This window comes from Pseudomonas sp. UMAB-40, assembly GCF_900095275.1.
GTDB classification, from domain to species: domain Bacteria; phylum Pseudomonadota; class Gammaproteobacteria; order Pseudomonadales; family Pseudomonadaceae; genus Aquipseudomonas; species Aquipseudomonas mandelii_B.
Genome location: NZ_LT607556.1, coordinates 47,058 through 102,471 on the forward strand (window position 1 = coordinate 47,058; position 55,414 = coordinate 102,471).

At 60.5% G+C, this 55,414-nt stretch carries 54 protein-coding genes, 1 other RNA gene and 1 pseudogene (1 of these 56 running past the window's edge); 33 read left to right on the forward strand and 23 right to left on the reverse strand.

The window, feature by feature from the left end; all coding sequences use genetic code 11:
• From K0F88_RS10000 to rsd, 7 genes and pseudogenes are all read left to right on the forward strand, one after another.
• Window positions 1-503: pseudogene (locus K0F88_RS10000) on the forward strand (LytR/AlgR family response regulator transcription factor); the annotation flags it as partial.
• 138 nt (window positions 504-641) lie between these two features.
• Window positions 642-1,583, forward strand: a complete 942-nt coding sequence (hemC, locus tag K0F88_RS10005) for a hydroxymethylbilane synthase (RefSeq protein WP_219094955.1) — start codon at window positions 642-644, stop codon at window positions 1,581-1,583.
• Entirely contained in the window at window positions 1,580-2,347 is a 768-nt protein-coding gene (locus K0F88_RS10010) for a uroporphyrinogen-III synthase (protein ID WP_094470041.1), read from the forward strand. Before hemC ends, K0F88_RS10010 begins: the two co-directional genes overlap by 4 nt.
• A gap of 16 nt (window positions 2,348-2,363) precedes the next feature.
• Window positions 2,364-3,506, forward strand: a complete 1,143-nt coding sequence (locus K0F88_RS10015) for a uroporphyrinogen-III C-methyltransferase (RefSeq protein ID WP_219094956.1) — start codon at window positions 2,364-2,366, stop codon at window positions 3,504-3,506.
• Complete coding sequence (locus tag K0F88_RS10020; protein ID WP_219094957.1) at window positions 3,503-4,741, forward strand: heme biosynthesis protein HemY; 1,239 nt, start codon at window positions 3,503-3,505, stop codon at window positions 4,739-4,741. The genes K0F88_RS10015 and K0F88_RS10020 overlap by 4 nt, the downstream gene beginning before the upstream one ends.
• A gap of 357 nt (window positions 4,742-5,098) precedes the next feature.
• Entirely contained in the window at window positions 5,099-5,650 is a 552-nt protein-coding gene (locus tag K0F88_RS10025; RefSeq protein WP_094470044.1) for a disulfide bond formation protein B, read from the forward strand.
• A gap of 177 nt (window positions 5,651-5,827) precedes the next feature.
• Window positions 5,828-6,286 (forward strand): sigma D regulator, encoded by a 459-nt coding sequence (rsd, locus tag K0F88_RS10030; RefSeq protein WP_094470045.1) that lies wholly within the window; start codon window positions 5,828-5,830, stop codon window positions 6,284-6,286.
• Between the two features lie 59 nt (window positions 6,287-6,345).
• On the opposite strand, the gene K0F88_RS10035 is transcribed toward rsd, so the two are convergent.
• Window positions 6,346-7,011 (reverse strand): FKBP-type peptidyl-prolyl cis-trans isomerase, encoded by a 666-nt coding sequence (locus K0F88_RS10035; protein WP_219094958.1) that lies wholly within the window; start codon window positions 7,009-7,011, stop codon window positions 6,346-6,348.
• 192 nt (window positions 7,012-7,203) lie between these two features.
• Between K0F88_RS10035 and K0F88_RS10040 the strand changes: the two genes are divergently transcribed.
• Window positions 7,204-8,325 (forward strand): AlgP family protein, encoded by a 1,122-nt coding sequence (locus K0F88_RS10040; protein WP_219094959.1) that lies wholly within the window; start codon window positions 7,204-7,206, stop codon window positions 8,323-8,325.
• On the opposite strand, the gene K0F88_RS10045 is transcribed toward K0F88_RS10040, so the two are convergent.
• Window positions 8,322-8,786, reverse strand: a complete 465-nt coding sequence (locus K0F88_RS10045) for a TIGR02444 family protein (RefSeq protein WP_094470048.1) — start codon at window positions 8,784-8,786, stop codon at window positions 8,322-8,324. The two genes, K0F88_RS10040 and K0F88_RS10045, sit on opposite strands and share 4 nt — an antisense overlap.
• A gap of 50 nt (window positions 8,787-8,836) precedes the next feature.
• Here K0F88_RS10045 and K0F88_RS10050 point away from each other — a divergent pair, with 50 nt between their 5' ends.
• From K0F88_RS10050 to rhtB, 3 genes are all read left to right on the forward strand, one after another.
• Complete coding sequence (locus tag K0F88_RS10050; RefSeq protein WP_219094960.1) at window positions 8,837-10,747, forward strand: ATP-binding cassette domain-containing protein; 1,911 nt, start codon at window positions 8,837-8,839, stop codon at window positions 10,745-10,747.
• A complete protein-coding gene (locus tag K0F88_RS10055; protein ID WP_077747155.1) occupies window positions 10,747-11,328 on the forward strand; it encodes a mechanosensitive ion channel family protein in 582 nt (193 codons plus the stop codon). The genes K0F88_RS10050 and K0F88_RS10055 overlap by 1 nt, the downstream gene beginning before the upstream one ends.
• Before the next feature lie 253 nt (window positions 11,329-11,581).
• The gene (gene rhtB, locus K0F88_RS10060) at window positions 11,582-12,214 is read left to right on the forward strand and encodes a homoserine/homoserine lactone efflux protein (protein WP_017341420.1); all 633 of its coding nucleotides are present in this window, start codon (window positions 11,582-11,584) and stop codon (window positions 12,212-12,214) included.
• 150 nt (window positions 12,215-12,364) lie between these two features.
• Here rhtB and K0F88_RS10065 read toward each other — a convergent pair whose 3' ends face one another.
• From K0F88_RS10065 to K0F88_RS10080, 4 genes are read right to left on the reverse strand one after another with little or no spacing between them, the layout of a single operon-like run.
• Window positions 12,365-13,084, reverse strand: coding sequence for a penicillin-binding protein activator LpoB (locus tag K0F88_RS10065; RefSeq protein ID WP_219094961.1), 720 nt, complete (start codon window positions 13,082-13,084; stop codon window positions 12,365-12,367).
• A gap of 3 nt (window positions 13,085-13,087) precedes the next feature.
• Window positions 13,088-13,678, reverse strand: coding sequence for a penicillin-binding protein activator LpoB (lpoB, locus tag K0F88_RS10070; protein WP_219094962.1), 591 nt, complete (start codon window positions 13,676-13,678; stop codon window positions 13,088-13,090).
• Window positions 13,679-13,701: 23 nt separating this feature from the next.
• Window positions 13,702-14,076 (reverse strand): YcfL family protein, encoded by a 375-nt coding sequence (locus K0F88_RS10075; protein WP_219094963.1) that lies wholly within the window; start codon window positions 14,074-14,076, stop codon window positions 13,702-13,704.
• 12 nt (window positions 14,077-14,088) lie between these two features.
• Complete coding sequence (locus K0F88_RS10080; RefSeq protein WP_219094964.1) at window positions 14,089-15,486, reverse strand: COG3014 family protein; 1,398 nt, start codon at window positions 15,484-15,486, stop codon at window positions 14,089-14,091.
• Window positions 15,487-15,652: 166 nt separating this feature from the next.
• On the opposite strand from K0F88_RS10080, the gene K0F88_RS10085 reads away from it, so the two are divergent.
• Both K0F88_RS10085 and K0F88_RS10090 read left to right on the forward strand, forming a co-directional pair.
• Complete coding sequence (locus tag K0F88_RS10085; protein ID WP_219094965.1) at window positions 15,653-17,551, forward strand: FTR1 family protein; 1,899 nt, start codon at window positions 15,653-15,655, stop codon at window positions 17,549-17,551.
• Between the two features lie 106 nt (window positions 17,552-17,657).
• Window positions 17,658-18,113, forward strand: coding sequence for a YaiI/YqxD family protein (locus K0F88_RS10090; RefSeq protein ID WP_219094966.1), 456 nt, complete (start codon window positions 17,658-17,660; stop codon window positions 18,111-18,113).
• A gap of 116 nt (window positions 18,114-18,229) precedes the next feature.
• Here K0F88_RS10090 and elbB read toward each other — a convergent pair whose 3' ends face one another.
• The gene (elbB, locus tag K0F88_RS10095) at window positions 18,230-18,898 is read right to left on the reverse strand and encodes an isoprenoid biosynthesis glyoxalase ElbB (protein WP_219094967.1); all 669 of its coding nucleotides are present in this window, start codon (window positions 18,896-18,898) and stop codon (window positions 18,230-18,232) included.
• A gap of 116 nt (window positions 18,899-19,014) precedes the next feature.
• Here elbB and K0F88_RS10100 point away from each other — a divergent pair, with 116 nt between their 5' ends.
• Window positions 19,015-20,250 carry a sterol desaturase family protein gene (locus K0F88_RS10100; protein WP_219094968.1) on the forward strand — a complete coding sequence of 412 codons (1,236 nt, stop codon included), beginning with the start codon at window positions 19,015-19,017 and terminating at the stop codon, window positions 20,248-20,250.
• Here K0F88_RS10100 and K0F88_RS10105 read toward each other — a convergent pair.
• Entirely contained in the window at window positions 20,231-20,854 is a 624-nt protein-coding gene (locus K0F88_RS10105) for a DedA family protein (RefSeq protein WP_219094969.1), read from the reverse strand. The two genes, K0F88_RS10100 and K0F88_RS10105, sit on opposite strands and share 20 nt — an antisense overlap.
• A gap of 206 nt (window positions 20,855-21,060) precedes the next feature.
• On the opposite strand from K0F88_RS10105, the gene hemB reads away from it, so the two are divergent.
• Entirely contained in the window at window positions 21,061-22,074 is a 1,014-nt protein-coding gene (gene hemB, locus K0F88_RS10110) for a porphobilinogen synthase (RefSeq protein ID WP_219094970.1), read from the forward strand.
• 18 nt (window positions 22,075-22,092) lie between these two features.
• A complete protein-coding gene (gene ppk1 / locus K0F88_RS10115; RefSeq protein ID WP_219094971.1) occupies window positions 22,093-24,315 on the forward strand; it encodes a polyphosphate kinase 1 in 2,223 nt (740 codons plus the stop codon).
• A gap of 89 nt (window positions 24,316-24,404) precedes the next feature.
• On the opposite strand, the gene ppx is transcribed toward ppk1, so the two are convergent.
• The 5 genes from ppx to K0F88_RS10140 all read right to left on the reverse strand — a co-directional run bounded on the left by ppx (window position 24,405) and on the right by K0F88_RS10140 (window position 28,876).
• Complete coding sequence (ppx, locus tag K0F88_RS10120) at window positions 24,405-25,907, reverse strand: exopolyphosphatase (RefSeq protein WP_219095110.1); 1,503 nt, start codon at window positions 25,905-25,907, stop codon at window positions 24,405-24,407.
• A 122-nt stretch (window positions 25,908-26,029) separates the two neighbouring features.
• Window positions 26,030-26,767, reverse strand: coding sequence for an amino acid ABC transporter ATP-binding protein (locus tag K0F88_RS10125; RefSeq protein WP_010465037.1), 738 nt, complete (start codon window positions 26,765-26,767; stop codon window positions 26,030-26,032).
• The gene (locus tag K0F88_RS10130; protein ID WP_010465035.1) at window positions 26,754-27,404 is read right to left on the reverse strand and encodes an amino acid ABC transporter permease; all 651 of its coding nucleotides are present in this window, start codon (window positions 27,402-27,404) and stop codon (window positions 26,754-26,756) included. Before K0F88_RS10130 ends, K0F88_RS10125 begins: the two co-directional genes overlap by 14 nt.
• Window positions 27,401-28,069 (reverse strand): amino acid ABC transporter permease, encoded by a 669-nt coding sequence (locus K0F88_RS10135; protein WP_010465033.1) that lies wholly within the window; start codon window positions 28,067-28,069, stop codon window positions 27,401-27,403. The genes K0F88_RS10130 and K0F88_RS10135 overlap by 4 nt, the downstream gene beginning before the upstream one ends.
• Before the next feature lie 21 nt (window positions 28,070-28,090).
• A complete protein-coding gene (locus K0F88_RS10140; protein ID WP_219094972.1) occupies window positions 28,091-28,876 on the reverse strand; it encodes a transporter substrate-binding domain-containing protein in 786 nt (261 codons plus the stop codon).
• Window positions 28,877-29,133: 257 nt separating this feature from the next.
• On the opposite strand from K0F88_RS10140, the gene K0F88_RS10145 reads away from it, so the two are divergent.
• The 6 genes from K0F88_RS10145 to K0F88_RS10170 all read left to right on the forward strand — a co-directional run bounded on the left by K0F88_RS10145 (window position 29,134) and on the right by K0F88_RS10170 (window position 35,291).
• The gene (locus K0F88_RS10145) at window positions 29,134-29,841 is read left to right on the forward strand and encodes a FadR/GntR family transcriptional regulator (protein ID WP_219094973.1); all 708 of its coding nucleotides are present in this window, start codon (window positions 29,134-29,136) and stop codon (window positions 29,839-29,841) included.
• Between the two features lie 120 nt (window positions 29,842-29,961).
• Window positions 29,962-30,291 carry a thioredoxin TrxA gene (gene trxA / locus K0F88_RS10150; RefSeq protein ID WP_219094974.1) on the forward strand — a complete coding sequence of 110 codons (330 nt, stop codon included), beginning with the start codon at window positions 29,962-29,964 and terminating at the stop codon, window positions 30,289-30,291.
• A 248-nt stretch (window positions 30,292-30,539) separates the two neighbouring features.
• Complete coding sequence (gene rho / locus K0F88_RS10155) at window positions 30,540-31,799, forward strand: transcription termination factor Rho (RefSeq protein WP_007942421.1); 1,260 nt, start codon at window positions 30,540-30,542, stop codon at window positions 31,797-31,799.
• 139 nt (window positions 31,800-31,938) lie between these two features.
• Window positions 31,939-33,405 (forward strand): 4-hydroxy-3-polyprenylbenzoate decarboxylase, encoded by a 1,467-nt coding sequence (gene ubiD, locus K0F88_RS10160; RefSeq protein WP_219094975.1) that lies wholly within the window; start codon window positions 31,939-31,941, stop codon window positions 33,403-33,405.
• Window positions 33,405-34,373: a CDP-6-deoxy-delta-3,4-glucoseen reductase gene (locus tag K0F88_RS10165; RefSeq protein WP_219094976.1), complete on the forward strand. Its 969-nt coding sequence runs from the start codon at window positions 33,405-33,407 to the stop codon at window positions 34,371-34,373. The genes ubiD and K0F88_RS10165 overlap by 1 nt, the downstream gene beginning before the upstream one ends.
• A gap of 246 nt (window positions 34,374-34,619) precedes the next feature.
• Window positions 34,620-35,291, forward strand: coding sequence for a gamma-glutamylcyclotransferase (locus tag K0F88_RS10170; RefSeq protein WP_219094977.1), 672 nt, complete (start codon window positions 34,620-34,622; stop codon window positions 35,289-35,291).
• On the opposite strand, the gene glpT is transcribed toward K0F88_RS10170, so the two are convergent.
• Complete coding sequence (gene glpT, locus K0F88_RS10175) at window positions 35,264-36,616, reverse strand: glycerol-3-phosphate transporter (protein WP_219094978.1); 1,353 nt, start codon at window positions 36,614-36,616, stop codon at window positions 35,264-35,266. The two genes, K0F88_RS10170 and glpT, sit on opposite strands and share 28 nt — an antisense overlap.
• Before the next feature lie 327 nt (window positions 36,617-36,943).
• Here glpT and K0F88_RS10180 point away from each other — a divergent pair, with 327 nt between their 5' ends.
• The gene (locus K0F88_RS10180; RefSeq protein WP_219094979.1) at window positions 36,944-37,558 is read left to right on the forward strand and encodes an energy transducer TonB; all 615 of its coding nucleotides are present in this window, start codon (window positions 36,944-36,946) and stop codon (window positions 37,556-37,558) included.
• Window positions 37,559-37,608: 50 nt separating this feature from the next.
• Here the strand turns inward: K0F88_RS10180 and K0F88_RS10185 are convergent, their stop codons facing one another.
• Window positions 37,609-38,586 (reverse strand): NADPH:quinone oxidoreductase family protein, encoded by a 978-nt coding sequence (locus K0F88_RS10185; protein ID WP_219094980.1) that lies wholly within the window; start codon window positions 38,584-38,586, stop codon window positions 37,609-37,611.
• A 150-nt stretch (window positions 38,587-38,736) separates the two neighbouring features.
• On the opposite strand from K0F88_RS10185, the gene K0F88_RS10190 reads away from it, so the two are divergent.
• Window positions 38,737-39,144 carry a flagellar basal body-associated protein FliL gene (locus tag K0F88_RS10190; RefSeq protein ID WP_094470070.1) on the forward strand — a complete coding sequence of 136 codons (408 nt, stop codon included), beginning with the start codon at window positions 38,737-38,739 and terminating at the stop codon, window positions 39,142-39,144.
• 90 nt (window positions 39,145-39,234) lie between these two features.
• On the opposite strand, the gene K0F88_RS10195 is transcribed toward K0F88_RS10190, so the two are convergent.
• The 4 genes from K0F88_RS10195 to K0F88_RS10210 form a co-directional block, all read right to left on the reverse strand.
• Window positions 39,235-40,353, reverse strand: coding sequence for an ABC transporter permease (locus K0F88_RS10195; protein ID WP_219094981.1), 1,119 nt, complete (start codon window positions 40,351-40,353; stop codon window positions 39,235-39,237).
• Window positions 40,353-43,076 (reverse strand): ribosome-associated ATPase/putative transporter RbbA, encoded by a 2,724-nt coding sequence (gene rbbA, locus K0F88_RS10200; protein ID WP_219094982.1) that lies wholly within the window; start codon window positions 43,074-43,076, stop codon window positions 40,353-40,355. The genes K0F88_RS10195 and rbbA overlap by 1 nt, the downstream gene beginning before the upstream one ends.
• Window positions 43,073-44,038 (reverse strand): HlyD family secretion protein, encoded by a 966-nt coding sequence (locus tag K0F88_RS10205; RefSeq protein WP_219094983.1) that lies wholly within the window; start codon window positions 44,036-44,038, stop codon window positions 43,073-43,075. The genes rbbA and K0F88_RS10205 overlap by 4 nt, the downstream gene beginning before the upstream one ends.
• A 122-nt stretch (window positions 44,039-44,160) precedes the next feature.
• Entirely contained in the window at window positions 44,161-44,610 is a 450-nt protein-coding gene (locus K0F88_RS10210; RefSeq protein ID WP_219094984.1) for an EVE domain-containing protein, read from the reverse strand.
• Between the two features lie 201 nt (window positions 44,611-44,811).
• Here K0F88_RS10210 and K0F88_RS10215 point away from each other — a divergent pair, with 201 nt between their 5' ends.
• Window positions 44,812-44,964, forward strand: a complete 153-nt coding sequence (locus K0F88_RS10215) for a hypothetical protein (protein ID WP_007942433.1) — start codon at window positions 44,812-44,814, stop codon at window positions 44,962-44,964.
• A 35-nt stretch (window positions 44,965-44,999) separates the two neighbouring features.
• On the opposite strand, the gene K0F88_RS10220 is transcribed toward K0F88_RS10215, so the two are convergent.
• From K0F88_RS10220 to K0F88_RS10235, 4 genes are all read right to left on the reverse strand, one after another.
• Window positions 45,000-45,605, reverse strand: a complete 606-nt coding sequence (locus K0F88_RS10220; protein ID WP_219094985.1) for a 5-formyltetrahydrofolate cyclo-ligase — start codon at window positions 45,603-45,605, stop codon at window positions 45,000-45,002.
• A gap of 86 nt (window positions 45,606-45,691) precedes the next feature.
• Window positions 45,692-45,870: non-coding RNA, 6S RNA (ssrS, locus tag K0F88_RS10225), on the reverse strand.
• Between the two features lie 30 nt (window positions 45,871-45,900).
• Window positions 45,901-46,218 carry a cell division protein ZapA gene (locus tag K0F88_RS10230; protein ID WP_007942435.1) on the reverse strand — a complete coding sequence of 106 codons (318 nt, stop codon included), beginning with the start codon at window positions 46,216-46,218 and terminating at the stop codon, window positions 45,901-45,903.
• Window positions 46,215-46,424 carry a TIGR02449 family protein gene (locus K0F88_RS10235; RefSeq protein ID WP_003213954.1) on the reverse strand — a complete coding sequence of 70 codons (210 nt, stop codon included), beginning with the start codon at window positions 46,422-46,424 and terminating at the stop codon, window positions 46,215-46,217. The genes K0F88_RS10230 and K0F88_RS10235 overlap by 4 nt, the downstream gene beginning before the upstream one ends.
• 127 nt (window positions 46,425-46,551) lie before the next feature.
• Between K0F88_RS10235 and K0F88_RS10240 the strand changes: the two genes are divergently transcribed.
• The 8 genes from K0F88_RS10240 to gcvT all read left to right on the forward strand — a co-directional run.
• Window positions 46,552-47,112: a YecA family protein gene (locus K0F88_RS10240; RefSeq protein ID WP_219094986.1), complete on the forward strand. Its 561-nt coding sequence runs from the start codon at window positions 46,552-46,554 to the stop codon at window positions 47,110-47,112.
• Between the two features lie 27 nt (window positions 47,113-47,139).
• Window positions 47,140-48,474 carry a Xaa-Pro aminopeptidase gene (gene pepP, locus K0F88_RS10245; RefSeq protein ID WP_219094987.1) on the forward strand — a complete coding sequence of 445 codons (1,335 nt, stop codon included), beginning with the start codon at window positions 47,140-47,142 and terminating at the stop codon, window positions 48,472-48,474.
• A complete protein-coding gene (gene ubiH / locus K0F88_RS10250; protein WP_219094988.1) occupies window positions 48,471-49,658 on the forward strand; it encodes a 2-octaprenyl-6-methoxyphenyl hydroxylase in 1,188 nt (395 codons plus the stop codon). The genes pepP and ubiH overlap by 4 nt, the downstream gene beginning before the upstream one ends.
• A complete protein-coding gene (locus tag K0F88_RS10255; protein WP_219094989.1) occupies window positions 49,651-50,136 on the forward strand; it encodes a DUF4442 domain-containing protein in 486 nt (161 codons plus the stop codon). The genes ubiH and K0F88_RS10255 overlap by 8 nt, the downstream gene beginning before the upstream one ends.
• Before the next feature lie 9 nt (window positions 50,137-50,145).
• Window positions 50,146-51,363 (forward strand): 2-octaprenyl-3-methyl-6-methoxy-1,4-benzoquinol hydroxylase, encoded by a 1,218-nt coding sequence (locus K0F88_RS10260; RefSeq protein WP_219095111.1) that lies wholly within the window; start codon window positions 50,146-50,148, stop codon window positions 51,361-51,363.
• 249 nt (window positions 51,364-51,612) lie between these two features.
• Window positions 51,613-52,617, forward strand: coding sequence for an extracellular solute-binding protein (locus K0F88_RS10265; RefSeq protein WP_219094990.1), 1,005 nt, complete (start codon window positions 51,613-51,615; stop codon window positions 52,615-52,617).
• A gap of 179 nt (window positions 52,618-52,796) precedes the next feature.
• Window positions 52,797-54,413 (forward strand): iron ABC transporter permease, encoded by a 1,617-nt coding sequence (locus K0F88_RS10270; protein ID WP_219094991.1) that lies wholly within the window; start codon window positions 52,797-52,799, stop codon window positions 54,411-54,413.
• 156 nt (window positions 54,414-54,569) lie between these two features.
• Window positions 54,570-55,414: the 5' portion of a glycine cleavage system aminomethyltransferase GcvT gene (gcvT, locus tag K0F88_RS10275; protein WP_219094992.1), read on the forward strand. 238 nt of this gene lie beyond the right edge of the window; 845 of the gene's 1,083 nt are visible here — the first part of the coding sequence; the start codon lies at window positions 54,570-54,572; its stop codon lies beyond the right edge, outside the window.

Here is a 55,414-nt window from a genome sequence, read left to right on the forward strand (position 1 = left end):
CCGGGCCCGATGAATTTGCCGTGGAAGCCCTGCAGGCCAGCGCCGTGGGCTATCTGGTGAAGCCTGTGCGAACTGAACATTTACATGATGCATTGAAAAAAGCCGAGCGGCCCAATCGCGTCCAGCTCGCCGCCCTGACCCGTCCAGCCGCCGAAAGCGGTAGCGGCCCCCGCAGCCACATCAGTGCCCGAACACGTAAAGGCATTGAGCTGATCCCGTTGGGTCAGGTGGTCTACTTCATTGCTGACCACAAATACGTGACCTTGCGCCATGAAGGCGGCGAAGTGCTGCTGGATGAACCGCTCAAGGCCCTGGAAGATGAATTCGGTGATCGTTTCGTGCGCATCCACCGCAACGCGCTGGTTGCCCGCGAACGTATCGAACGCCTGCAACGCACACCGCTGGGGCATTTTCAGCTGTTCCTCAAAGGGCTCAATGGCGATGCCCTGATCGTCAGCCGTCGCCATGTGGCCGGCGTGCGCAAAATGATGCAACAGCTTTAATTCGCTGATCACAGGCGAACTTCATATCCGTTTGCTGGACGTTTGAGGCCAGGGAGGCCACGCAGTGTCTGATACAAGTCAAAGTGGATTTGGCTGAGCTGTTATTATCCGCCGTATCTATTCAGTACGGATTGATCCATGTCCTCTCGCGAAATCCGCATCGCCACCCGCAAAAGTGCTCTTGCCCTGTGGCAGGCCGAATACGTCAAGACCCGTCTGGAGCAGGCTCATCCTGGTCTGCTTGTGACGCTGGTGCCCATGGTCAGTCGTGGCGACAAGCTGCTCGACTCGCCCCTGTCGAAAATCGGTGGCAAGGGCCTGTTCGTCAAGGAACTCGAAACCGCGCTGCTGGAAAACGAAGCCGACATCGCCGTGCATTCGATGAAAGACGTGCCGATGGATTTCCCCGAAGGCCTCGGTCTGTTCTGCATCTGCGAGCGCGAAGACCCGCGCGATGCGTTCGTTTCCAATACCTACGCCAGCCTGGATGAGTTGCCGCAGGGCAGCATCGTCGGCACCTCCAGCCTGCGCCGTCAGGCTCAGTTGCTGACCCGCCGCCCGGACCTGGAAATCCGCTTCCTGCGCGGCAACGTCAACACGCGCCTGGCCAAGCTTGACGCCAGCGAATACGACGCCATCATCCTCGCGGCTGCCGGCCTGATTCGTCTCGGCTTCGAAGATCGCATCACCTCGGCGATCAGTGTCGACGACAGCTTGCCGGCCGGTGGCCAGGGCGCGGTGGGCATCGAGTGCCGCAGCGCCGACAGTGAAATCCACGCGTTGCTGGCGCCGTTGCATCACCAGGACACCGCCACCCGCGTGACCGCGGAACGTTCCCTCAACAAACATCTGAATGGCGGCTGCCAAGTGCCGATCGCCTGCTACGCCGTGCTTGAAGGCGAGCAGATCTGGTTGCGCGGTCTGGTGGGCGATCCGAGCGGCGGCCTGCTGCTCAGTGCCGAGGCCCGCGCACCGCGTGGCGATGCAGAAGCCTTGGGTGTGCAAGTGGCTGAAGACTTGCTGAGCCAGGGCGCCGGCGACATTCTGAAGGCGGTCTATGGCGAGGCAGGTCACGAGTGACGGGCTGGCGCCTGCTGCTGACGCGCCCTGCGGATGAGTCGGCGGCGCTGAGCGGTGTTTTGTCGCAAGCGGGGATTTTCAGCAGCAGCTTGCCGCTTCTGGAGATCGAGCCGATTGCTGTCTCTGACACAATGCGCGAGGTGATTCAGGGGCTGGATCGTTACTGTGCGGTGATCGTGGTCAGTAAACCGGCCGCCAGAATTGGCGTTGACCTGCTCAATCAGTATTGGCCACAGCCACCGTCCCCACGCTGGTTCAGCGTGGGCGCGGCGACCGCGCAGATCCTGGCGGATAACGGGCTGAACGTGAGTTTCCCCGCCGAGGGCGATGACAGCGAAGCCTTGCTTGAACTTCCCTCGTTGCGCGAGGCGATTGCCCGACCCGATCCGCAGGTGCTGATCCTGCGCGGGGAGGGCGGGCGCGAGTTGCTGGCTGAGCGTTTGCGCGAGCTTGGTGCTAGTGTCGAGTATCTGGAGTTATACCGTCGCGGACTGCCTCACTACCCGTCGACGGTTCTGCCTGACCGTATCGAAGCGGAACGCTTGAACGGGCTGGTGGTCAGCAGTGGACAGGGTTTTGAGCACCTGCGCCAATTGGCGGGCGATGCCTGGCCTGAAATGGCGCGGTTGCCGTTGTTTGTTCCAAGCCCCAGGGTCGCCGAGCTGGCACGTGCCGCCGGGGCCCAAACAGTTGTGGATTGTCGTGGCGCCAGTGCCGCGGCTTTGCTGACGGCGTTACGGGAGCATCCCGAACCCGTTCTCTAATGCAAAGGATGGATACGTGAGCGAAACAGCCTTGCCAAAAGAAGACGTGCTGCCGGTGCTTGAAGCGCCGGTGGAAACTCCACCACCTGCCACAGTGCAGCGCCGGGGCAATGGGCTGGCAATCGTCGCGCTGCTGTTGGGCGCCGCCGGTGTTGCCGTGGGCGGTTGGGGTGTTTGGCAGGTGCGTCACCTGCAAGCCAACAACCAGCAGCAGTTGAGCCAGGTCCAGGCGTTGAACGATCAGGCGCAGAGCCTGAAACTCAACGAACAGCGCCTGAGCGCGCGCCTTGAACAAATGCCTGCGGCCGAAGAACTGGATGCTCGCAGCCGTCTGGTGACGCAGTTGCAAGGCGATCAGCAACGCTTGAATCAGCGTCTGGAGACGGTCCTCGGCGCGAGCCGCAAAGATTGGCGTCTGGCCGAAGCCGAGCACTTGTTGCGTCTGGCCAGCCTGCGTCTTTCTGCGCTGCAGGACATCAGCAGCGCCCAGGCCCTGGTGCAGGGCGCCGATGAAATTTTGCGTGAACAGAACGATCCCGGTGCCTTCGCCGCTCGCGAGCAAGTGGCCAAAACCCTGGTGGCGCTGCGCAGCACAGAGCAGCCGGATCGCACAGGGTTGTTCCTGCGACTGGGCGCATTGCGCGATCAGGTCATCGACCTCACCGAGCTGGCCCCCGAGTACAAGGATCGTGGCGAATCGCTGTTGGGCCTGACGGCCGATGGCGACGGTGCCAGTCGTTGGGCGCAGTGGTGGGATCAGATTTCCCGCTACATCCGCATCGACTTCAATGCTGACAAAAATGTTCGCCCATTGCTGGCAGGGCAGAGCCTGAGTCAGGTGCGTCTGGCGCTGAGCCTGGCGCTGGAGCAGGCGCAATGGGCCGCGCTCAATGGCCAGGCAGCGGTCTACACCCAGGCGCTGGCCGAGGCGCGGGATGTATTGACCGGCAACTTCAACCCGGACAACCCTCAAAGCAAAGTCATGCTTGAGCAGGTGGGCGAGTTGAGCAAGCAGCCGGTCACGGTGGTCACGCCGGACCTGACCGGGACATTGAGTGCGGTCCAGGGGTATCTGGAGCGGCGTAACGTCAACGCCGAAGACTCGATCAAACCGATGGCAAAACCGGCCGCGAACACTGCGCAGGAGGCCACGCCATGAAACGCCTCTATGTGATCGTATTCCTGGTCATCGCCGCAGCCGCCGCACTGGGCCTGGCGATTGCCGAGCATTCCGGTTACGTGTTGATCGCCTACAAGACCTTTCGCTATGAAGCGAGCCTGTGGGCAACCCTGGCGTTGGTCGCCGTGCTCTGGCTGGTGTTCTGGGGCATCAAGGCGTTGGTCGTGCTGGTGATGACGTCCAGCGGCGTGGTCAATCCGTGGTCGCGGCGCAATCGCAGCCGTCGGGTGCAAGTGGCGATCGAACACGGTCAGCTGGACCTGGCAGAAGGTCGATGGGCCAGTGCGCAGCGTCACCTGCATCGCGCTGCCGAAGCCGAGCGCCAGCCGCTGCTCTACTACCTCGGCGCCGCGCGCGCCGCCAATGAACAAGGTCACTACGAGGAATGCGACAACTTGCTGGAACGCGCACTCGAGCGCCAGCCGCAGGCCGAATTGGCGATTGCCTTGAGTCACGCGCAGTTGCAGAACGACCGCGGCGACACTGAAGGCGCCCTGGTGACGCTGCAAGCCATGCACGAGCGTCATCCTCATAACGTCCAGACCTTGCGCCAGTTGCAGCGTCTGCATCAGCAGCGCGGCGACTGGTCGGCGGTGATTCGCCTGCTCCCGGAGCTGCGCAAGGATAAAGTCTTGCCGCCCGCCGAGCTGGCCGATCTGGAACGCCGGGCGTGGGGTGAAAACCTTTCCCTGGCGGCGCATCAGGAAGCGGACGGCACGGTGGGTTTGCAATCGCTCAATCGCGCCTGGCAGCAACTCACCTCGGCTCAGCGCCAGGAGCCTCAGTTGGTGCTGGCCTATGCCGAGCAGCTGCGGCAACTGGGCGCGCAGGTTGAAGCGGAAGAAGTGCTGCGCACGGCGCTCAAGCGCAAGTACGACAGTCATTTGGCGCGTCTCTACGGTCTGGTGCGCGGTAGCGATCCGGCTCGTCAACTGCAAACGGCCGAGGGATGGCTCAAGGATCATCCGGCCGACCCAAGCCTTCTGCTGACACTCGGCCGGCTGTGCCTGCAAAGCAGTCTGTGGGGCAAGGCGCGGGACTATCTGGAAAGTAGTTTGCGGGTACAGCGCAACCCGGAAGCCTGTGCGGAATTGGCGCGGTTGCTCGCTCAGCTTGGCGACACAGAGCGCAGCAACCAGTTGTTCCAGGAAGGCCTGGTCCTGCTGGACGAGCGCCTCTTGGCGGCACCACTCCCAGCGCCCGTTTACGCCTGAAAGGATTCCCTTGTAGCAGCTGGCGCAGCCTGCGTCCGGTTGCGAAGCAGTCGTAAAACGAGCGCACGGTTTCATCAGGCTAATCGCGTTTAATTTATGACGGCTGCTTTGCAACCGGACGCAGGCTGCTACAGGGGCGAAAGCCGTTCTTTGGCGTGATTCGGTCGCGTGAAATCCGTTGAATGTTTGGCGTTGTAGCCCCTGATTAGCTTTGTCCTACAGAGGGCTACATCAAATCCTCTCGACGCTGTCGGGAATTCCCTACACTTCTGGTGAAGTGTCCGTGCCGACCTGCCTTGAAAGGCTGGCGCGCTTTCCTCTACCGTAACCGCCTGTCTCTACTGTTACGGATAAGCCATGTTTTTGGCCTGCTCACGCTCCTTGTTTTTCATGGCTTTTATTGCAGGTGCCCTGGCCTTGGGCGTTTCCTATTACCTGGAATACGCAATCGGCCTCAAGCCTTGCGGGTTATGCCTTTTGCAGCGAGTCTGCCTGGCGTTGTTCACCGGTGTCTGCCTGGCGGCTTCGGTGCATGGCCCTGGCCGCTTCGGGACTTTTCTTTATTGGCTGCTCGGTTTGTCATGCAGTCTCGCCGGTATGGTCGCGGCGTGGCGGCAAGTCTTGTTGCAAAGCGATCCGGCGCATCAGCTATCGACCTGCTCCACCCATCCGCAGGCCCTATACGAGAACCTGCCCTGGCTGTGCAAAGTGACGCTGATGTTCAAAGGGGACGAAGATTGCGCAGAAATTTCCTGGACGCTGTTTGACCTGAGCATCCCGGAATGGAGTCTGTTGCTCTTCATGGCGGTGACAATTCTGAGTGTTTATCAGCTGCTGCGCGTTGTCTGGCTTGCCTGCGAGCGACCGCTCAGCGGCGTGTCGTCGCACCGGGGGCTGGCGGGTGATTAAACACTTGTATGAACTTTATCTCCTGCGTACCTTGAAGCCATTGTCGCGCGGGCATAATCTGGCCCGCACGTGTCATTGGAATTATGTTGCTCGATGACGCTCTGCCTGGTCGATTCTTGATTATCAAGACTGCGACAGGTGTAGGGCAGCATGACCCACAAGGGAAGAGAGATCACCATGCTCGAAAGTTGTCAGAATGCTCAGGAACGTTGGGGTGGAGTGCATCTGCTGATCGATCGCTGGTTGCAGGAGCGTCACGAACTGGTTCGAGCCTACGATGCTCTCGGTGCCGAGCCAGAGGCTTTGGGCGAAAACCGAAAGCCGTTGCAGGAATTCTGCGGCGTGCTGGTCGATTACGTATCTGCCGGGCACTTCGAAATCTACGAACAGCTGACCGGCGAAGCCAAGGCTTTTGGCGATACTCGCGGGCTGGAGCTGGCCGAGACGATTTACCCGCGCATCGACGTCATCACCGAGAAGCTGCTGGCGTTCAATGACCTGTGTGATGCAGGCAAGTGCGTCGCAGAGAAATTCAAGGAGCTGGGCGGGCTGTTGCACGAACGCTTCGAACTGGAAGATTGCCTGATCGAAGTGCTGCACACTGCTCACAAGGAAGAGGACCCGGTTCAGGCCTGAACCTCTCCTGCAAGACTAAAAAACGGTGCGCGATGCGCGCCGTTTTTCGTTTCCGGCTTTCAGCCTGTGACACCGCGCAATTCGACTTCGAACACCAGTGGCGTGAACGGGGCGATCAGGTCGCCGGCACCGTCCGCGCCATAGGCTTGCGACGATGGAATCACCAGGCGCCATTTCGCACCCACCGGCATGTTTTGCAATGCGCTGCGCCAGCCGCTGATCACGCTATCAAGACTGAACCACTGAGGCTTGCTGTTCTGATCGAACACCGTGCCGTCGGGAAGGCGTCCTACATATAGAACTTCGACCTTGCCATTAGGACCCGCCTTGGCCCCGGTGCCCGGTGCCAACTCGGTCAGCAAAATTCCATCTGCCAGCTCACGAACACCCGGTTTGGCTTTTTCCTCGGTGAGGAACCGCTGCTCTTTTTCCAGCGCGACTTCACTTTGCGCTACGGCGGGTTGCTCGGCGACCTGGGCTTCGTGCTCGGCCAGAATCTGTTCGATCTGCTCGTCTTTCAAGGCCAGTGGCTTGCCTTGATAGGCTTGTTGCAAACCGTCGAGCAATGCCTGGAGTTGTAGGTCCGGCACCTCTTGGCGCAAGCGCTCACCCAGGCTAGCACCCAGGCTGTAAGCAAGATCGTGAGCCTCATTTGGGGTGGTTTTTTCGGCGGCCTGGGCCACGGAAAAACACACGCACAACGATAAAAAAAAGTAGCGCGACATGGGCACACTCCGATCTGAGATGCGATGGATTATGCCAGTGTGAGTGCGCTCAAAGGTGAACTGGTTTTGCACCCGCGCAGAAGAATTTCAATCTGTTGCAACGCAGCGCTTTCGATACTGTCAACATGCCCTAGCGGCGGTGTCATCTGAGGTCTAGTATGAGCCGCACCCACGTCAGCCAGGAGGTAAACCATGTCGGCCACCAAGAAGCCTGTAAATACCCCGTTGCACTTACTCCAACAACTCTCGGGCAGCCTGCTCGATCATTTGGAAAACGCTTGTTCCCAAGCCTTGGCTGATGCTGAAAAACTGCTCGCCAAACTGGAAAAGCAGCGCGGAAAAGCGCAGGAGAAATTGCACAAATCCCGTACCAAATTGCAGGACGCCGCAGCTGCCGGTAAAGCCAAGGCACAAACCAAAGCGAAGGGTGCGGTGAAAGAACTTGAGGACTTGCTCGATGCCCTCAAGGATCGTCAATCCGAAACCCGCAGCTACATCCTGCAACTCAAGCGCGATGCTCAAGAAAGCCTGAAACTGGCCCAGGGTATCGGTCGTGTACAAGAGGCTGTCGGCAAGGCGTTGTCCCTGCGTTCGGCCAAGCCTGCTGCGGCACCTGCCAAGAAAGCTGCTGCCAAACCGACGGCTGCAAAAGCACCGGCCAAGCCTGCCGCCAAAGCACCGGTGAAAGCTGCGGCAAAACCTGCGGCAAAAAAACCAGTCGCAGCCAGCGCTGCAAAACCAGCGGCTAAATTGACGACTGCCAAACCTGCCGCCAAGCCAGCCGCTGCCAAAACGGCTGCCGCTAAACCTGCTGCAAAAACCGCGGCTGCGAAACCGGCTGTGGCGAAAACCGCAGCGGCAAAACCTGCTGCAAAATCGGCAGCAAAACCAGCCGCTAAAACGGCTGCTGCCAAACCAGCTACAAAACCTGCCGCTGCAAAAGCTGCTGCCGCCAAGCCAGCCGCAAAACCTGCCGCGGCTAAAACCGCTGCCGCCAAACCAGCCGCCAAACCGGCTGCGAAACCCGCTGCAAAAGTTGCGGCGAAACCCGCTGCTAAACCTGCTGCCGCGAAACCCGCTGCCGCCGCCAAACCTGCTGCAGCGAAACCAGCAGCGAAACCAGCCGCTGCAAAACCTGCTGCCGCGAAGCCAGCCGTGAAAAAACCGGCCGCTGCTGCCAAGCCAGCGACTCCAGCTCCGTCGCCAGCTGCATCGGCTTCGCCTGCTCCAGCAGCCACCACCTCGACCCCATCGTCTGCGCCAACGCCAGCCGCACCGTCGAGCACCAGCACCACCCCAGCCAGCGCTTCCTAAGTGCCGGTTGCCGCGACGCGCAGCTGATGCAGCGCGTCGCGGTCCAGGTGGGCGGCGCCTGCCGCCACACCTTCCAGCCAGGCCGTTGAATCGGTCACCTCATACTGCGGCCAACTCTGCGACAAACGCTCCAGTCGCAACAGCAAATGCCGTTCGGCTTCCATCTCCAGCGTTTTCACTTGTTCGCGCAAATCATCCAGCCCGGCATCCTCGCCAGCGGCGGCTTTCCATTGCATTCGCAAGGCGCGCAACGGTTGCACGACATCGGCGTCCCACGGTCCGGCTACATCGCGAAGCAACTGCAAGCGTTGTTCGTTGCAGGTAACGCCACGTTCTCCCAGCCACAACCCGCATAGCAGCAAGCACACGTTCACACCCGCCGACTGCAACGTCAGGCACGCGGCTTCAACGCCGCGACGGGAGTAAGTGGTAACGGAAAAGCTCCACAGGTCAGAGGACATAGTGCTACTCGCGCCAGTTGCGAGCGAAGCTGGTAGACTCCGCCGCCATTATGATTCGACTTCAGAACCTGACTTTACAGCGTGGCCCTCAACGTCTGCTAGAAGACGCTGAGCTGACCCTGCACGCCGGCCACAAAGCCGGCCTCATCGGTGCCAACGGCGCCGGCAAATCGAGCCTGTTCGCCTTGATTCGGGGCGAACTGCACCCGGACTCGGGTGACTGCTTCCTGCCGGCTGACTGGCGCATCGCCCACATGCGTCAGGAAATCGAGACCCTCGAACGCCTGGCGGTCGACTACGTGCTCGATGGTGACCTGCGCCTGCGTGAGGTGCAACGCGACCTCGCCGCGGCCGAAGCATCGCATGACGGCGCGGCTCAGGCCCGTCTGCACGCGGAACTCGACAGTGCCGACGGTTACACCGCCGACGCTCGGGCCCGCAAGCTGCTGGCTGGCCTTGGGTTCACCAACGAGCAAATGGATCGTCCGGTAGGAGATTTCTCTGGTGGCTGGAGGATGCGTCTGAACCTGGCGCAGGCTTTGATGTGCCCCTCGGACCTGTTGCTGCTCGACGAGCCGACCAACCACTTGGACCTCGACGCCATCATCTGGCTCGAAGAATGGCTGAAAAGCTATCCCGGCACCTTGTTGCTGATTTCCCACGACCGGGATTTCCTCGACGCCGTGGTCGATCACGTGGCCCACGTCGATCAGCGCAAGATCACCCTGTACCGCGGTGGTTACAGCGCCTTCGAACGTGCCCGCGCCGAACGCCTGGCCCAGCAACAGCAGGCCTACGAGAAGCAGCAGGCGCAGCGTGCGCACATGGAAAGCTACATCGCCCGCTTCAAGGCCCAGGCCACCAAGGCCCGTCAGGCCCAGAGCCGGATCAAGGCGCTGGAGCGGATGGAAGAACTGTCCGCCGCCCACGTCGACTCGCCGTTCGACTTCGTCTTTCGCGAATCGCAGAAAATCTCCAGCCCATTGATCGACCTGTCGGACGCTCGCCTGGGCTATGGCGACAAAGCCGTGCTGGAGAAGGTCAAGCTGCAACTGACCCCCGGTGCGCGGATCGGTTTGCTCGGCCCGAACGGCGCCGGTAAGTCGACTTTGATCAAGAACCTCGCCGGGGAACTCTCGCCGTTGGCCGGTCGCCTGACCCGTGGCGAAAACACCGTCGTGGGCTACTTCGCCCAGCATCAGCTGGATTCTCTGGATTCCAAGGCCAGCCCGTTGCTGCACTTGCAGCGTTTGGCACCCACCGAGCGCGAGCAGACACTGCGCGACTTCCTCGGTGGGTTCGACTTCCGTGGCGCGCGTATCGACGAGCCGGTGCTGAATTTCTCCGGTGGCGAAAAGGCCCGTCTGGCCCTGGCATTGATTGCCTGGGATCGGCCGAACCTGTTGCTGCTCGACGAACCGACCAACCACCTCGACCTGGAAATGCGCCTGGCGCTGACCATGGCCCTGCAGGAATTCAGTGGTGCGGTGCTGGTGGTCTCTCACGATCGCCATCTGCTCAAAAGCACCACCGACAATTTCTACCTGGTGGCGGACGGCAAGGTCGAGGAGTTCGACGGCGATCTGGAAGACTACGCCCGTTGGCTGGTCGACTACCGTCAGCGCAATGCCCCGGTCAGCAACACCCCGGTCAACCCGGACAAGACCGACAAGAAGGCCCAGCGCCAGGCTGCTGCTGCGTTGCGTCAGCAACTGGCACCGCACAAGCGTGAGGCTGACAAGCTCGAAGTCGAGTTGGGCAAGCTGCACGAGAAACTGGCGAAGATCGATACCAGCCTCGGCGACAGCGACATTTACGAACCGGCGCGCAAGAACGATTTGCGTGATCTGCTGGCTGAACAGGCCAAGCTGAAGGTGCGTGAAGCCGAACTCGAAGAAGCCTGGATGGAAGCCCTGGAACTGCTCGAAAGCATGCAGGCGGAGCTGGAGGCGCTGTCTTGATGGAAGCTTTCAAGCTGCCGCTGCCGGCGGGGTGGGGCGAGCCGATCTGGTTCGCCGCGCAAATCCTGCTGATTCTGTTGGCGGGTTACTTCGCCCAACGCTTCGTCGCTAAATGCCTGACTCGCCTGGGCGAGCGCTACCCGTTTCCACCGCAGCTGCTGATGCCGCTGCGCGGCGGTTTGCGCTGGCTGATCATGGGCAGTGCGCTGATTTTCGTACTCGAACGCCTCGGAGTCTCGGCCACCGTGCTCTGGACTGCGTTGTCCGGGTTTGTGGCTGTCGCGGCGGTGGCGTTCTTCGCCATGTGGAGCGTGCTCTCCAACCTGCTCTGCGCAATCCTGATCTTCACCGTCGGCCCGTTCCGCATCGGTGACGTCGTCGAGTTGGTGGACACCACCGACAAGCCCGGCGTCAAAGGTCGGGTGGTGGCGATCAATCTGCTGTACACCACGCTGATTGAAGCGGAAGAACTCGGTACCGGCAGCGCCATGGTGCAAGTGCCCAACAGCCTGTTCTTCCAGCGTTCGGTTCGGCGCTGGCGCGGGAGTGATGTGTTTCCGTTGAGCGGGATCGAAAAGTAAACCTTCTTTCGACTGATACACCGCCATCGCGAGCAAGCTCGCTCCCACAGGTTTTTGGGTTGGATCGCAGATTTGTGATCAGCCGGGATCCCTGTGGGAGCGAGCTTGCTCGCGATAGCGGACTATCAGGCGATGAGCCTTTCGAGTCCTGAACGCTGGTCGGCAGCCGCCACATCCCGTAAAAAATCGATGGTCATCAGCCCAAAGCCGCATTAGCTTAGACGTCTGTCACAAGTCTGAGTCGAGGTGTGCAATGGAGCTTCAAACATGGCTGGCGTTTTTTGCCGCCTGCTGGGTGATCAGTCTGTCTCCCGGTGCCGGCGCCATTGCGTCGATGTCCAGCGGTCTGCAATACGGTTTCTGGCGCGGTTACTGGAACGCCTTGGGCCTGCAACTGGGCCTGGCGGTACAGATCGCGATTGTCGGCGCCGGTGTGGGCGCGATTCTCACGGCATCAGCCACCGCGTTCTATGCGATCAAATGGTTCGGTGTGGCGTACCTGGTTTACCTCGCGATCAAGCAATGGCGTGCGCTGCCCAGCGACATGAGTGACGACGCAGCCGTGCGTCAGATCGGCAAGCCGATGGCCCTGGTGTTTCGCGGCTTTCTGGTCAATATCAGCAACCCCAAGGCCCTCGTGTTCATGCTGGCGGTATTGCCGCAGTTCATTGATCCGCACGCGCCGCTGTTGGCTCAGTACCTGATCATCGGCGTGACCATGGTCTGCGTCGACCTGATCGTCATGGCCGGGTACACCGGGTTGGCGTCGAAGGTACTGCGTCTGCTGCGCACGCCAAAACAGCAGAAACGCATGAACCGCACGTTTGCCGGGCTGTTTATTGGTGCGGCGGCGTTTATGGCGACGCTGCGCAAAGCTGCGGTGTAAAACCTCTCAAGGGAAACGCGATCCATTGTGGCGAGGGGGCTTGCTCCGGGCGACGTTCCGACGCTGGGCTGCGAAGCGGCCCCCAATATTGCGAGCGCTACGCACTCAAGCGGGAGCAAGCTCCCTCGCCACAGGTGATCGGCGTCAGGGTCAGCGCAGGATGACCGGCGCGGTATCCGGCGGCAGGTCGTTGCGCGGCTGCGGTTGTCCTGACGGCACATAACTGCCATCCCCGAGCTGTTCGCCCAACGACCTCGACACGTCCCGCACCACCCGGGGCCGGTTCAGCGAAACGTGGATGTCCCGATCATTCACCAATTTGGTGTCCTGAGCTTCGCCCATCGCCGTGAACGCTGAGGTGATTTCATACGTCTGGGTGTTGATCAGGCTGAAGTCCGCCACCAGGGTCAACGCCAGCACTGCCGAATAGCTGTCAGTGTTGGCCAGCTCATTCATGTCCTGGGTGAAGTCGATGTCCGACAGTGTGCCGAACAGCACGTAGTCGGCGCCTTTGAAGTCGCCGGCCTTGATGCGTTTGATCACGTCGTACACATCGCTTTTGGCGCTGGCGGTGTAGGGCGAGCCCTGAATCAGCTGGAACATCCCGGTTTTGAGCATCTGGCCTTTGATGTCGCCACTGAAACGGCGGATTTCGGTCTGTTCCAGGTAGCTGTTCTGCGTCGTGTACTCGTCGTAACTGGACGAGCCACTGGCGCCGTAATAGTCCTGCTGATGATTGTCCCGGGCCGATACCACGTGAACGTATTGATCCACGCTGGCCTCGTAGGCGAGGTCGGTGACAGCGATTTTCGGGGCCGCCTGTACGCCAGCGGCGCAGGCCAGGGCCAGGATGCCAATCCATGCACGCATTGCTTAGCGCTCCGTAGTCTTGCGGATTTCTTTCTCGTCCATCCACTCGGCCAGCCCGCTTTCGACATCGACCAACTGCAGGCTGAATTTGTAGAAGACGTCCTTGTAATCGTTGCTGCGCTTGACGATGGAACTGATCGAGCCTTCCAGGCGATAACGGGCGGCGATCATGTTGCCGGTTTTGGCCACCGTGCTCTTCTTGTACAAACCGCTCTGGTTTTGCAATTTCAGATGGGCGACCTGGCTCTGCATGTCCGTGTTGTCGCTGGCAAAGCGTGCGGTGCCGGAACGCATCAACTGGGTCTTGATCGACGTGGTGATTTCCCGGGTGTCGATGTATTCGCTGGTCTTGTTCATCACGTCGTACACCTGAACCACCGGGCGGCCCTTCAAAACACCGGACTGGGCGAGGGAGCGGGTCATGCTTTCCGCGATCATTTGCAGGTCGGTCGAGCCGAATTCGTTGGTGATCAGTTCCACGGCTTTCGGGTCGCCATAACTGATGTTGCCACTGCCCAGCACTGGTGAGCGATTGTCGGCGCAGCCACCGATCAGCAGCGCGGCCAGGGCAAGGAACGAAACGCGTGCAAACATGGGCAAAGTCTCAAGTGGGCGGATCACGGCGTATTGATCTCCAGGCGGAAATCCACGGCTTGGGGCACGGGGGCGATGGCCGGCAGAAAACTTGTCTGCTCGGCATACAGGGTCAGGCTTTTCCAGGTATCGGCGTCGGCCACCGGGAAGCCTTCCGGCCCCAGCCAAAGATAGCGGTAATAGAGCGTTCGGTTGTGGGAGTCGGTGTTGCTCAGCTGCGTATTAACCGTCAGGAAACCGTTTTCCCTGGCCATGCGCATCGGCCCGATGGCCACGTTCTCGATCGGTCCGGTGGCCATGACTTTGCTGGCGGCACTGCCGGGTTCCGGCGGTGGCGGCGGGGTGACGCAACCCGCCAACAAGGCCAAGGCGACAACGGCGAAGCATTTCAATCCCATGAAAATCTCCGTTCAGGGTTGAGCAGGGCTGATGGCAGCCTGCGGTGCGGGAACAGTGTCGAGTTGCAAGGCGACGTCGGCGGCGAATCGGCGGTTACCCACCGCGCGCAGGCTGAAAGCCTGGTGTGTCTGATCCACCTTGAACCTGACCGGTGTTGCGTCCGGCGCGTTGGGCAACGTCAGTTGGTGCTGGCCTTTCTTGAGTCGCAGGCGGGCAACCAGCGTCTTGTCCGGCAACGTGCGCCAGCCGCGGGTGTCGGCATCCTCGCGTTGAAGCTGCTGCAGGATCGTTTCCTCAAGTTTCTCGGGCCTGTGTTTTTTCAGATAGGCCAGGTACTCGACATTGGACCGGGCGCGATGGAGCGTGCGTTGAATAATGCCCGGCATGTCGTCACGCAAGGTGCGCCGCGACATGTCGCCGAAGCTGTTGAGCAACGTCAGTTTCTGTTTCTTGCCATCCACCGTGACGAAGTCCACAGGCGGAGTGGACGTGTCGGGGATGAGGATCGGGAACGACATGTTGGTGATGTAGGTTTCACCGTCGACATCCACTGAAATCGGCACGCGCACCGAACTGCGCGCCGGCGCCAGACCGGTTTGTACGATCAGCAGAACGTCGACCTCGCCGGCCTTCAGCGGGGACTTGGCCAGGTTGCGCAAGGCGTGTTCGAGCAGCGGCGTATTGGGGCGCAGTTCGATGGCCTGGCGATAACCCGGCGCGGCGAGGTCTTTCTCGTTCAGCGATTCATAAATGAACCCGGCGAGGTAATGGCTGAACGCACTCTGGTAGCTGTTCTTGAGCGCGATCACTTCGGGGGCGTCGAGGGTCGCGACCGGGTAACCCTGAAGGTCCTGGAATTTCAACGCGACCCCTTGTTCCTTCGCCTGGTTTTCCATTTCCAGGTATTGCTTGTCACGCTTGTCGGCAATGGTTGCTTCGCGCTCGTGGGTTTTCTTGATCATGACGCGAGCGCTGTTAACGTCGGCACTGGAGAGGCTCGCCAGGGCCATTTGCGTGGTCAGGGCGACCTTCTCGAAATCGTAGCCATCGTACAGGCGCACTTTGTCATTGGCGCCGTAACTGTTGAATTCGGTGAATGCTTTGAAGGCGTCGAATCTCGGCGAGTTTTCCCAACCCTCGATCAGCTTGTCGGCGTAATCCCAGTTTGCGTGATTACCCGTCACATGGGCGCCGAGTCGCAGTAATTCGCCTTTTTCCAGGTTGTAGAGCAGGTCACCCGGAGCGAAAGGATTATTACGGTCGAGCACGGCAACCGCGCCATCGAGTTGCCCGGCCTTGAAATAATCGAGTGTCTCGTTCAGCTCCGCGTTGTAGTCACGCAGGGTGGGGCAGCCGCTCAGTAGCAAACATGCACCGAGTACAAACAAGAAGCGCAGGCGGGTGGCCATTTACTGTGTGTCTTCCTTGAAGATAAGCCGCCATGAGGCGGCAATTTATAGACTTGGATGATGGCACTTTGTTCCTGCACTCCAGCGGCCGATGCAGACAAAGCTTGAGTGAATGGCACTGGAAGTGAACAATGTGTTACTTCGTATTTCCAATTGAGATTGATTCATGACTGCCCCGTCCCGTTTCCTGGCCTGGCTGGTGTTGCCACTGTTTGCCTTGTGCAGTTTCAATCTGCTGGCGGACACCGTGGATGGCGCGCCGCAAGCCCTGCATTTGCTCGACTACATCGGCGCGGATTACCCGCAGACGGTGCAAGGGGGCAACGTCATCGACGACTCCGAATACCGCGAGCAGCTGGAATTCATCAAGGTCTTGCAAGGCTTGATCGCCGCGATGCCGGCCAAACCGGAGAAACCCGGGCTGGAGCAAGGCGTCAGCACGCTGCGCAACGCCATCGCTGCCCGTCAGGACGGCGCGGACGTGGCCCGTCAGGCTCGACAGCTCGGTGCGAAACTGGCCGTGACCTATGAAGTCAGTCAGGCGCCGATCATTACCCCGGATCCGACCCGTGGCGCACCGCTGTACGCCCAGCATTGCTCGGTCTGCCACGGCGATACGGGGGGCGGTGACGGCCCGGCGGGTGTCGGTCTGACACCGCCGCCGGCCAACCTGCGTGACACGGCGCGCCTGGACCGCCTGAGTCTGTACGCGATCTACAGCACCTTGGGCCTGGGTGTCGAAGGTACGGACATGCCGGCCTTCGCCGATCAGCTGGACGATCGTCAGCGCTGGGACCTGGCGACTTACATCGCCAGTTTCAGCGCCGATCCGGCCGCAGCCAAATCCGAAAAGACCTTCAACATCGCCGACCTCGCTCGTCAGACGCCAGCCGAAGTGCAGGCCGCCGATGGCCCGCAAGCCGCCGCGACGTTCCGTGCGCAGCGGGCACAACCGCCGCAGGTCAAGCGTGGCCCGGCGCAGTTGCTCGACTACACCGCTGCGACCCTGGACAAGAGCCTCTTGGCCTACCGTGCCGGCGATCACGATCAAGCCTATGACTTGTCGGTAGCGGCCTATCTGGAAGGCTTCGAGCTGGTCGAGAGCTCGCTGGACAACGTCGACGCCAACGTGCGTAAGGACACCGAAAAGTCCCTGATGGCTTACCGTCAATCGTTGCAGGACGGTTTGCCGGTGGCCCAGGCCCAGCAGCGTCTGGACGCAGCCAAGGCCAAGCTGAAGGAGTCCGCCGGGTTGCTGGGCAGCGACGGCTTGAGTTGGTCCTTAAGCTACATCTCCGGGTTGCTGATTTTGCTGCGCGAAGGCCTGGAAGCGATTCTGGTGCTGGCGGCGATTCTGGCGTTCCTGCGCAACACCGGCCAGCAGTCGGCGGTGCGTAGCGTCAACGTCGGTTGGGGCCTGGCGTTGTTGGCCGGTCTGGCGACCTGGGCACTGGCGGCCTATGTGATTGATGTCAGCGGTTCGCAGCGTGAATTGCTGGAAGGTGCGACGGCGTTGTTTGCCGCCGTCATGGTGCTCTGGCTCGGCGTGTGGATGCACGACCGTCGCCATGCGGCGGCGTGGCAGGACTACATCAAGAGCAGCCTGGTGGGCGGCGGCGGACGCTTCGGCTTTGCGACGCTGGCGTTTTTTTCGGTGTATCGCGAGCTGTTTGAAGTGATTCTGTTCTACGAAACCCTGTGGTTGCAGGCGGGGCCTGCGGGGCATAACGCGGTGCTGGCCGGCGGTGCAACGGCGCTGGTGTTGCTGGTCGGGCTGGCGTGGGTGATCCTGCGCGGCTCGCAGAAACTGCCGCTGTCGTTGTTCTTCAGCATCAACGCCGGTCTGCTGTGCGCGTTGTCGGTGGTGTTCGCCGGGCATGGCGTGAAGGCGTTGCAGGAAGCCGGGATCTTCGGCACGCGGCCGGTGCCGTTCTTTGACTTCGACTGGTTGGGGATCCACGCGGATGCGTACTCGCTGAGTGCTCAGGCGGTGGCGATCATTGCGATTGTTGTGCTGTATGGCCGTAGCTGGATGGCAGAGAAGCGGCGGGTGCAGGTTTCTTAAGCGGCATTCGCTTCGCTCACAATCGCGAGCAGGCTCGCTCCCACAGGATCGCGTATAACCTGTGGGAGCGAGCCTGCTCGCGATTTTTTTTGGAAGAGGTAAACAAATGCGTGTCTGGATCGATGCTGACGCCTGCCCACGGGCGGCGAAGGATCTGGTGGTGAAGTTCGCCCTCAAGCGCCAGTTCGAAGTGGTGCTGGTGGCGGGGCAGCCGCAGATCAAACCGGGCCTGGCCCTGGTGAAGCTGATCGTGGTGCCCAGCGGTCCGGATGCCGCCGATGACTATCTGGTGGAACATGCGGTGCCGGGTGAACTGGTGATTTGCAGCGATGTGCCGCTGGCCGATCGGCTGGTGAAGAACGGCGTGGCAGTGCTGGACCCGCGGGGCAAGGAATTCGATGCGCAGAACATGGGCGATCGGTTGGCGGTGCGTAACCTGTTCACCGATCTGCGTGAACAGGGCCAGATGAGCGGCGGGCCGGCGCCGTTTGGTGAGCGCGAAAAGCAGGCGTTCGCCAATGCGCTGGATCGGATACTCACGCGGCTGACCCGAAAAACCTGAGCCTTACAAAGAACCCTGTGGGAGCGAGCCTGCTCGCGATGGGTCCCTCATGTTCACCATTGATGTCGCCAGATAGACCGCCATCGCGAGCACGCTCGCTCCCACATTAGTCCGTGTTACACATCATTCTCGTGGGTCAGTTCCAGAACGCGGTCGACTAGTTTATTGATGCCTGACGCTGCCTCGCTGATTGATTGCGCCAGCATGTAAGCCGGGGTGCTGACCAGTTTGCGTGCTTTGTCTTCAACGATGTCTGTTACCGCGCAGTCGGCGTGTGTAGCCCCCATCTTGTTCATGGCGGCGGCGGTATCGGTGTCGTTGCCGATGGTGCAGGTCACGCCCGGGCCATAGATTTTCGCCGCCAGCGCCGGCGAAATGCAGATCAGCCCCACCGGCTTGCCCGCTTCGGCAAACGCTTCGGTCAGCGCCAGGACGTCCGGTTGAACCGTGCAGCCGGCGCCTTCGATGGCGAAGTTAGAGAGATTCTTGGCCGCGCCGAAACCGCCGGGCACGATCAGTGCGTCGAAGTCTTCGACGCTGGCCTCACGAATATCCTTGATGTTGCCCCGGGCAATCCGCGCCGATTCCACAAGCACATTGCGCGACTCGGGCATTTCGTCGCCGGTCAGGTGATTGATCACATGCAATTGCGAGATATTGGGGGCAAAGCATTGCACCTCGGCGCCACGCTGGTCCAGGCGCAGCAAGGTAATCACGCTTTCGTGGATCTCGGCGCCGTCGTACACGCCACAGCCGGAAAGGATCACTGCAATTTTTTTGCTCATGGGTTTTTCTCCAGATTCATGGCGTTAAATGTCCACTAATTTGTCACTCGTTGCCATAGGGTTAATTCGCGGCTACACCTAGCATCTGTCCTCAAGATTCCGATCAGGGCGCGTCAATGGACTTCATTCTGTATGCGGTGCCGTTTTTCTTTGTGCTGATTGCCGTCGAGCTGTTGGCGGACCGTTGGCGCGGGTTGAGCAATTATCGGCTGGCGGACGCGATCAACAGCATCAGCACCGGGGTGCTTTCGACCACCACGGGCCTGTTGACCAAAGGCGTCGGCCTGGTGACCTATGCGTTTGCCCTCAAGCATCTGGCGCTGTTCGAGCTGTCGGCCGACAGCGTCTGGGTCTGGGTGTTTGCCTTTGTTCTCTATGACTTCTGCTATTACTGGCTGCATCGCATGGGCCATGAGCGCAACATCCTCTGGGCCGCGCACTCGGTGCATCACCAGAGCGAGGACTACAACCTCTCCACGGCCCTGCGCCAGACCAGTACGGGCTTTCTGCTGAGCTGGATTTTCTACCTGCCGATGGCGGTGCTCGGGGTGCCGCTGCTGGTGTTCATCAGCGTCGCCGCGCTGAACCTGCTCTATCAATTCTGGGTGCATACCAAACACATTCCCAAGCTCGGCTGGTTCGAGTGGTTCTTTGTCACGCCGTCCAATCATCGGGCTCACCATGCACAGAACGCTCTCTACATGGATCGCAACTACGGCGGGGTGTTCATTATTTGGGACCGTCTATTCGGCTCGTTCCAGGAAGAGGACGACAACGAGCCGGTGATTTTCGGCGTGACCACACCGCTGGCGAGCTGGAATCCGTTGTGGGCGAACGTGCAGTTTTACGCGCAGCTGTGGGATGACGCGCGACGGGCTGAAAACACATGGGACAAGCTACGGATCTGGTTTATGCGCACCGGCTGGCGGCCGGCGGATGTGGCGGCGAAGTACCCGATGAACAAACCGGACCTGAGCCAGTTCCGCAAATTCGAGGTGCCGCTGGACGGGCGTCAGCAGGTGTATGTGGCGCTGCAGTTCTGCGTCTACATCGCGCTGGGCAGCTACTTGATGAACCTTGAGCCACGTTTGCCGACTGCCGCGCTGGTGTTGGGCTGGGGCGCAGTGGCATTCGGTCTGTTTACGTTGGGCATGGCCCTGGAGAATCGCCCGCAGGCGTTGAAACTGGAGCTACTGCGCCTGGCCTCGAATGTGCCGCTGGTGTGGCTGGCGCCGGTGGTCGGGCTGTGGCCGGCCAGCGCGGTGGGCTGGATCGGCCTGCTCAGCTACAGCCTGCTCAGTGGCATCGGTCTCTACTGTTGCAGGGACCGCTTCACTCGATTGGCGTCTTAGTCTCGGCGGCCTTGGCCAGCTCGGCTTGCTCGTCGGCGTAGATCTTCTTCGCCAGACGGGCATTCTTGAAGCGCCGGCGCAGCCACAGGCCCAGGCCCAGGATCAGCAGGGCGCCGAGCACCCATAGCTCGTACTTCTTGACGCTGCCCAGCATGCCTTCGAGCACCGCGCCGAAGTGATACGCCGCAGCGGCCAGTGCGGCCGCCCAGATCGCAGCACCAATCCCGTTGAGCAGCAGATAACGCCCCGGCGGATAACCCGACAGGCCGATCGCCACCGGCATGACCGTGCGCAATCCGTAGACGAAGCGGAAGCTCAGCACCCAGATGTCCGGGTGTTTGCGGATATGTTCCAGCGCCCGGTCACCCATCATTTGCCAGCGTGGCTTGCGCGCCAGCAATTTGCGACCGTGTTTGCGCCCGAGGAAATACCACAGCTGATCGCCGGCATAGCTGCCACAGAACGCCACGATCGTGACGATCTTGATGTCCATGTATCCGCGGAACGCGAGGAAGCCTGCGAGCACCAGAATGGTTTCGCCTTCGAAGAACGTGCCGAGAAAGAGGGCGAAGTAGCCGAATTCCTGAAGAAATTGTTGGAGCATTGTCTGGATGCTGGCGAAATGAACGCGCAGCCTACGCCTTCGTGCACATTCATGAAAGTGTCCAAATGTGTCTCGACGTGAACATTTCCTACAAGGACAATGGAATGCGACTACCTGCCGCAGGGGTGCACATAACTGTAATACCACGGTCATAATGGCCGCTTATAACTGTCACGCTCGCACGCCAGCGGGCTCAGGAGTCTGCCGTGAGCTTTACCCCCGCCAACCGTTTGTTTCCTGCAACCCGCCTGCGTCGCAATCGCCGTGATGATTTTTCGCGTCGACTGGTCCGTGAAAACGTTCTGACCGTCGATGACCTGATCCTGCCGGTGTTCGTGCTGGACGGTGAAAACCGTCGCGAAGCGGTGGCGTCGATGCCGGGCGTCGAGCGCCTGACCATCGATCTGTTGCTCGAAGAAGCAGCCAAGTGGGTCGAACTGGGGATTCCGGCATTGGCGTTGTTTCCGGTGACACCGCCGGAGCTCAAGTCCCTTGACGCCGCCGAAGCCTGGAACCCCAACGGCATTGCCCAGCGCGCCACCCGCGCCCTGCGTGATCGGTTTCCGGAGTTGGGGGTGATCACCGACGTCGCTCTGGACCCGTTCACCACTCACGGGCAGGATGGCATCATCGATGAAGAAGGCTATGTGCAGAACGACATCACCGTCGACGCACTGGTCAAGCAGGCCCTGTCCCACGCCGAGGCCGGCGCTCAGGTGGTTGCCCCGTCGGACATGATGGACGGTCGCATCCAGGCCATCCGCGAAGCGCTGGAGCTGGCCGATCACGTCAACGTGCGGATCATGGCTTACTCGGCCAAATACGCGAGCGCCTATTACGGTCCGTTCCGCGACGCGGTGGGTTCGGCGCTGAACCTGGGTAAGGCCAACAAGGCCTCCTATCAGATGGACCCGGCCAACAGCAACGAAGCCCTGCACGAAGTGGCGGCGGACTTGTCAGAAGGCGCAGACATGGTCATGGTCAAGCCAGGCATGCCGTATCTGGACATCCTTTACCGGGTCAAAGAAGAATTTAAAGTGCCGACCTTTGTGTATCAGGTCAGCGGTGAATACGCCATGCACATGGCGGCCATCCAGAATGGCTGGTTGAGTGAAGGGGTTATCCTCGAATCCCTGACCGCTTTTAAACGTGCAGGGGCCGATGGCATCCTGACTTACTTTGCCGTGCGTGCCGCTCAATTGTTACGAGAGCAGAAATAGCCCTCCCAGGAACATTCCATGAATACCGAAGGACTCACTGAAGTTGCCGTAAAAGAGGCTCAACCCGTGGTCGAGCAAATCGCCGAGACCCCGCCGGAGCTGGAGCCCGCTCCACCCGCGGCGGTCACCGAGCCCGCGACCGCGGCGCCGGCGATTGCCATTCCCGGTCTGGATGACAGCAGCCTGTACATCCATCGCGAGCTCTCGCAACTGCAGTTCAATATCCGCGTGTTGGAACAGGCGCTGGATGAGTCCTACCCGTTGCTGGAGCGGCTGAAGTTTCTGCTGATCTTCTCCAGCAACCTGGACGAGTTCTTCGAGATTCGCGTGGCTGGCCTGAAGAAGCAGATCACCTTCGCCCGTGAACAGGCTGGCGCCGATGGCCTGCAACCGCATCAGGCCCTGGCCCGCATCAGCGAACTGGTGCACGGTCATGTCGACCGCCAATACGCGATTCTCAACGACATTCTGTTGCCGGAACTGGAAAAACATCAGGTCCGCTTCATCCGTCGGCGTCACTGGACCACCAAGATCAAAACCTGGGTGCGCCGCTATTTCCGCGACGAGATTGCGCCGATCATCACCCCGATCGGCCTCGACCCGACGCACCCGTTCCCGTTGCTGGTGAACAAGAGCCTGAACTTCATCGTCGAGCTCGAAGGCATCGACGCCTTCGGTCGCGATTCCGGTCTGGCGATCATCCCCGCGCCACGCCTGCTGCCGCGCGTGATCAAGTTGCCGGAAGAGGTGGGCGGCGCCGGCGACAACTATGTGTTTCTGTCGTCGATGATCCACGCGCACGCCGATGACCTGTTCCAGGGCATGAAGGTCAAGGGCTGCTACCAGTTCCGCCTGACCCGAAACGCCGACCTCGCGGTCGATACCGAAGACGTGGAAGATCTGGCCCGCGCCCTGCGCGGCGAGCTGTTCTCCCGTCGCTACGGTGACGCGGTGCGTCTGGAAGTGGCCGACACGTGCCCGAAACACTTGTCCGACTACTTGCTCAAGCAGTTCAACCTGCACGAGACCGAGCTGTATCAGGTCAACGGTCCGGTCAACTTGACCCGCCTGTTCAGCATTACCGGCCTGGACAGTCAGCGAGCGTTGCAATACACGCCGTTCACCCCGCAGATCCCGAAACTGCTGCAAAACAGCGAGAACATCTTCAGCGTGATCAGCAAGCAGGACATCCTGCTGCTGCACCCGTTCGAGTCCTTCACCCCGGTGGTCGACCTGCTGCGCCAGGCCGCGAAGGACCCGCATGTATTGGCGGTCCGCCAGACGCTGTACCGTTCCGGCGCCAACTCGGAAATCGTCGATGCGCTGGTCGATGCGGCGCGTAACGGCAAAGAGGTCACCGCGGTGATCGAATTGCGTGCCCGCTTTGATGAAGAGTCCAACCTGCAACTGGCCAGCCGTCTGCAGGCGGCCGGTGCGGTGGTGATCTACGGCGTGGTCGGCTTCAAGACCCACGCCAAGATGATGCTGATTCTGCGTCGCGAGGCCGGCGAGATCGTGCGTTACGCGCATTTGGGGACAGGCAACTACCACGCCGCCAACGCCCGTCTGTACACCGACTACAGCTTGCTGACCTCGGATGACGCCTTGTGCGAAGACGTCGGCAAACTGTTCAGCCAGCTGATCGGCATGGGTAAAACCCTGCGCATGAAGAAGCTGCTGCATGCGCCGTTCACGTTGAAGAAGGGCATGCTCGACATGATTGCCCGCGAAACCCAGTTCGCCCTCGACGGCAAACCGGCGCACATCATCGCCAAGTTCAACTCGCTGACCGATCCGAAGATCATCCGCGCGCTGTACAAGGCCAGTCAGTCCGGGGTACGTATCGATCTGGTGGTGCGCGGCATGTGCTGCCTGCGGCCGGGCATCGCCGGGGTTTCGCACAACATCCACGTGCGCTCGATCATCGGGCGTTTCCTGGAGCACACCCGGGTGTTCTACTTCCTCAATGGCGGTGAGGAGCAGATGTTCCTGTCCAGCGCCGACTGGATGGAGCGCAACCTCGACAAGCGCGTAGAGACTTGCTTCCCGGTGGAAGGCAAGAAGCTGATCATGCGGGTCAAGAAAGAGCTGGAGCTTTATCTGACCGATAACACTCACAGCTGGAGCCTGCAGGCGGACGGTCGCTACATACGCAACACCCCGACCGGCAACCAGAACCCGCGCAGCGCGCAGGCGACCTTGCTGGAGCGGTTGGGCAGCCCGATTCTGGCCGTTCGCTGACGCACATTCGGTTGGGCAAAAAAAGGGCGATCCATGTGGATCGCCCTTTTTGGTTTCAGCTGTCTACTTGTGGCGAGGGTGTTTAACTTTTAGCGAACGTTCAACGTAAAGCTGACCCGAGTCAGCCATTCCGCCTCAAGGGCGAAGTCGGCCTGGGTCAGTTGGTTTTCGTCCAGCCAGTTTTCCGGGAACAACACATCGAGGCTGTCGCGTTTGGCGTGCAACACGACCTGCGGCATTTCCTGAGTGCCACGGATGTGATGGAACAGGATCGCAAAGCGCAGCAGCACGCACAGGCGAATCAGCTTGATGCCGTCATCGCCGAAATCGGCAAAGCGGTCCCGCGGAATGTTGCGTCGGTGACCGCGCACCAGTAGCGCGAGCATCAGTTGGTCTTCGCGGGAGAACCCGGCCAGGTCCGAGTGCTCGATCAGGTAGGCGCCGTGCTTGTGGTACTGATAGTGAGCGATGTCCAGGCCCACTTCATGGACCTTGGCGGCCCAGCCGAGCAGTTCGCGCCAGACGCCGTCATCCAGGTCCCAATCCTTGGCCACCTGATCGAAGGCATGCAGGGCTTTGCGTTCGACCCGTGCCGCTTGTTCCAGATCGACGTGATAACGCTCCATCAGCGAGCTGAGGGTGCGCTCACGCACGTCTTCATGGTGATGACGGCCCAGCAGGTCATAGAGCACGCCTTCGCGCAGGGCGCCTTCACAGTGGTCCATGCGTTGCAGCTCGAGGGCGTCGAAGATCGCTTCGAGAATCGCCAGGCCCGCCGGGAAGATTGCGCGGCGGTCGGGCTTGATGCCTTCGAAGTCGATTTTCTCAACGTCGCCCAGCTTCATCAGTTTGCGCTTGAGCCAGGCCAGGCCTTCGGCGTTGACCTCGCCCGTGCCATGACCGCCGGCCTTCAGGGCCAGGCCGATCGCACGGATGGTGCCCGAGGAGCCGATGGCTTCATCCCAGGTCAGGCGGTGCAGGGCGTGTTCGATGCTCATGATCTCCAGCCGCGCTGCGGTGTACGCCTGGGCGTAGCGGGCCGGGGTGATCTTGCCGTCCTTGAAATAACGCTGGGTATAACTGACGCAGCCCATTTGCAGGCTTTCGCGCAGCAGCGGTTCGAAGCGCTGGCCGATGATGAATTCGGTACTGCCGCCGCCGATGTCGGCCACCAGGCGTTTGCCCGGGGTGTCGGCGAGGGTGTGGGAGACGCCAAGGTAGATCAGGCGTGCTTCTTCACGACCGGAGATGACTTCCACCGAGTGGCCGAGAATCTCTTCGGCGCGGCGGATGAATTCGCCGCGGTTTCGGGCTTCACGCAGGGCGTTGGTGCCGACGATCCGCACGGCACCCGACGGCATACCGTTGATCAGTTGGGCAAAACGCTTCAGGCAATCGAGCCCGCGCTGCATCGATTCTTCGTTGAGCTGACGCTCTTCGTCGATGCCTGCAGCCAGCTGAACCTTCTCCCCGAGGCGCTCGAGAATACGGATTTCGCCGTTCTGGGCCTTGGCCACGACCATGTGAAAGCTGTTGGAGCCCAGGTCGATTGCGGCGATCAGGGACAGATTCTTGGCTTGGGATTGCGGCATGGTCATGGGGTCTCGGTCGATAACCTCGACATCGTGCCACGATCAAAGGCTGGCGCCAACGCGCAGCGTTCAAAGCCTTGATCCAGAGCACGGACGGCATGAGCTCCCTCTCCACAAAAGGGTTAGCCTGCTGCTTCAACTGTGCCGATGAAATTCGCCAGCTCCGCCGTCTGCGGATTTGCAAACAAAATCTTCGGATCCCCGACCTCATGCACCTTGCCCTGATGCATGAACACCAGCTTATCCCCCACCTCCCGGGCAAAGCGCATTTCATGGGTGACCATGATCAGCGTCATCCCTTCCTTGGCCAGTTGCCGGACCACGCTCAGCACTTCATTGACCAATTCCGGGTCCAGCGCTGACGTGATTTCGTCGCACAGCAAGACTTTGGGTGACATTGCCAGCGCCCGGGCAATCGCCACGCGCTGTTGCTGACCGCCCGACAGCCGATCCGGGAAGGCATCAAATTTCTCGCCCAGCCCGACCCTCTCCAGCATCTCCCGCGCCAGCTCGACCGCTTTGGCCTTCGGTACTTTCTGCACCACTTGCGGTGCGAGCATCACGTTCTCGCCCACGGTCAGGTGCGGGAACAGATTGAACTGCTGGAACACCATCCCGACTTTCTGCCGCAAGGTGCGCAAATCGGCGCGCGCGGCGTCGAGGTATTCGCCGTCGACTTCGATCACGCCGTCGTTGATCGACTCCAGGCCATTGAGGGTGCGCAGCAACGTGGATTTGCCCGAGCCGCTGCGGCCGATGATCGCCACCACCTGGCCTTCCTCGACACTGAGGTCGATACCTTTGAGCACATGGTGGTCGCCGTAATATTTATGCAGGGCGGAAATTCTAAGCAGAGGCATGCAGTCTCCTTTCCAGATAGCGCGCACTGAGGGACAAGGGGTAGCACAGCAGGAAGTAGCCGAGGGCCACGAGGCCGTAGACCATGAACGGTTCGAACGTCGCGTTGGCGAGCATGCCGCCGGTCTTGGTCAGTTCGGTGAAGCCGATGATCGAGGTCACGGCGGTGCCTTTGACCACTTGCACCGAGAAGCCCACGGTGGGCGCCACGGCGATCCGCAGCGCTTGCGGCAGAATCACGTAGCGCAACTGCTCCAGTGGGTTGAGCGCCAGGCTCGACGAGGCTTCCCACTGGCCGTTGGGAATCGAGTCGACGCAGCCGCGCCAGATCTCTGCCAGATAAGCGCTGGTGAACAGCGTCAGGGCCAGCGCCGCCGCCATCCACGGCGAAATCTCCACACCGGCCAGCGCCACGCCGAAGAACACCAGAAACAGCTGCATCAACAGCGGCGTGCCCTGGAACAACTCGATGTAGGTGCGGGCAATGTTGCGCGGCAGGGGCTTTTTCGAGATGCGCATGACCATGATCAGCAAGCCGATCAACCCGCCGCCGATAAACGCCACCAGCGATAACGCCAGGGTCCATTGCAGGCCGGTGAGCAGGTTGCGCACGACGTCCCAGAAGGTGAAATCGCTCATTGGCTGCTCCTCGATATATAGCGACGGCCGATCCAGTTCAGCAGTTGGCGGATCAGCAGCGCCATGCACAGGTACAGCAGCGTGGTCAGTGCATAGGTTTCAAAGGCGCGGAAGTTGCGCGACTGAATGAAGTTGGCGGCGAAGCTCAATTCTTCGGTGGCGATTTGCGAACAGACCGCCGAGCCGAGCATGACGATGATGATCTGGCTGCTCAGGGCCGGCCAGACTTTGCCCAGTGCCGGCAGCAGAACCACATGGCGGAACGCTTCGAATCGGCTCATCGCCAGGGCCGCAGCGGCTTCCAGCTGTCCTCGGGGGATCGCCTGGATGCCGGCGCGGATGATCTCGGTCGAATAGGCGCCGAGGTTGATCACCATCGCCAGCACCGCCGCCTGCCATTCGGAAATCTGCACGCCCAGCGACGGTAAGCCGAAGAAAATGAAAAACAGCTGCACCAGGAACGGCGTATTACGGATCAACTCGACGTAGACCCCGAAGATCGCCGAGAACGGGCGAATGTTCCACGCCCGCACCAGCGCCCCGACAATGCCCAGCCCCACACCCAGCACCGCGCCGATGGCCGTCAGTTCAAGGGTGAACAAGGCGCCGCGCAGCAGCAGGTCGGTGTTTTGCACCACCGGCAGAAAGTCGAACTGATAGGCCATATCTAATCTCCCGAGCGACGATCAGAGGTCGGCCGGCAATGGCTCTTTCAGCCAGGTCTGGGAGTTTTTCTCCAGTGCACCGTCGGTTTTGGCGGTGGCGAGGATCTGATTGACCTTGCCCAGCAGTGCCGGCTCGTTCTTGTTCACGCCGACATAGACCGGCGAGTCCTTGAGCTTCACTTTCAACGCTGGAATGCGTTTCGGGTTCTTCTCGCTGATCGCGACCATCACCACGTTGCCGCTGGCGATCAAGTCAACCTGGCCGGCGATGTAGGCGGCGATGGTCGAGTTGTTGTCTTCGAAGCGTTTGATGGTCACGCCTTCGGGAGCGACTTTGGTCAGCTCGATGTCTTCGATGGCGCCTCGGGTGACGCTGACGGTCTTGCCCTTGAGGTCGTCCAGGCTTTTGATGTCGGCGTCTGGCGGGCCGAACACCGCGAGGTAGAACGGCGCATAGGCGCTTGAGAAGTCGATGACTTTCTCGCGCTCGGGGTTTTTGCCCAGGCTGGAGATCACCAGGTCGACCTTGCCGGTGGTCAGGAACGGGATGCGGTTGGTGCTGTTGACCGGGGTCAGTTCAAGTTTGACCTTGAGTTGCTCGGCCAGCAGTTTGGCGGTGTCGATGTCGAGGCCGCGCGGTTTCATGTCCGGGCCGACCGAGCCGAACGGTGGAAAGTCCTGAGGCACGGCCACCTTGAGGACGCCGCGTTTGACCACATCCTCCAGGCCGTCGGCGTGAGCGGGTGCCTGGCTCAACATCAGGCTGGCAAACAGGGCAGTGAGAAGGGCGCTGTAACGCAGGGTCATGGCGAATCTCCGGATCGGCGAGGAATGAATTCTGCGGATCGACAGAGCACGGGCCATGCCAAGAAGCGGTTTTGTGTACCGCAGGCCACGGTTTTACTGGATTCGTTCGGTCTTACTGGTCTGAACAGTGGAAGGGCGTTTCGCACCCTCATGGCGCATCCGTGAAACGTGCCGAACCCCCATGGGGCACGACTTGCCGAGTGCTGCGAATAGCTTTACAACTAGCCGCTCATTGTCCTGGTTCGTCTGAAAAAGCCATGAATTCGATTTCCCGAGCCGTACCTGAAGTGGCGCTGCAAGCCATCCGTAAACTGATCACCGAGCAGGGGTTCGCGCCGGGCGATGCCTTGCCCTCGCAGCGGGATCTGGCGGTGCAATTGGGGGTCAGCCGGGCGTCGCTGCGTGAGGCGCTGTCGTCGTTGAGTGCGCTGGGGGTGATCAGCATCCAACCGGGAAAAGGCGTGTTCGTGCAGTCGCCGGTGGATTTGCCGCGCGGCGATGCGGCACTGAGCTGGCCATTTGCGGCCCAGGCATCGCCGTTGGACATTTTCCAGTTGCGCTATGCCCTGGAAGGTTTTGCCGCCGGTTTGGCGGCGGTAACCCTGAGCACTCACGAACTCGATACGTTGGAAGATAACGTGGCCGCCATGCGCAACGAATTGAAGGTCGGCGACTTCGAGGCGGCGGCGCGACTGGATTTCGATTTTCACCGACGCATCCTGCTGGCCAGCGGTAATCAGGCGATGCTGAGCATCCTCACGGCAAGCGCCGACATTTTTCTGGAGAGCCAGAAGCTACCGTTCATCCGGGCCGAGCGCGCCATGGAAACCTGGCAGGAGCACCGTAAAATACTCCGCGCGCTGGCCCGGCGCTCGTCCGGCGCAGCGCAGAAAGCCATGCAGGAACATGTGCGCAATGCCGCCCTGCGCACCGGAATTGCCTTCGTCGCTCCCGCCACTCCGTGACTTGAGCTATACCCAAAGTCATGCGCCACCATAGCGAGACTCAATCAACTGCACCTTCCTGAACGAGGGAAGGGCGGCTATGATGGGCCACGTTTTTTTGCTTACAACCTGGAGACTTCCATGAGCAGCGATCTTATCAAACACGTCACCGACGCTAGCTTCGACGTCGACGTCCTCAAGGCCGAAGGCGCTGTACTGGTCGACTACTGGGCTGAATGGTGCGGCCCTTGCAAAATGATCGCTCCTGTCCTGGACGAAATTGCTGAAACCTACAAAGGCAAGTTGACCATTGCCAAGCTGAACATCGACGAGAATCAGGAAACCCCGGCCAAGCATGGCGTGCGTGGTATCCCGACTCTGATGCTGTTCAAGAACGGCAACGTTGAAGCGACCAAGGTCGGCGCACTGTCGAAGTCGCAACTGGCGGCCTTCCTCGACGCCAACATTTAAGCGTTGTTATAAAGCGTCATGAAAAGGCCCCGCACATTGCGGGGCCTTTTCGTTATTGAGGGCTAGACGCTCCGAAACTCAGGTGGTACATTCGGCCCCGCACTGGTTTCTCCATTGCCCCCTGCTAGCCGTCGCCGACGCACTCCTTTTCGAATAAGTACGCGATCCTGTCGCCTTCTCTGCGGCGCGGCCTCATTAAGCCAAAAGCTTAATTTCCCCCCCTCCATAAATGATTACGTCATTCCTATATGAATCTGACTGAACTCAAGCAAAAGCCGATTACCGAACTGCTCGAATTGGCCGAACAGATGGGCATAGAAAATATGGCCCGTTCGCGCAAGCAGGACGTGATTTTCTCCCTGCTCAAAAAGCACGCTAAAAGCGGCGAGGAAATCTCCGGTGATGGCGTGCTGGAGATTCTCCAGGACGGCTTCGGCTTCCTGCGCTCCGCTGACGCTTCCTATCTCGCCGGCCCAGACGATATCTATGTCTCGCCGAGCCAGATCCGTCGCTTCAACTTGCGCACCGGTGACACCATCGTTGGCAAGATCCGCCCTCCCAAGGAAGGCGAGCGTTATTTCGCGCTGCTCAAGGTCGACACGATCAACTACGATCGTCCCGAGAACGCGAAAAACAAGATTCTCTTCGAGAACCTGACCCCGCTGTTCCCGACCGTGCGCATGAAGATGGAAGCCGGCAACGGTTCCACCGAAGACTTGACCGGTCGTGTCATTGACCTGTGCGCCCCGATCGGCAAAGGCCAGCGCGGTCTGATCGTTGCACCGCCGAAAGCCGGTAAAACGATCATGCTGCAGAACATCGCAGCCAACATTGCTCGTAACAATCCTGAAGTTCATCTGATCGTATTGCTGATCGACGAACGTCCGGAAGAAGTGACCGAAATGCAGCGCACCGTGCGCGGCGAAGTGGTTGCCTCGACGTTCGACGAGCCGCCAACCCGCCACGTGCAGGTTGCCGAAATGGTGATCGAGAAGGCCAAGCGGCTGGTCGAACACAAGAAAGACGTGGTGATCCTGCTTGACTCCATCACCCGTCTGGCTCGCGCCTACAACACCGTGATCCCGAGCTCCGGCAAAGTACTCACCGGTGGTGTCGATGCCCACGCCCTGGAGAAACCGAAACGTTTCTTCGGCGCCGCGCGGAACATCGAAGAAGGCGGTTCGCTGACCATCATCGCCACCGCGCTGGTTGAAACCGGCTCGAAGATGGACGAAGTGATCTACGAGGAATTCAAAGGCACCGGCAACATGGAACTGCCTCTGGACCGTCGTATCGCTGAAAAACGCGTCTTCCCGGCCATCAACATCAACCGTTCCGGCACCCGCCGCGAAGAGTTGCTGACGGCCGACGACGAGTTGCAGCGCATGTGGATCCTGCGCAAGCTGCTGCACCCGATGGACGAAATCGCTGCCATCGAGTTCCTGGTCGACAAGCTGAAAACGACCAAGACCAACGATGAGTTCTTCCTGTCGATGAAACGCAAGTAAGTCGAACGGGCCAAAAAGCCGGGGAAACCCGGCTTTTTGCTATCTGATTTTTGAGGAACCGGCAGTTCATGGTTCTGAATAGAGGGGTTCGGCGCTAAACTGCCACCCCCGAACGGCACGGCCAACACGAGGCTCACGCATGCAGTATCGCGACTTGCGCGACTTTATCAGCGGCCTGGAAAAGCGCGGCGAACTCAAGCGCATCCAGGTTCCGGTGTCCCCAGTGCTCGAAATGACCGAGGTCTGCGACCGCACCCTGCGTGCCAAAGGTCCGGCGCTGCTTTTCGAAAAACCCACGGGTTATGACATCCCGGTGCTCGGCAACCTGTTCGGCACCCCTGAGCGCGTAGCGCTGGGCATGGGCGCAGAAGCGGTCAGCGAATTGCGCGAGATCGGCAAGCTGCTGGCCTTCCTCAAAGAGCCCGAGCCACCGAAGGGCTTGAAAGACGCCTGGTCCAAGCTGCCGATCTTCCGCAAGATCATCGCGATGGCGCCGAAAGTCGTCAAAGACGCGGTGTGCCAGGAAGTGGTCATCGAAGGCGACGACGTCGACTTGGCGATGCTGCCGGTGCAGACCTGCTGGCCAGGCGACGTCGGCCCGCTGATCACCTGGGGCCTGACCGTCACCAAAGGTCCGAACAAGGATCGTCAGAACCTTGGCATCTACCGTCAGCAAGTCATTGGCCGCAACAAAGTCATCATGCGCTGGCTGAGCCACCGGGGCGGCGCGCTGGACTACCGTGAGTGGTGCGAAAAGCATCCTGGTCAGCCGTTCCCGGTGTCCGTGGCCCTGGGCGCTGACCCGGCAACCATCCTTGGCGCCGTGACGCCGGTACCGGACAGCCTTTCCGAATACGCTTTCGCCGGTCTGCTGCGCGGCAACCGCACCGAGCTGGTGAAGTGCCGTGGCAACGACCTGCAAGTGCCGGCCACCGCCGAGATCATCCTTGAAGGCGTGATCCATCCGGGCGAGATGGCCGACGAAGGCCCTTACGGCGACCACACCGGCTACTACAACGAAGTCGACAGCTTCCCGGTGTTCACCGTCGAGCGCATCACCCACCGGATCAAACCGATCTACCACAGCACCTACACCGGCCGTCCGCCGGATGAGCCGGCGATTCTCGGCGTGGCGCTGAATGAAGTGTTCGTGCCGATCCTGCAGAAGCAGTTCCCGGAAATCACCGACTTCTACCTGCCGCCGGAAGGTTGCTCGTATCGCATGGCCATCGTGACCATGAAGAAGTCGTATCCGGGCCACGCCAAGCGGGTAATGCTCGGTGTCTGGTCGTTTTTGCGACAGTTCATGTACACCAAGTTCGTTATCGTCTGTGATGACGATATCAACGCGCGGGACTGGAACGACGTGATCTGGGCCATCACCACGCGCATGGACCCCAAGCGCGACACGGTGATGATCGACAACACGCCGATCGACTACCTCGACTTCGCCTCGCCGGTCTCCGGACTGGGTTCGAAGATGGGGCTCGATGCCACGCATAAATGGCCGGGCGAAACCACTCGCGAGTGGGGCCGGGTGATCGTCAAGGACGACGCCGTGACCCAACGGATCGATGCCATCTGGAATCAGTTAGGAATAGATTGATGCGTGTAACCTTGCAGCCCTCCGGAGCAGTGCTAGAGATTCTGCCCGGCGAGCGGATTCTCGATGGCGCGCGGCGTCTGGGCTATGAATGCCCGCAAAGCTGCCGCAACGGCAATTGCCACGTGTGCGCGGCGTTGCTGGTGGAAGGCCGGGTCGAACAGGACGGCGGTGTGCGTGACCATGGCGAGTTCTACACTTGCATAGCAGAGCCGCTGGAAGACTGCATCGTGCTGTGGGATGGCGTGCTCGCGCTGGGAGAATTGCCGGTGCGCAGCTTGTCGTGTCAGGTCATTGAATGCAGGGACGTCGGCGGAGATACCTTTCGCGTGCATCTGCGGGCGCCAGCCGGCAAGCCGCCGCGTTATCACGCGGGTCAGTATTTGATGATCGAGCGCGAGAACGGCGAGAAGTCCGCCTTCTCCCTGGCCTCGGCACCCCATGCCGGGCGCGACCTGGAAATCCATGTGCTGGCGCGCGAAAGCAGTGCGCTGAACCTGATCGAACAATTGCAACGCAATCCGATGGTGCGCATCGAGATGCCGTTCGGCGATACCCATCTGGCGGAACTGCCGGACGGTCCGCTGGTGCTGATTGCCGCCGGCACCGGCATGGGCCAGATCCACAGCCTGATCGAACATTGCCGGGCCGCGGGTTTTAAACATCCGGTGCATCTGTATTGGGGTGTGCGTCGGCCGGAAGACTTTTATGAAATCGAGCATTGGGATGAGTGGCTGAAGCTGCCCAATCTGTTCCTGCATAAAGTCGTCAGCGATCAATGCGGCTGGCAGGGGCGTTGCGGCATGTTGCATGAGGCAGTGTGTGAGGACTTCTCTGATCTGAAAGCGCTGCACGTGTATGCCAGCGGCTCACCGGCCATGGTCTACGGCACGCTGGATGCTTTGGTCGACGCGGGGATGGATGCGCATCAGATGCGCGCCGACGTCTTTGCCTACGCGCCACGATCTTGATCCGCGATTTTGATCCGCGATCTTGATCCGTGATTTTGATCCGCGATTTTGATCGTTATAACTCCCCATATAGCCGATCGGTATTTATACATTTATATAAATGCCGGTAGGTTATATCCAGCAAGGTCATTATTTAAGAACTGTGCCATGGCACTTAAATTGCCTTAAAACATATGTGCCTTATTGTTACAGCGGTGCGTTCTATTAAGTAATTCTTTATCCGCGGGGAGCTGAACGCTATTCGCCATGAGTGCCATTGAATCTGCATTTTTGAATCTGGCTTACCCTCCGCGGCTCGATCTGGGGCCGCAGCTCACGCACGAACAATTGCTCAGCTCGATGCAGTCGACCATGGCTCGACACAAGGGCGGGCCAGTCTGGTTGTTCGCTTATGGTTCGCTGATCTGGCGCCCTGAATGTGCGGCGGTGGAACGCGTTCGCGGCCGAGTGCACGGCTACCATCGCGGCTTGTACCTGTGGTCCCACGAACATCGCGGCACGCCGGAAGTCCCTGGCTTGGTCTTTGGCCTGGATCGCGGCGGGTCTTGCAGCGGCTTCGCCTATCGTTTGCCTGAAGAACAACTTGAAGCCTCGCTTTACGCACTTTGGCAGCGCGAAATGCCCTTTCCTTCCTATCGCCCACATTGGCTCAACTGCCGTCTCGAAGACGGAAGCCAGGTTCAGGCATTGGGGTTTGTCTTGGAGCGGCACCTGCCCAGCTATGCCGGCAACTTGCCGGATCATGTGCTGAGCCACGTGTTCGAAAACGCTTGCGGGCGTTACGGCACCACTCGCGATTATGTCGAGCAGACCGCCAACGCCCTGCGTAGCCACGCCATGCCAGACCGGAATCTGGAGGCGCGGCTCAAGCGCTGCAAATCAAAGGCTGATCAGGCGATCGCTTCTTCGCGGGTCTGACTGGCGATTTGCTTGTGCCCCAGCGTGGGGGCCAGGAATGCCATTGCCAGCAAACAGGCGGCTACCAACAGGATGAAGCCGCCATCCCAACCGAAATAGTCCACGGTGTAGCCCATCAGCGCACTTGCCGCGACTGACCCGCCCAAGTAACCGAACAGACCGGTAAAGCCCGCGGCGGTACCGGCGGCCTTCTTCGGCACCAGTTCCAGCGCTTGCAAACCAACCAGCATCACCGGACCGTAGATCAGGAAGCCGATCGCGAACAGCGAGATCATGTCGACCATCGGGTTGCCCGGCGGGTTCAGCCAGTACACGATCGTCGCAACGGTCACCAATGCCATGAACACCATGCCGGTCAGGCCACGGTTGCCACGGAAAACCTTGTCCGACATCCAGCCGCACAGCAACGTGCCGGGAATGCCTGCCCACTCATAGAGGAAATACGCCCACGAACTCTTGTCGAAGTCGAAGTGCTTGACCTCTTTAAGGTAAGTCGGTGCCCAGTCCAGGATGCCGTAGCGCAGCAGGTAGACGAAGACGTTGGCCAGGGCGATGAACCAGAGCATTTTGTTGCGCAGCACGTATTTGACGAAGATGTCCTTGGCGCTGAATTCTTCTTCGTGGCTGGCGTCGTAGCCTTCCGGGTAATCGTTCTTGTACTTCTCGATCGGCGGCAGGCCAGTCGATTGTGGCGTGTCGCGCATCACAATGAACGCAAAGACCGCGACCAGCAGCGCTACGGCGGCCGGGACGTAGAACTTGCTGTGCCAGTCGTTGAACCAGCCCATGCCGAGAATCGCCAACGGGCCGATCAAGCCACCGCCGACGTTATGCGCGGTGTTCCATACCGAAACCACACCGCCGCGCTCTTTCTGCGACCACCAGTGCACCATGGTGCGGCCACTTGGCGGCCAGCCCATGCCTTGTGCCCAACCGTTGATGAACAACAGGATGAACATCATGGTCACGCTGGACGTCGCCCACGGCGCGAAACCGAAAACGAACATCACCCCGGCGGAGACCACCAGGCCGAAGGGCAGGAAGTAACGCGGGTTGGAGCGGTCGGACACGATGCCCATCAGAAACTTGGACAGACCGTAGGCGATGGCAATCGCCGACATGGCCACACCCAGTTGACCCTTCGTATAGCCTTGGGCGATCAGATCGGGGAACGCCAGGGTGAAGTTCTTGCGCAGCAGGTAGTAACCCGCATACCCGATGAAAATCCCGGCGAAGATCTGCCAGCGGAGGCGTTTATAGGTGTCGTCTATTTTTTCTTCAGGCAATGGAGCCTGATGTGCGGCAGGACGAAAGAAAGCAAACATTCAAGAGCTCCAGATTTCTTGTTTTGACTGCGGATGCGAATGTTACAGTTTCGTTACCGAAAATAGCACCGGTTCGCATCGACCAAACAGCGGAAATGTGGCAGATCGCGTGTTCCTTTATGAACATGTCGCACAGGTATAAGTGAAGGGCGTTGTGGGAATCGTCTCTAGTGGTCATTGATGACGCATTTCGGTCCGGGGTAGGACGAGGCTTTGGGAAATGTCCTTCGACCGAACAGGAAGTCGCGGCGTTCTGTTTCGGGCCGCTGAGTCTTAACCTTTGTGCTGGTGCCGGGATTGGCATTTCAGTGGTGAAGGGGAGGGACTATGCGGTGGTTGGTGTTTGTACTGTTGGTGGTTGCGTCCGTGGGTGTCTGGGCAGGGGAGGTATTTTTGATCCCTGAAAACAATCCGAAGCCGATTTACCCGAGAGAGCTGTTCAGGGCCGGGGTTACGGGGGAAGTCAGGGTCAGATTTACGGTGTATGCCGATGGTTCGGTCAACAAGTTGAGCATTGTGCAAAGCAACCATCCCGATCTGGCAGAAGCGGCCCGCAAGGCGATTGCGCAGTGGCGCTTCAAGCCATGGGTGGTCGAAGGCGATACACCTGCCGAGCAGGAAGTGACGGCCCCAATGGTTTTCCGACTGGATCTGGACACACCCATTCACACTAACAAGTGTCTCAAGCAATTGAGGTGCCGTGACATCAATGAAGCTTTGAACGATTTTCCGGAGTACGCGTGGGTTGATTCAGCGGTGTTTGATTACACGCGTGCCTATTTGTCGAACGTGATTTATACGACGCAGTTACAGAATGAGGAGCGCCTGGCATTGATTGCCAAACTGAATAAGCGCGTACCGAAAATAGTCAGGGATTGTCGGGAGAGTCCGGTTCGCAAGTACATGAGCTTGCTGCCGGAAGATATCCGGAAACTGTTTTAGCCCAAGGTAATAAAAAAGCGGCCCGGACAATCCGGACCGCTTCTTCAGGCTCAGCGAACCTGAACCACAACCTTCCCGACCGCCTTGCGCTGGCCAAGATCATTGATCGCCTGCGCCGCATTGCTCAGCGGATACACCTGCGACACCAACGGCTTCAACTTGCCCTCGGCAAACCAGCCAAATAACTGCTGGAAGTTAGCCGCGTTGTCCTGAGGCTGGCGTTGGGCAAACGAACCCCAGAACACGCCGACCACGGCTGCGCCCTTGAGCAGCGCCAGGTTCACCGGCAGTTCCGGAATGCGTCCGCTGGCGAAACCGACCACCAGCAAGCGGCCATTCCAGGCGATAGCGCGGATGGCCTGGTCGAACAGATCACCGCCGACCGGGTCGTAGATCACATCGGCACCCTGGCCGTCGGTCAGGCGTTTGATTTCGTCCTTGAGGCTGGTTTCGCTGTAGTTAATCAGTTCATCGGCGCCGGCCGCTTTGGCCACGGCCAGTTTTTCGGCGCTGCTGGCGGCAGCGATCACGCGGGCGCCCATGGCTTTGCCGATTTCCACGGCGGCCAGGCCAACACCGCCGGAAGCACCAAGCACCAGCAGGGTTTCACCCGGTTGCAGATTGGCCCGTTGCTTGAGTGCGTGCATCGAGGTGCCGTAGGTCATGCTGAACGCGGCGGCGGTGTTGAAGTCCATCGAGGGCGGGATCGGCAGCACGTTATAGCCCGGCACGGCGACCTGCTCGGCGAAACTGCCCCAGCCGGTCAGGGCCATGACCCGGTCACCGACCTTGAGGTGACTGACTTTTTCACCCACCGCACTGACCACGCCAGCCGCTTCGCCACCCGGGGAAAACGGGAAGGGCGGCTTGAACTGATATTTGCCCTCGATGATCAGCGTGTCCGGGAAATTCACCCCGGCGGCATGCACGTCCAGCAGGATTTCATTCTTCTTCGCGACAGGACTGGCGACGTCTTCCAGCACCAGCGATTCGGCGGGGCCGAAGGCTTTGCACAGCACGGCTTTCATCAGGGCTATTCCTTTGGGAGTGATGGCCGATAAGTGTAGGTGTGTGAGTCGATGGGTCAACGAGCATGCCCGACCCTGATAGCCAGCCATAAGCTTGTGCTTGAGCGGCGGGTCGTTATGCTAGGCCGCAAACCGGATAAGGAGCGAATTGTGAAAGCGTGGATCATGTTGTTGCTGGCCCTCTCTCTGCCCGTGGCAGCGATGGCCGAAGAAGCCAAAGAAGGTGAAGCTCCGAAGGTCAATTACATCACCCTGAGCCCGCCATTCGTGGGCAACTACGGGCTGGACGGCACGCCGAAGCTCAAGGTCTACAAGGCCGATGTGGCATTGCGCGTGACCGGTGACGAGGCGACCAAGGCGGTGAAGGCCAATGAGCCGTTGATCCGCAATCAGTTGGTTGCATTGTTTGCCCAGCAGACGACCGAAGCGATGAGCAACGTTGAAGCCAAGGAAAAGCTGCGTCAGGAAGCCCTGAAACAAACCCAGCAAGTGATGAGCGATGAAACCGGCAAGCCGGTGGTTGAGGATTTGTTGTTCAACAACCTGATCATCCAGTAAGTCTCTCGCTGCCCGGGCCGGCTTCTTCGCGAGCAAGCCCGCTCCCACAGGACCTGCACAGAACCCTGTGGGCACCGGCTTGCCCGCGATTCAAGACGCCAGGCTTTTGCGAAACCGCATCAGCGCAACGCTAAAAAACAGCAGGCCAATGGCGCTCAATGCCAGCAAGTCCGGCCACACCACATTGATACCCGCGTCGCGAAACAGGATCGCGGCACTCAGGCTGACGAAGTGCGTCGATGGCGAGCCCTGCATAACCCATTGCAGCCATTGCGGCATGCTGTCGAGCGGCGTACTGCCGCCGGAGAGCAGCAACATCGGGATGATCACCGGAATTGCCAGCAGGCCGAATTGCGGTGTCGAGCGGGCGAGGGTTGCGAGGAATATTCCCAGCGCTGTGCTGGCGAACAGATAAACGGCTGTCACCAGCAAGAACAGGGTCATGGAACCGGCCAGCGGCACGCCGAGTGCGCCTTTGACGATCACCTCCAGCGACACCCAGGTGCACAGCACCACCACCAGCATGTTGCTCCAGATTTTCGCCAGCATGATTTCAAGCGCCGTGAGGGGCAGCACCAGCAAATGGTCGAGGGTGCCGTGTTCGCGCTCACGCAGCAACGCTGTGCCGGTCAGGATGATGGCGAGGATGGTGATGTTGTTGACGATTTGAATCACCGCCAGGAACCAGCCGCCCTCCAGGTTGGTATTGAACAGCGCTCTCGTGGTCAACAGCACGGGAGCTTTGCTCGCCGCATCGTCCTGGTCACTGTAGGTCAGCAATTCGCGCTGGAAAATTCGTCCGATGTAGCCCGCCCCCATAAACGCCTGGCTCATGGCGGTGGCGTCGACGTTGACCTGCACCGCTGGCTGGCGGCCAGCCAACAGATCTGCCTGGAAATTTGCCGGGACATTGATGACGAAGGTATATCGCCCGCTGTCCAGCACGTCGTCCAGTTGTTCATACGGCAACGACACCGGCGCCTGGAATTCCGGTGGCTGCAGGGCTTGCGCCAATTGTCGTGACAGGTGGCTGTGATCTTCATCGACCATGGCCACGCTGGCGTTGTGCACGCCGATCACCGAACCCGCGGCCGGCATGTAGATCGCGACGGTGAAGGCGTAGAACAGGAACAGCAGCAACACGCTGTCGTGTCGCAGGCTTGTGAGTTCCTTGAGGCCAAGACGCAGGATGTGCGCAAGCTTGTGCATCAGGCCTCCTGCTTTTTCAGCATGGCCAGACTAAGGCCGGTAAACCCCAGGAAGAACCCGAACAGTGCCAGGCATTGCGGCCACAACTGTCGGATGTCCAGGGCCTTGGTAAACGTGCCAACTGCTATATCGAGGAAGTAACCCGCCGGAAACAGCATCCCCATGACTGCGGCCGCGCCATCAAGGGACGAGCGCGGCACGATCAAGCCGGAAAACTGAATGGTCGGCAGACTGGTAATGATCATGGTGCCGAGAATGGCGGCAATCTGGGTTCGGGTGAACGCCGAAATCAACAGGCCCATGCTGGTGGTCGCCAGCACGTAGAGCAGTCCGCCGAAGGCCAGGGTCAGGGCGCTGCCCTTGAAAGGCACGCCGAACAGCCAGCGATTCATGGCTGTCAGGACGGCGAGGTTGATCAGACTGATGGCCAGATACGGCGCTTGCTTACCTAACAGGAACTCCAGTCGCGTCAGCGGTGTGGCGTAGAAGTTGGTGATCGAGCCCAGTTCTTTCTCCCGCACGATACCCAGTGCCGTCAGCATGGCCGGGATGAACGCCAGGATCAGCGCCATCACCCCGGGACCGATGGCGTTGACGCTGACGACATCCTGGTTGTAGCGGAAGCGGGTTTCCAGTTTGGCGACCGCTTGTCGGTTCAGTGCGGGGCTGGACTGCTCGGCCAATTGCACCAGGTTGGCCTGGTGTACCGCTTCCACGTAATTGCGGCTGGTCTCGGCGCGAAACGGCATACCACCATCGAACCAGGCCGCGACAGCCGGTTGGCGACCGGCGAACAGGTCTCGGCCAAATCCTGGTGGGATCTCCAGCGCCAGTTTGATTTCCGAGCGCTGTAATCGTCGATGCAATTGCGCTGCATCGCGGATGGGCGGTTGTTCATCGAAGTAACGGGAGCTGCGGAAAGCCTCCAGATACGCCCGGCTTTGTGGCGTCTGGTCCTGGTCGTAAACCGCGAAGGCGAGTTTTTCCACATCCAGGGAAATGCCGTAGCCGAAAATCACCATCATGAACATCGCCCCGAGCAAGGCAAAGGCCATGCGTACTTTATCGCGCAGCAACTCCTTGCTTTCACGACTCGCCAGCGCCCGCAACCGTCCAAAACTGAAGCGGCTATCTTGCATCGGGGCGGCCGGTGCGAGCGTCGTGTCGATGGGCGCTGGCGGTGCTGCCGCCGCGATCGGGCCTTGGGCCTGCTCGAGGCAGGTGACGAACGCCGCCTCCAGTGTCTGGCCCTTGAACTGCAGTTGCAGGGCTGCCGGGGTGTCGCAGGCGAGGACCTTGCCGGCGTGCATCAGCGAGATGCGGTCGCAGCGCTGGGCTTCGTTCATGAAATGCGTGGACAGGAAAATCGTCACGCCCTGTTCGCGGGACAATTCGATCAGCAGCCGCCAGAAATCATCCCGTGCGGCCGGGTCGACGCCGGAGGTCGGTTCGTCGAGGATTAGCACTTCCGGGCGATGCAGCACCGCCACCGCCAGGGATAGCCGTTGGCGCAGGCCCAGGGGCAGTGCTCCGGATGGCTGATGAGCGACGCTGCCCAGGTTGAAGCGCTGGATCAACTCGTCGATGCGTTGCGCGCTCTCGGCCTTGGGCAAATCGAACAACCGGGCGTGCAAATCCAGATTCTGCCGCACGCTGAGCTCGCCATAGAGCGAGAAGCTCTGGGACATGAACCCGACGCGCTTGCGGGTGGCCAGATCCTTGGCGTTCACTGGGTTGCCCAGCAGCGTGGCGCTGCCTTCGCTGGCCGGGATCAGCCCGGTGAGCACTTTCATGGTGGTAGTTTTGCCGCAGCCATTGGAGCCCAGAAACCCGAAGATCTCGCCGCGGCCGATGGCGAAGCTAACCTTGTCCACCGCCGTGAAATCGCCGAAGCGCAGGGTCAGGTCATGGGCTTCGATGGCAATGTCGGCCGTGGCGTTGGTCCGGGCAGGGATCACCAGCGGCTGGTTGTCACGGCCGGTGTCGCCCTGAAAGTGGGTAAAGGCTTCATCGAGCTTGCCGCTGGGGGTCGTCGCCGCGAGATCGCGGGTCAAACCGGCGGCGATCAGTTTGCCGCCATCGAGCATCAGGCAGTGTTCGAATTGCTCGGCCTCTTCCATGTAGGCGGTGGCAACCAGCAGCGTCAATTGCGGGCGTTGACGGCGGACGTCATCAATCAACTCCCAGAAGCGCCGCCGGGACAACGGATCGACACCGGTGGTCGGTTCATCGAGGATCAGCAGGTCGGGTTCATGAATCAGCGCACAACAGAGGCCGAGCTTCTGTTTCATCCCGCCCGATAACTTGCCCGCCGGGCGCTCGGCAAATCGCAGGAGATCGGTGGCGAGCAGCAGACTTTGCATGCGCTGATCGCATTCGGCCCCGGACAGCCCGAACAAGGTGGCGAAGAAGTGAATGTTCTCGCTGATCGACAGCTCGGGATACAGGTTGCCGCCCAGGCCTTGAGGCATGAACGCGATTCGCGAGTAGAGGCTGTTACGGTGGCGGCGGTCCTTGATCGAGCCGCCGAGCACGTCCAGTTGGCCGTCTTGCAGCGTCTTCACGCCGGCGATCAATCCCAGCAGGCTGGATTTCCCCGCGCCGTCCGGACCGATCAACCCGCACCGGGTGCCGGCAGGCAGGCTGAACGTGATGTCGGTCAGCACCTGCTGTTGGCCATAATGGTGCTGAAGGCCTTCGGCATGCAGCGCCAGGCCGGTCATTGAAGATTGGCCGGCCAGCCAATGGGCGCGGTGCGCACGTAGCCGTTACCGGGCATTCCCGGTTTGGCCTGGGGCGCGCTGCTGGGTTGGGTCAGGCGGAGCTTGACCCGAAACACCAGTTTCTGACGTTCGTCGCGGGTCTCGACTTCTTTGGGTGTGAACTGCGATTTGGCCGCCACGAAGCTGATTTTCGCCGGCAACGGCTGGCCGGGCAGGGCGTCCAGCAAGATCCGCGCTTCATCACCGACCGCCAGGCGTCCGACGACGGAGGCGGCGAGATAGAGGTTCATGTACTGATCGTTGGGATCAATCAGCAACAATACCCGCCCACCGGCACCGAGGACTTCGCCGGGTTCGGCCATGCGCAGCTGGATCACCCCGTCAATGGGCGCCCGCAGGCTGCTGTCGTCAATTTCGCTGGTCAGCTGAGCGACTTGTGCCTTTGCCGCGCCAATGGCTGCGCCGACGGCGGACACCTGCGCACGGGCGGCGGTGACGGCCGCGTTGCCGGTGTCGAAGCGCGACTGCTGTTGATCGATGATCTGGCCACTGGAGAAACCGCGCTTGAACAATTCCTGGGAGCGGTTGAGCTCTTGATGGGCAAGCCGTTGCTCGCTCTGGCGCAGTTGCACATTGGCCTGGGCGGCATTGAGGTTTTCCCGGGCGCGTATCACTTCGGCTTCAGCCTGGTTGCGCTGGGCTTCAAGGGTCCGGGTGTCCATGCGTGCCAGCAGTTGACCCTTGGTCACCTTGTCGCCTTCATCCACCAGGACTTCGGCCAGCCGTCCGGGTGTTTTGCTGGCGATCTGCACTTCAGTGGCTTCAAGTCGACCATTACCGACATACAACCCTTCGGGCAGTCGGCTAAGGGTCGACTTCCAATAACCAAACCCCCCAGCGGCCAGGAGCAAAGCCCCCAGTAAAAAGGCGAAAAAAAGTGAAGAGCGGCTGTGAATCGACATGTCGGCATCCTGCGTCTGTAGCATCGTAGTCTGACAGGCAAGCGGCGGGCCGACTTGATATCTGTCAACTGGGTGTCACGCCTGACCGATCCAGGTCAGAGCGGCGGGCAGTGCAGCTTTTTTCAGCGCAGGCCCAGCACCGCTGCCCATTGCTCGGCGGTAACGGGCATCACCGACAGTCGCGAGCCTTTCTGCACCAGCGGCATCTCGGCCAACGCCGTCTGCTGCTTCAAGTAATCCAGCTTCAACACCTTGGCAAACGTCTCGACATGCGCAACGTCAATCGCGCTCCAGGCGTTTTTCTCTGGCGTGGCCTTTGGATCGTAGTAATGACTTTCCGGCTCCAGCGCCGTTGGGTCCGGATACGCCGCTTGAATAATCTTTCCGATCCCGGCAATCCCGGGCTCCGGGCAACTGGAGTGATAGAAGAAAAACTCGTCGCCCACTGCCATCGCCCGCAAAAAATTACGCGCCTGATAGTTGCGAACCCCGTCCCAGCGCGCTTTGCCAAGCTTCGCCAGGTCTTTGATGGAGAGTTCATCGGGCTCGGATTTCATCAGCCAATGGGCCATGGTTTTTGCTCCTTGCGAGGTGAGTGGGCAAGTTGTCGGGCAATTTTATGACAAACCGACAGTCGGTTGACGCCAGCGTTTGCGTGTCAGTTCACGTTGTCGCAAAATGCCGGCCTTCTAAGCTTGACGCTGCTGCACGGCCTACACCTATAACGGAAACCGCTGCTGTCATCGTGTTGATGTGCCTTTGGGGGGCAATCGATGAAACGCAAACCGGATTTACTATGGATTTTGGTTATTTTGTTCGGCCTCGGCGTCGTGACCACCGGCTATGCCCAAAGCCTGTGGAACAACAAGACTGACGCGCCAATCGAAATCGCACAGCAACAACAGCCGTCGGCCTTCAAGCGCTGAGCCTGTCTTTCGGACGCCGCTGACTCCAGTGGCGTCTAGCCTGCGAAATACCACGCCTTGTCTGTAACCGTTCCTTGCAACGGCACATCCCAGCTCGCCTGAGCCAAACGTTCTACTTTCTGACATTCATGGGCCAGGCCCAGCAGCGTCGGTTTGCGCCAGTTTTTTCTGCGCGCCAGGTAGGCGAGGCTTCGATCGTAGAAACCGCCGCCCATTCCCAGGCGGCCGCCGACGTCGTCAAATCCCACCAATGGCAACAACACCAGGTCCAGCGCCCAGACTTTGCGCTGGCGGGCGAGGTTGTGCCGGGGTTCGAGAATACGAAAGCGGTTGGGTTTGAGTTTTTCACCGGGACGAATCCGCTGGAACACCATTTTGGTTCGCGGCCAGGCACTCAACACCGGTAGATACGTTGCCTTGCCTCGACGCTGAGCGGCACGCAGCAAAATACGCGGGTCGATTTCACCGTCGGTGGGCAGATAAAGAGAAATATGTTTGGCGCGGCGAAACAGCGGCTGCTGGGCTAATTGCTTGTACAGCCCGCGAGCCGCCTGGCGTTGCTGACTGGGGGTCAGTGCGCGGCGGGCCTTGCGCAGCATGCGTCGAAGTTGCGGGCGGGGCAGCAACGCAGGTTCGGTCATGGATTCAGGCTTCGGCAGGACGGATAGGTAAAGCGTACCCGTAAAAAAGCCGATGCCGGTATTTAAACCGGCATCGGACTGGAATCAGGCTCCCCGGATGAACCGCTGCTGACTTAGCCCTTGAACCCGAAAGTTCAAGGTGGAAGATGCAGTAGGCTTTAAGGCTTTCCGTCTAGCGGACATGCACACCAGCCCAACGTGCAGCCTCCAGGGTAGTGCGAATCGGCTCAGGGACGTGGTCAACTGGCAAGCACCCCAGGGAGTGTTGCGAGTATACCCCAAGCGGTTTCGTGTTTCAGCCCTTGGTGACGTCCGGATCGGTGGCGAGCACCAGATCGACGCGATCCAGCAGGTCGCGAACCTGCTCGCGAGTCGAGCCGCTGGCCTGCACATCCGGGCGTTCTTCCTTGTGCAGAAGATCGTGCGTGATGTTCAGCGCGGCCATCACGGCGATGCGGTCGGCGCCGATGACTTTGCCGCTGCTGCGGATTTCACGCATCTTCCCGTCCAGGTAACGGGCGGCGCTCACCAGGTTGCTGCGTTCTTCCTGGGGGCAGATGATCGAATACTCTTTATCGAGGATCTGCACGGTAACGCTATTGCTTGAACTCATGAGTCTTGCTCCAGGGCCTTGAGGCGCGAAATCATTGATTCGACCTTACGCCGGGCGATTTCGTTCTTTTCAATGAGGTGAGCGCGTTCCTCGCGCCAGGTTTTTTCCTGAGCTAATAGGAGTCCGTTTTGACTCTTAAGTTGCTCGACCCGATTAATTAGCAGTTCGAGTCTGGCCATCAGCGCTTGCAGGTCGGTGTCTTCCATTGTGTCCACTGAATTAGGTCTGATGGATGGTAGATGGCGGACAGCCTTTAATAGTCTTGGCGAGTCTGTCGATGTAGGATACAAGGCCTTCATTCTAGACATAGCGCCGTCTGGCGCCTAGCTGCCCATGCCCATTCAGAATTCCCCGTACCAAGCCTTCGCCACCCTGCTGACTTCCAGCGGTCATAACGTCTCGCCTGCCGAACTGCATGGCCTGCTGCTCGGCCGCAGTTGCGCCGGTGCCGGCTTCAATGCAGAAGAATGGTTGATCGATGCCGCCGAGCTGCTCGAAAACGCACCAGAGGATAATGTCCGCAACGCCTTGATCGGCTTGCAGGAGATGGTCAAGGGCGAGCTCACCGGCGACGACGTGACCGTCGTTCTGCTGCTGCCGACCGATGACGCTCCGCTGGCTGACCGTGCCGCGGCACTGGGCCAATGGTGCCAGGGCTTCCTCAGCGGTTTCGGCCTGAACTGCCGAGACAGCAGCATGCTGAGCACCGAAGCCACTGAAGTCTTGCAGGATCTGGCGGCTATTTCCCAGGTGCAAGATGCCCTGGAAGAGTCCGAAGACGGCGAAAGCGACTACATGGAAGTGATGGAATACCTGCGCGTTGCGCCGCTGCTGCTGTTCTCCGAAACCAAAAAAGCCGACGTGCCGCCAGCTGCCAAGCCGTCGCTGCATTAATCGTTTGCCAGGGAACGCCATCTGCCCATGATTCATATCCCGAAATCGGAATACAGCCGTCGCCGCAAGGCCCTGATGGCGCAGATGGAACCCAACAGTATCGCCATCCTGCCCGCCGCCGCGGTGGCCATCCGCAACCGCGACGTCGAGCACGTCTATCGGCAGGACAGCGACTTCCAGTACCTCAGCGGCTTCCCCGAGCCTCAGGCCGTCATCGTGCTGATGCCCGGTCGCGAACATGGCGAGTACATTCTGTTCTGCCGTGAACGCAACGCCGAGCGAGAACTGTGGGACGGCCTGCGCGCCGGCCAGGAAGGCGCGATCCGCGACTTCGGCGCCGACGATGCGTTTCCCATCACCGACATCGACGACATCCTGCCGGGCCTGATCGAAGGGCGCGACCGGGTGTATTCGGCGATGGGCAGCAACCCGGAATTCGACCGGCACCTGATGGAGTGGATCAACGTGATCCGCTCTAAAGCGCACCTCGGCGCCCAGCCTCCGAACGAATACGTTGCCCTGGATCATCTGCTGCATGACATGCGCCTGTATAAATCGGCGGCAGAAGTGAAGGTGATGCGCGAAGCCGCACGGATTTCCGCTCAGGCGCATATCCGGGCGATGCAGGCCAGTCGGGCCGGGCTGCATGAGTTCAGCCTCGAAGCCGAACTCGATTACGAGTTCCGCAAGGGCGGGGCGAAGATGCCGGCCTACGGCTCGATCGTCGCCGCCGGGCGCAACAGCTGCATCCTGCATTACCAGCAGAATGACGCCGTGCTCAAGGACGGCGATCTTGTGCTGATCGATGCCGGTTGCGAGATCGACTGCTACGCCAGCGACATCACCCGTACCTGGCCGGTCAACGGCAAGTATTCAGCGGAGCAGAAAGCGATTTACGAGTTGGTGCTGGCGTCGCAAGAAGCCGCCTTCGCCGAAATCGCCCCGAACAAACACTGGAACCAGGCGCACGAAGCCACGGTCCGGGTGATTACCACCGGTCTGGTGAAGTTGGGCCTGTTGCAGGGCGACGTCGACGAGTTGATCGCCAGCGAAGCCTATAAGGCGTTTTACATGCATCGCGCCGGCCATTGGCTGGGCATGGATGTGCATGACGTCGGCGAATACAAGGTCGGCGGCGAATGGCGGGTGCTGGAAGTCGGCATGGCGCTCACTGTGGAACCGGGCATCTACATTGCCCCGGACAACCAGAACGTAGCGAAGAAATGGCGCGGCATTGGCGTGCGCATCGAGGACGACGTGGTGGTCACCAAAAACGGTTGTGAAATCCTGACCCAAGGCGTGCCGAAAACGGTCGCCGAGATCGAGGCCTTGATGGCCGCCGCGCGGACACAAGCGGCATGAGTCGAGTCAATCTGGCCATTATCGGTGGTGGTCTGGTCGGCGCCAGCCTGGCGTTGGCGTTGCAGGCCGGGGCCAAGGCCCGTGGCTGGAAGATCGTGCTGATCGAGCCGTTTGCCCCCGGCGATACGTATCAGCCGAGCTATGACGCTCGTTCTTCGGCGCTGTCCTACGGGGCCAAACAGATTTATCAACGGTTGGGCGTGTGGCAGGAAATCTCCCGCCGCGCCGAGCCGATCAAGCAGATTCATGTCTCCGACCGTGGACGTTTCTCCACCGCACGTTTGTCAGCGATGGAAGAGGGCGTTCCGGCGCTGGGTTATGTGGTGGAAAACGCCTGGCTCGGCCAATGCCTCTGGCAGGGCCTGGACAAGGACGTCATCAGCTGGCGCTGCCCGGCGGAAGTCATGCGCATGGAACCGCTGACCGATGGCTATCGCCTGACCCTCAACGATGAAACCACCCTGGAATGCGACCTCGCCGTGCTCGCTGATGGCGGCCGATCCGGTCTGCGCGAGCAATTGGGCATCGGCATCAAAAAGCGTCCGTACAACCAGAGCGCGCTGATCGCCAACATCACGCCGAGCGAAGCGCACAACGGCATGGCCTTCGAGCGCTTCACCGACGACGGCCCGATGGCGTTGTTGCCGCTGCCGGACAACCGCTGCGCCCTGGTCTGGACCCGATTGGGCATGGACGCGCAACGCTTGGCGGCGCTGGATGAGCGTAGCTTCCTTAGTGAGTTGCAGGGCGTGTTCGGTTATCGCCTCGGCACCCTGAAGCAGGTGGGCGCGCGGCATCTCTACCCGTTGACACTGATCGAAGCCGAAGAGCAAGTGCGTCCGCACCTGGCGATTCTTGGCAACGCCGCCCACAGCCTGCACCCGATTGCCGGCCAGGGTTTCAACCTGTCGCTGCGTGATGCTCAAGCCCTGGCCGATGCGCTGCTGGCGAGCGACACATCGCCCGGTGACTTCGCGACCTTGCAGGCTTATCGCGAGCGTCAGCGCATGGATCAGAACCTGACCGTGGGGTTCTCCGATCAGGTGACCCGTTTGTTCGGCAGCACCCAGCCACTGGTTTCGCTGGGCCGTAACATTGGTCTGCTCGGTCTCGATCTGCTGCCGCCGGCCAAGCGCTGGTTCGCCCGGCAAGCCATGGGCCTGGGTACGCGTCCTGATGCTTAAGTGGCTGACTGACACATTCGGCAAAGCGCGGTTGATGCGGTGGTTCATGACCTTCTACCCGCCGTACCTCGGCGCCGGGGTGCGGGTGCAGCACATCAGCGATGACTTCCGGGACATTCAAGTGTCCATGGGCCTGAGTTGGTACAACCGCAATTATGTCGGTACCCAGTTTGGCGGCAGCCTGTATTCGATGGTCGACCCGTTCTACATGCTGATGCTGATGGAGAACCTCGGTCGCCGGTTCATCGTCTGGGACAAGGCCGCTGACATCGATTTCATCGCGCCTGGTAAAGGCCCGGTGTTTGCCCGCTTCAGCATCGACGAGACCTTGCTCGACGAGATCCGCCGACAGACAGCGAACGGCGAAAAATACCTGCCGCAGTTGCAGGTCGATATTCATGACGGTGCCGGCGCCCTGGTGGCGCGGGTGCAGAAAACCCTTTACGTGCGGCTCAAACCGCAAGCGAGACAGGCTTAAAGCATGGAAATGCGCGCAGATCTGCTGATTGTCGGGGCCGGAATGGTCGGCAGCGCCCTGGCGCTGGCGCTGCAGGACAGCGGGCTGGAAGTTCTGCTGCTGGACGGCAGTCCGATGAGCGTCAAACCCTTCGATGTCCAGGCGCCGTTCGAACCTCGGGTGAGCGCCTTGTCGGCGGCCAGCCAGCGAATTCTCGAGCGCCTGGGCGTGTGGGATGGCATCGCCAATCGGCGCAGCAGCCCCTACACCGACATGCACGTCTGGGACGGCAGCGGCACCGGGCAGATCCGTTTCTCGGCCGCCAGTGTGCATGCCGACGTCCTGGGCCATATCGTCGAGAACCGCGTGGTTCAGGATGCCTTGCTGGATCGTCTGCACGACTGCGACCTCGGGATGCTGGCCAATGCGCGCCTGGAGCAGATGCGCCGCTCCGGCGACGACTGGCTGCTGACCCTGGCCGATGGCCGCACCTTGCGCGCACCCCTGGTGATTGCGGCGGATGGCGCCAACTCGGCGGTGCGGCGCCTGACCGGCGTGGCGACGCGCGAGTGGGACTATCTGCACCATGCGATTGTCACCAGCGTGCGCAGCTCCAAACCTCATCAAATGACCGCGTGGCAGCGCTTCACCGACAACGGTCCATTGGCGTTTCTGCCGCTGGAGCGCGATGGTCAGCAGGATTGGTGTTCGATCGTCTGGTCGACCACGCCGAGCGAAGCCGAACGGCTGATGGCGCTCGGCGACGAAGGTTTCTGTAAAGAGCTGGAGCGGGCCTTCGAAGGCCGACTCGGCACGGTGCTCAGCGCCGACCCGCGTCTGTGCGTGCCACTGCGCCAGCGCCATGCCAAGCGTTATGTGGCTGAAGGTTTGGCGCTGATCGGCGATGCGGCGCACACCATCCATCCGCTGGCCGGGCAGGGCGTCAACCTCGGTTTCCTCGATGCCGCCGTGCTGGCCGAAGTGCTGCTGCAAGCGGCGGAGCGTGGCGAGCGGTTGGCGGATGTGAAGGTGCTCAGTCGTTACGAGCGTCGGCGCATGCCGCACAACCTGGCGTTGATGGCGGCGATGGAAGGCTTTGAGCGTTTGTTCCAGGCGGATCCGTTGCCGGTTCGCTGGTTGCGTAATGCCGGGTTGAAGATGGTCGACCAGATGCCGGAAGCCAAGGCGTTGTTCGTGCGCGAAGCGCTGGGGTTGATCGGGGATTTGCCAGCGCTCGCCAAGGCCTGAGATTTTCGCCGGGGCAGATGGCCCCTTCGCGAGCAAGCCCGCTCCCACAAGGATTCAAGTGATCACAACATTATGTGTGAACGCTGAAGATCTCTGTGGGAGCGGGCTTGCCCGCGAAGGGGCCGGTACATCCACCCTGTATTTCAAACCGTGCAACATCTGGTAACTCCTCCGCCAACTGATCGATTGAGATGGTAAATGTGAGTCCTTATCATTTGCCCTCACTTTTCCAATCGAGAGACCGCTCCCATGTTGGCACCGAAGCGTCTACTGACTGCACTCGCCCTGACCCTGATCGGCACCACCACTGCCCAGGCCGCTGACGAGGTGGTGGTTTACTCCTCGCGTATCGACGAGCTGATCAAGCCGGTCTTCGATGCCTACACCGCGAAAACCGGTGTGCAGGTGAAATTCATCACCGACAAGGAAGCGCCGTTGATGCAGCGGATCAAGGCCGAGGGCGAGAACGCCACCGCCGACCTGCTGCTGACCGTCGATGCCGGCAACCTCTGGCAGGCCGAGCAGATGGGCATCCTGCAACCGTTTACCTCCAAGGTGATCGACGCCAACATCCCGCTGCAATACCGCTCCTCCGCTCACGCCTGGACTGGCCTGAGCCTGCGGGCGCGGACCATCGCCTACTCCACCGATCGGGTGAAACCGGGCGAGCTGACCACGTACGAAGGGCTGGCGGATAAAAACTGGGAAGGTCGCCTGTGCCTGCGTACCGCGAAGAAGGTCTACAACCAGTCCCTGACGGCCACCATGATCGAAGTGCACGGTGCCGACAAAACCGAGAAGATCCTCAAGGGTTGGGTGAATAACCTGTCCACCGATGTGTTCTCCGATGACATCGCCGTGCTGGAAGCGATCAACGCCGGCCAATGCGACGTCGGTATCGTCAACACTTACTACTACGGCCGCCTGCACAAGCAGAAACCTGACCTGGCGGTGAAGCTGTTCTGGCCGAACCAGGGCGACCGTGGCGTGCACGTCAACCTGTCGGGCATCGGCCTGACCAAGCATGCACCGCACCCGGAAGCCGCCAAAGCCCTGGTTGAGTGGATGACGACGCCTGAAGCACAGAAGATCTTCGCTGACGTGAACCAGGAATTCCCGGCCAACCCTGCGGTTCAACCGTCTGCGGAAGTGGCCAGCTGGGGCAAGTTTGTGGCGGATACGCTACCGGTGGAAATTGCCGGCAAGCGTCAGGCTGAAGCGATTCGCATGATGGATCGGGCTGGCTGGAACTGAGTCCGACGATATAATGCGCCGCTGAATGCAGTCGGCGAAATCTCTGCCGACTTGATCGTTCCCACGCTCTGCGTGGGAATGCATCCCTCGACGCTCCGCGTCGAAGCGTGACGCAGAGCGTCACCAGATGTGTGCCCACGCAGAGCGTGGGCACAATCATTTAAACCGAGAGAATCCCCTTGGCCCACCCCGCCCAACGCCGCTGGTATCCCCTGGTCTTCGCCATCGCCGCGCTGGTCCTGCTGCCTCTGAGTGTCCTGTTCTTCTCCTGGCAAACCATCGATCAGCAAATCTGGTCCCACCTATGGGACACCCAGATGCCGCGCCTATTGGGCAATACACTGACGTTGGTGCTTGGCGTCGGTATCGGCGTCACGCTGCTGGGCGTTAGCCTCGCCTGGCTGACCAGCCTCTGCGAATTCCCCGGTCGGCGCTGGCTGGACTGGGCGCTGATGCTGCCATTTGCCATTCCGGCTTACGTGCTGGCCTTCGTCTTCGTCGGCTTGCTGGATTTCGCCGGCCCCGTGCAAACCCTGCTGCGGGAATGGTTCGGCACCGGTCTCAGGTTACCGAGAGTGCGCTCCACCGGTGGCGTCATCCTGGTACTGGTGCTGGTGTTCTATCCCTACGTCTACCTGCTGGCGCGCACTGCGTTCCTGGCCCAGGGCAAAGGCCTGATGGAAGCGGCGCGGGTGCTGGGTCAATCGCCGTGGCAGGCGTTCTGGCGAGTCGCCTTGCCAATGGCGCGGCCAGCGATTGGTGCTGGCGTGGCGTTGGCGTTGATGGAAACCCTGGCGGACTTCGGTGCGGTGTCGGTGTTCAACTTCGACACCTTCACCACGGCGATCTACAAAACCTGGTACGGATTTTTCAGCCTCTCCACCGCCGCGCAACTGGCCAGCCTGTTACTGCTGGTGGTGATGATCGTGTTGTACGGCGAACATCGTGCTCGCGGGGCCAACCACACGAGCAATGAGCGACCCCGGGTCCAGGCGCTGTACCACCTGCGGGGTTTCAAAGCGTTGGCGGCCATGACTTGGTGTGGCCTGGTGTTCGCCTGTGCGTTTGTCATTCCGATGCTGCAACTGGTGGTGTGGTTCTGGCAGCGTGGGCGCTTCGACCTGGATGAGCGTTACGCCGGGCTGATCGTCCACACCTTGTACCTGGGCGGCATGGCGGCGCTGATCACCGTCGGCGCTGCCTTGATACTGGCATTTGCCCGGCGACTGGCACCGACCCGGGCGATCCGCTCCGGTGTCAGCCTGGCCAATCTCGGTTACGCCCTGCCGGGTTCAGTGCTGGCGGTGTCGATCATGCTGGCGTTCAGTTATCTGGATCGCGAGTTGATCATCCCATTGTCGGGCTGGCTCGGTGGCGCGGGCAAGCCATTGCTGCTGGGCAGTCTGTCGGCGTTGTTGCTGGCCTATCTGGTGCGTTTCATTGCGGTGGCCTACGGACCGCTGGAAAGCAGCCTGGCGCGAATACGGCCATCTTTGCCCGAAGCGGCACGTAGCCTTGGGGTCAGTGGGCCACGACTGTTTTTCAAAGTGTATCTGCCGTTATTGCTGCCCGGTACGTTGAGCGCCGCGTTGCTGGTGTTCGTCGATGTGCTCAAGGAAATGCCCGCGACCCTGCTGATGCGCCCGTTTGGCTGGGACACGCTGGCGGTACGGATCTTTGAAATGACCAGCGAAGGCGAGTGGGCTAGGGCTTCTCTGCCGGCCCTGACCCTGGTTTTGGTCGGGCTGTTACCGGTCATCGGATTGATTCGACGTTCGGCGCATCGAAACGCCTAGGTGTCAGTCCTACACCTTGAGGCTACAATGCGCGGCATTCGGTGCGGTCCGTCCTACGGACCTGGTAGCTGAGATCGGCTGAGAGCCTTCTATTTCAAGGCTTTCACCCCGTGCAGCACCGACCCGCACCTTCGCCACGCCCGGAAGGAGAAACCCATGGGACAGCGCACGCCTCTGTATGACCTTCATCTCGCCCTCGGCGCGAAGATGGTCGATTTTGGCGGTTGGGATATGCCTCTGCATTACGGCTCGCAGGTCGAGGAACACCATCAGGTGCGCCGCGATTGCGGGGTTTTCGATGTATCCCACATGACCGTGATCGATGTCGGCGGCCCACAGGCCAAGGCCTGGCTCCAGCATTTGCTGGCCAATGACGTCGAGCGCCTGCACAGCCCTGGCCGTGCTTTGTACAGCACGATGCTCAACGAGCGCGGCGGCATCGTCGACGACATGATCGTCTACCGCCTCGAGGACGGTTATCGGCTGGTGGTCAACGCCTCCACCCGCAATCAGGACCTCGCCTGGATGCAGGCCCATCTCGACGGTTTCGATGTGCAGCTCAGCGAGCGCTCCGAACTGGCGATGCTGGCCATTCAAGGGCCTCAGGCCCGGCACAAGATTTCCGAACTGGTGACCCAGTCCCGCGGCAACCTGATCCAGATGCTCAAGCCTTTTGAAGGCCAGCCTGACGGCGACTGGTTCATCGCGCGTACCGGTTATACCGGCGAAGATGGCCTTGAAATCGTTCTGCCAGCCAATCAGGCCCCAGGATTTTTCAACGACCTGGTGGGTGCGGGCATTTCCCCTATCGGTCTGGGTGCCCGGGATACCTTGCGTGTCGAAGCCGGCATGAACCTGTACGGCCAGGACATTCATCAAGACGTTTCACCGCTGGCCTCGAACATGGCCTGGAGCATTGCCTGGGAACCGGCCACTCGCCAGTTCATCGGTCGCAGTGCCCTGGAAGCCGAGCGGGCGGGTGGTGTGCAGCACAAACTGGT

Excerpts from the sequence above, each read along its gene's own strand:
- hemC (WP_219094955.1), top strand. The coding sequence starts at position 642 with ATGTCCTCTCGCGAAATCCGCATCGCCACCCGCAAAAGTGCTCTTGCC.
- K0F88_RS10020 (WP_219094957.1), top strand. The coding sequence starts at position 3,503 with ATGAAACGCCTCTATGTGATCGTATTCCTGGTCATCGCCGCAGCCGCC.
- K0F88_RS10025 (WP_094470044.1), top strand. The coding sequence starts at position 5,099 with ATGTTTTTGGCCTGCTCACGCTCCTTGTTTTTCATGGCTTTTATTGCA.
- rsd (WP_094470045.1), top strand. The coding sequence starts at position 5,828 with ATGCTCGAAAGTTGTCAGAATGCTCAGGAACGTTGGGGTGGAGTGCAT.
- K0F88_RS10035 (WP_219094958.1), bottom strand. The coding sequence starts at position 7,011 with ATGTCGCGCTACTTTTTTTTATCGTTGTGCGTGTGTTTTTCCGTGGCC.
- K0F88_RS10040 (WP_219094959.1), top strand. The coding sequence starts at position 7,204 with ATGTCGGCCACCAAGAAGCCTGTAAATACCCCGTTGCACTTACTCCAA.
- K0F88_RS10045 (WP_094470048.1), bottom strand. The coding sequence starts at position 8,786 with ATGTCCTCTGACCTGTGGAGCTTTTCCGTTACCACTTACTCCCGTCGC.
- K0F88_RS10050 (WP_219094960.1), top strand. The coding sequence starts at position 8,837 with ATGATTCGACTTCAGAACCTGACTTTACAGCGTGGCCCTCAACGTCTG.
- K0F88_RS10055 (WP_077747155.1), top strand. The coding sequence starts at position 10,747 with ATGGAAGCTTTCAAGCTGCCGCTGCCGGCGGGGTGGGGCGAGCCGATC.
- rhtB (WP_017341420.1), top strand. The coding sequence starts at position 11,582 with ATGGAGCTTCAAACATGGCTGGCGTTTTTTGCCGCCTGCTGGGTGATC.
- K0F88_RS10065 (WP_219094961.1), bottom strand. The coding sequence starts at position 13,084 with ATGCGTGCATGGATTGGCATCCTGGCCCTGGCCTGCGCCGCTGGCGTA.
- lpoB (WP_219094962.1), bottom strand. The coding sequence starts at position 13,678 with ATGTTTGCACGCGTTTCGTTCCTTGCCCTGGCCGCGCTGCTGATCGGT.
- K0F88_RS10075 (WP_219094963.1), bottom strand. The coding sequence starts at position 14,076 with ATGGGATTGAAATGCTTCGCCGTTGTCGCCTTGGCCTTGTTGGCGGGT.
- K0F88_RS10080 (WP_219094964.1), bottom strand. The coding sequence starts at position 15,486 with ATGGCCACCCGCCTGCGCTTCTTGTTTGTACTCGGTGCATGTTTGCTA.
- K0F88_RS10085 (WP_219094965.1), top strand. The coding sequence starts at position 15,653 with ATGACTGCCCCGTCCCGTTTCCTGGCCTGGCTGGTGTTGCCACTGTTT.
- K0F88_RS10090 (WP_219094966.1), top strand. The coding sequence starts at position 17,658 with ATGCGTGTCTGGATCGATGCTGACGCCTGCCCACGGGCGGCGAAGGAT.
- elbB (WP_219094967.1), bottom strand. The coding sequence starts at position 18,898 with ATGAGCAAAAAAATTGCAGTGATCCTTTCCGGCTGTGGCGTGTACGAC.
- K0F88_RS10100 (WP_219094968.1), top strand. The coding sequence starts at position 19,015 with ATGGACTTCATTCTGTATGCGGTGCCGTTTTTCTTTGTGCTGATTGCC.
- K0F88_RS10105 (WP_219094969.1), bottom strand. The coding sequence starts at position 20,854 with ATGCTCCAACAATTTCTTCAGGAATTCGGCTACTTCGCCCTCTTTCTC.
- ppk1 (WP_219094971.1), top strand. The coding sequence starts at position 22,093 with ATGAATACCGAAGGACTCACTGAAGTTGCCGTAAAAGAGGCTCAACCC.
- ppx (WP_219095110.1), bottom strand. The coding sequence starts at position 25,907 with ATGCCGCAATCCCAAGCCAAGAATCTGTCCCTGATCGCCGCAATCGAC.
- K0F88_RS10125 (WP_010465037.1), bottom strand. The coding sequence starts at position 26,767 with ATGCCTCTGCTTAGAATTTCCGCCCTGCATAAATATTACGGCGACCAC.
- K0F88_RS10130 (WP_010465035.1), bottom strand. The coding sequence starts at position 27,404 with ATGAGCGATTTCACCTTCTGGGACGTCGTGCGCAACCTGCTCACCGGC.
- K0F88_RS10135 (WP_010465033.1), bottom strand. The coding sequence starts at position 28,069 with ATGGCCTATCAGTTCGACTTTCTGCCGGTGGTGCAAAACACCGACCTG.
- K0F88_RS10140 (WP_219094972.1), bottom strand. The coding sequence starts at position 28,876 with ATGACCCTGCGTTACAGCGCCCTTCTCACTGCCCTGTTTGCCAGCCTG.
- K0F88_RS10145 (WP_219094973.1), top strand. The coding sequence starts at position 29,134 with ATGAATTCGATTTCCCGAGCCGTACCTGAAGTGGCGCTGCAAGCCATC.
- trxA (WP_219094974.1), top strand. The coding sequence starts at position 29,962 with ATGAGCAGCGATCTTATCAAACACGTCACCGACGCTAGCTTCGACGTC.
- rho (WP_007942421.1), top strand. The coding sequence starts at position 30,540 with ATGAATCTGACTGAACTCAAGCAAAAGCCGATTACCGAACTGCTCGAA.
- ubiD (WP_219094975.1), top strand. The coding sequence starts at position 31,939 with ATGCAGTATCGCGACTTGCGCGACTTTATCAGCGGCCTGGAAAAGCGC.
- K0F88_RS10165 (WP_219094976.1), top strand. The coding sequence starts at position 33,405 with ATGCGTGTAACCTTGCAGCCCTCCGGAGCAGTGCTAGAGATTCTGCCC.
- K0F88_RS10170 (WP_219094977.1), top strand. The coding sequence starts at position 34,620 with ATGAGTGCCATTGAATCTGCATTTTTGAATCTGGCTTACCCTCCGCGG.
- glpT (WP_219094978.1), bottom strand. The coding sequence starts at position 36,616 with ATGTTTGCTTTCTTTCGTCCTGCCGCACATCAGGCTCCATTGCCTGAA.
- K0F88_RS10180 (WP_219094979.1), top strand. The coding sequence starts at position 36,944 with ATGCGGTGGTTGGTGTTTGTACTGTTGGTGGTTGCGTCCGTGGGTGTC.
- K0F88_RS10185 (WP_219094980.1), bottom strand. The coding sequence starts at position 38,586 with ATGAAAGCCGTGCTGTGCAAAGCCTTCGGCCCCGCCGAATCGCTGGTG.
- K0F88_RS10195 (WP_219094981.1), bottom strand. The coding sequence starts at position 40,353 with ATGCACAAGCTTGCGCACATCCTGCGTCTTGGCCTCAAGGAACTCACA.
- rbbA (WP_219094982.1), bottom strand. The coding sequence starts at position 43,076 with ATGACCGGCCTGGCGCTGCATGCCGAAGGCCTTCAGCACCATTATGGC.
- K0F88_RS10205 (WP_219094983.1), bottom strand. The coding sequence starts at position 44,038 with ATGTCGATTCACAGCCGCTCTTCACTTTTTTTCGCCTTTTTACTGGGG.
- K0F88_RS10210 (WP_219094984.1), bottom strand. The coding sequence starts at position 44,610 with ATGGCCCATTGGCTGATGAAATCCGAGCCCGATGAACTCTCCATCAAA.
- K0F88_RS10215 (WP_007942433.1), top strand. The coding sequence starts at position 44,812 with ATGAAACGCAAACCGGATTTACTATGGATTTTGGTTATTTTGTTCGGC.
- K0F88_RS10220 (WP_219094985.1), bottom strand. The coding sequence starts at position 45,605 with ATGACCGAACCTGCGTTGCTGCCCCGCCCGCAACTTCGACGCATGCTG.
- K0F88_RS10230 (WP_007942435.1), bottom strand. The coding sequence starts at position 46,218 with ATGAGTTCAAGCAATAGCGTTACCGTGCAGATCCTCGATAAAGAGTAT.
- K0F88_RS10235 (WP_003213954.1), bottom strand. The coding sequence starts at position 46,424 with ATGGAAGACACCGACCTGCAAGCGCTGATGGCCAGACTCGAACTGCTA.
- K0F88_RS10240 (WP_219094986.1), top strand. The coding sequence starts at position 46,552 with ATGCCCATTCAGAATTCCCCGTACCAAGCCTTCGCCACCCTGCTGACT.
- pepP (WP_219094987.1), top strand. The coding sequence starts at position 47,140 with ATGATTCATATCCCGAAATCGGAATACAGCCGTCGCCGCAAGGCCCTG.
- ubiH (WP_219094988.1), top strand. The coding sequence starts at position 48,471 with ATGAGTCGAGTCAATCTGGCCATTATCGGTGGTGGTCTGGTCGGCGCC.
- K0F88_RS10255 (WP_219094989.1), top strand. The coding sequence starts at position 49,651 with ATGCTTAAGTGGCTGACTGACACATTCGGCAAAGCGCGGTTGATGCGG.
- K0F88_RS10260 (WP_219095111.1), top strand. The coding sequence starts at position 50,146 with ATGCGCGCAGATCTGCTGATTGTCGGGGCCGGAATGGTCGGCAGCGCC.
- K0F88_RS10265 (WP_219094990.1), top strand. The coding sequence starts at position 51,613 with ATGTTGGCACCGAAGCGTCTACTGACTGCACTCGCCCTGACCCTGATC.